The organism is Shewanella glacialipiscicola (assembly GCF_023283485.1).
Taxonomy (GTDB): Bacteria; Pseudomonadota; Gammaproteobacteria; order Enterobacterales; family Shewanellaceae; genus Shewanella; species Shewanella glacialipiscicola.
Genome location: NZ_JAKILU010000007.1, coordinates 115,343 through 173,013, shown reverse-complemented (window position 1 = coordinate 173,013; position 57,671 = coordinate 115,343). Strand labels below are relative to the sequence as shown.

The 57,671-nt window shown below is 44.7% G+C and carries 45 protein-coding genes and 1 pseudogene (2 of these 46 running past the window's edge); 25 read left to right on the top strand and 21 right to left on the bottom strand.

Annotation, left to right across the window (positions count from 1 at the left end; all coding sequences use genetic code 11):
• Both ahpC and ahpF read left to right on the top strand, forming a co-directional pair.
• A protein-coding gene (gene ahpC, locus L2717_RS08345) for an alkyl hydroperoxide reductase subunit C (RefSeq protein ID WP_220774163.1) crosses the window boundary here: on the top strand, positions 1-407 show its 3' portion. Its footprint begins 163 nt before the window's first position; only the last 407 of its 570 coding nucleotides appear in the window; the start codon falls outside the window, past its left edge; the stop codon is at positions 405-407.
• A 162-nt stretch (positions 408-569) separates the two neighbouring features.
• Positions 570-2,141, top strand: a complete 1,572-nt coding sequence (gene ahpF / locus L2717_RS08340) for an alkyl hydroperoxide reductase subunit F (protein ID WP_220774164.1) — start codon at positions 570-572, stop codon at positions 2,139-2,141.
• A gap of 186 nt (positions 2,142-2,327) precedes the next feature.
• Here the strand turns inward: ahpF and recJ are convergent, their stop codons facing one another.
• The 4 genes from recJ to brnQ all read right to left on the bottom strand — a co-directional run bounded on the left by recJ (position 2,328) and on the right by brnQ (position 7,444).
• Complete coding sequence (gene recJ / locus L2717_RS08335) at positions 2,328-4,052, bottom strand: single-stranded-DNA-specific exonuclease RecJ (protein ID WP_220774165.1); 1,725 nt, start codon at positions 4,050-4,052, stop codon at positions 2,328-2,330.
• Positions 4,053-4,146: 94 nt separating this feature from the next.
• The gene (gene dsbC, locus L2717_RS08330; RefSeq protein WP_107883600.1) at positions 4,147-4,872 is read right to left on the bottom strand and encodes a bifunctional protein-disulfide isomerase/oxidoreductase DsbC; all 726 of its coding nucleotides are present in this window, start codon (positions 4,870-4,872) and stop codon (positions 4,147-4,149) included.
• 141 nt (positions 4,873-5,013) lie between these two features.
• A complete protein-coding gene (xerD, locus tag L2717_RS08325) occupies positions 5,014-5,916 on the bottom strand; it encodes a site-specific tyrosine recombinase XerD (protein WP_220774166.1) in 903 nt (300 codons plus the stop codon).
• 115 nt (positions 5,917-6,031) lie between these two features.
• A complete protein-coding gene (gene brnQ / locus L2717_RS08320) occupies positions 6,032-7,444 on the bottom strand; it encodes a branched-chain amino acid transport system II carrier protein (RefSeq protein ID WP_220774167.1) in 1,413 nt (470 codons plus the stop codon).
• Positions 7,445-7,972: 528 nt separating this feature from the next.
• Here brnQ and L2717_RS08315 point away from each other — a divergent pair.
• The 6 genes from L2717_RS08315 (at position 7,973) to L2717_RS08290 (ending at position 18,312) form a co-directional block, all read left to right on the top strand.
• Positions 7,973-8,689 carry a tRNA1(Val) (adenine(37)-N6)-methyltransferase gene (locus tag L2717_RS08315; RefSeq protein WP_220774168.1) on the top strand — a complete coding sequence of 239 codons (717 nt, stop codon included), beginning with the start codon at positions 7,973-7,975 and terminating at the stop codon, positions 8,687-8,689.
• Between the two features lie 237 nt (positions 8,690-8,926).
• Positions 8,927-10,189, top strand: a complete 1,263-nt coding sequence (srmB, locus tag L2717_RS08310) for an ATP-dependent RNA helicase SrmB (protein WP_220774169.1) — start codon at positions 8,927-8,929, stop codon at positions 10,187-10,189.
• 390 nt (positions 10,190-10,579) lie between these two features.
• Positions 10,580-11,791, top strand: coding sequence for an efflux RND transporter periplasmic adaptor subunit (locus tag L2717_RS08305; RefSeq protein WP_220774506.1), 1,212 nt, complete (start codon positions 10,580-10,582; stop codon positions 11,789-11,791).
• Entirely contained in the window at positions 11,791-14,988 is a 3,198-nt protein-coding gene (locus L2717_RS08300) for an efflux RND transporter permease subunit (RefSeq protein WP_220774512.1), read from the top strand. The genes L2717_RS08305 and L2717_RS08300 overlap by 1 nt, the downstream gene beginning before the upstream one ends.
• A gap of 213 nt (positions 14,989-15,201) precedes the next feature.
• On the top strand, positions 15,202-15,921 hold the full coding sequence (locus tag L2717_RS08295) for a TatD family nuclease-associated radical SAM protein (RefSeq protein WP_220774507.1): 720 nt from the start codon (positions 15,202-15,204) through the stop codon (positions 15,919-15,921).
• A 156-nt stretch (positions 15,922-16,077) separates the two neighbouring features.
• Complete coding sequence (locus L2717_RS08290; RefSeq protein WP_220774508.1) at positions 16,078-18,312, top strand: PAS domain-containing protein; 2,235 nt, start codon at positions 16,078-16,080, stop codon at positions 18,310-18,312.
• Here L2717_RS08290 and L2717_RS08285 read toward each other — a convergent pair.
• The 3 genes from L2717_RS08285 to L2717_RS08275 form a co-directional block, all read right to left on the bottom strand.
• Positions 18,296-19,699: a hypothetical protein gene (locus tag L2717_RS08285; RefSeq protein ID WP_220774509.1), complete on the bottom strand. Its 1,404-nt coding sequence runs from the start codon at positions 19,697-19,699 to the stop codon at positions 18,296-18,298. The genes L2717_RS08290 and L2717_RS08285 overlap by 17 nt on opposite strands.
• Positions 19,700-19,798: 99 nt before the next feature.
• The gene (locus tag L2717_RS08280) at positions 19,799-20,329 is read right to left on the bottom strand and encodes a hypothetical protein (protein ID WP_220774510.1); all 531 of its coding nucleotides are present in this window, start codon (positions 20,327-20,329) and stop codon (positions 19,799-19,801) included.
• On the bottom strand, positions 20,322-21,071 hold the full coding sequence (locus tag L2717_RS08275; RefSeq protein ID WP_220774511.1) for a winged helix-turn-helix domain-containing protein: 750 nt from the start codon (positions 21,069-21,071) through the stop codon (positions 20,322-20,324). Before L2717_RS08275 ends, L2717_RS08280 begins: the two co-directional genes overlap by 8 nt.
• A gap of 436 nt (positions 21,072-21,507) precedes the next feature.
• On the opposite strand from L2717_RS08275, the gene L2717_RS08270 reads away from it, so the two are divergent.
• Together L2717_RS08270 and L2717_RS08265 are read left to right on the top strand one after the other, a co-directional pair.
• A complete protein-coding gene (locus L2717_RS08270; RefSeq protein ID WP_220774397.1) occupies positions 21,508-22,329 on the top strand; it encodes a cytochrome c3 family protein in 822 nt (273 codons plus the stop codon).
• Positions 22,330-22,339: 10 nt separating this feature from the next.
• Positions 22,340-22,867, top strand: coding sequence for a hypothetical protein (locus L2717_RS08265; protein WP_220774396.1), 528 nt, complete (start codon positions 22,340-22,342; stop codon positions 22,865-22,867).
• A 65-nt stretch (positions 22,868-22,932) separates the two neighbouring features.
• Here L2717_RS08265 and nhaD read toward each other — a convergent pair whose 3' ends face one another.
• The 6 genes from nhaD to tkt all read right to left on the bottom strand — a co-directional run bounded on the left by nhaD (position 22,933) and on the right by tkt (position 31,290).
• Positions 22,933-24,405 carry a sodium:proton antiporter NhaD gene (nhaD, locus tag L2717_RS08260; protein WP_220774395.1) on the bottom strand — a complete coding sequence of 491 codons (1,473 nt, stop codon included), beginning with the start codon at positions 24,403-24,405 and terminating at the stop codon, positions 22,933-22,935.
• Positions 24,406-24,646: 241 nt separating this feature from the next.
• Positions 24,647-25,384, bottom strand: coding sequence for a DUF481 domain-containing protein (locus L2717_RS08255; protein ID WP_220774394.1), 738 nt, complete (start codon positions 25,382-25,384; stop codon positions 24,647-24,649).
• 204 nt (positions 25,385-25,588) lie between these two features.
• The gene (fba, locus tag L2717_RS08250) at positions 25,589-26,656 is read right to left on the bottom strand and encodes a class II fructose-bisphosphate aldolase (protein WP_076497569.1); all 1,068 of its coding nucleotides are present in this window, start codon (positions 26,654-26,656) and stop codon (positions 25,589-25,591) included.
• A 193-nt stretch (positions 26,657-26,849) separates the two neighbouring features.
• The gene (locus tag L2717_RS08245) at positions 26,850-28,025 is read right to left on the bottom strand and encodes a phosphoglycerate kinase (RefSeq protein WP_220774393.1); all 1,176 of its coding nucleotides are present in this window, start codon (positions 28,023-28,025) and stop codon (positions 26,850-26,852) included.
• A gap of 137 nt (positions 28,026-28,162) precedes the next feature.
• Positions 28,163-29,179 (bottom strand): erythrose-4-phosphate dehydrogenase, encoded by a 1,017-nt coding sequence (gene epd / locus L2717_RS08240; RefSeq protein WP_220774392.1) that lies wholly within the window; start codon positions 29,177-29,179, stop codon positions 28,163-28,165.
• A gap of 116 nt (positions 29,180-29,295) precedes the next feature.
• The gene (tkt, locus tag L2717_RS08235; RefSeq protein WP_220774391.1) at positions 29,296-31,290 is read right to left on the bottom strand and encodes a transketolase; all 1,995 of its coding nucleotides are present in this window, start codon (positions 31,288-31,290) and stop codon (positions 29,296-29,298) included.
• Between the two features lie 487 nt (positions 31,291-31,777).
• Between tkt and metK the strand changes: the two genes are divergently transcribed.
• From metK to tsaA, 7 genes are all read left to right on the top strand, one after another.
• On the top strand, positions 31,778-32,929 hold the full coding sequence (gene metK, locus L2717_RS08230; RefSeq protein WP_220774390.1) for a methionine adenosyltransferase: 1,152 nt from the start codon (positions 31,778-31,780) through the stop codon (positions 32,927-32,929).
• A gap of 352 nt (positions 32,930-33,281) precedes the next feature.
• Entirely contained in the window at positions 33,282-34,313 is a 1,032-nt protein-coding gene (locus tag L2717_RS08225; protein WP_220775007.1) for an ABC transporter substrate-binding protein, read from the top strand.
• Complete coding sequence (locus tag L2717_RS08220) at positions 34,310-35,299, top strand: FecCD family ABC transporter permease (RefSeq protein WP_246611808.1); 990 nt, start codon at positions 34,310-34,312, stop codon at positions 35,297-35,299. Before L2717_RS08225 ends, L2717_RS08220 begins: the two co-directional genes overlap by 4 nt.
• Positions 35,296-36,051 (top strand): ABC transporter ATP-binding protein, encoded by a 756-nt coding sequence (locus L2717_RS08215; protein ID WP_220775008.1) that lies wholly within the window; start codon positions 35,296-35,298, stop codon positions 36,049-36,051. Before L2717_RS08220 ends, L2717_RS08215 begins: the two co-directional genes overlap by 4 nt.
• A 21-nt stretch (positions 36,052-36,072) precedes the next feature.
• Positions 36,073-36,885: a class I SAM-dependent methyltransferase gene (locus L2717_RS08210; RefSeq protein ID WP_220775009.1), complete on the top strand. Its 813-nt coding sequence runs from the start codon at positions 36,073-36,075 to the stop codon at positions 36,883-36,885.
• Between the two features lie 108 nt (positions 36,886-36,993).
• Positions 36,994-38,988 carry a TonB-dependent receptor plug domain-containing protein gene (locus L2717_RS08205; RefSeq protein ID WP_248938026.1) on the top strand — a complete coding sequence of 665 codons (1,995 nt, stop codon included), beginning with the start codon at positions 36,994-36,996 and terminating at the stop codon, positions 38,986-38,988.
• Positions 38,989-39,084: 96 nt separating this feature from the next.
• Positions 39,085-39,564, top strand: coding sequence for a tRNA (N6-threonylcarbamoyladenosine(37)-N6)-methyltransferase TrmO (gene tsaA / locus L2717_RS08200; RefSeq protein ID WP_220774814.1), 480 nt, complete (start codon positions 39,085-39,087; stop codon positions 39,562-39,564).
• A 247-nt stretch (positions 39,565-39,811) separates the two neighbouring features.
• Here tsaA and L2717_RS08195 read toward each other — a convergent pair whose 3' ends face one another.
• From L2717_RS08195 to L2717_RS08185, 3 genes are all read right to left on the bottom strand, one after another.
• Positions 39,812-40,165, bottom strand: a complete 354-nt coding sequence (locus L2717_RS08195) for a hypothetical protein (protein ID WP_220774813.1) — start codon at positions 40,163-40,165, stop codon at positions 39,812-39,814.
• A 91-nt stretch (positions 40,166-40,256) separates the two neighbouring features.
• Positions 40,257-40,799, bottom strand: coding sequence for a GNAT family N-acetyltransferase (locus L2717_RS08190; protein ID WP_220774812.1), 543 nt, complete (start codon positions 40,797-40,799; stop codon positions 40,257-40,259).
• Positions 40,800-40,882: 83 nt separating this feature from the next.
• Positions 40,883-41,113: a hypothetical protein gene (locus L2717_RS08185; protein ID WP_220774811.1), complete on the bottom strand. Its 231-nt coding sequence runs from the start codon at positions 41,111-41,113 to the stop codon at positions 40,883-40,885.
• Between the two features lie 70 nt (positions 41,114-41,183).
• Between L2717_RS08185 and L2717_RS08180 the strand changes: the two genes are divergently transcribed.
• The gene (locus tag L2717_RS08180) at positions 41,184-41,600 is read left to right on the top strand and encodes an META domain-containing protein (RefSeq protein WP_220774810.1); all 417 of its coding nucleotides are present in this window, start codon (positions 41,184-41,186) and stop codon (positions 41,598-41,600) included.
• 110 nt (positions 41,601-41,710) lie between these two features.
• Here the strand turns inward: L2717_RS08180 and L2717_RS08175 are convergent, their stop codons facing one another.
• Entirely contained in the window at positions 41,711-43,045 is a 1,335-nt protein-coding gene (locus L2717_RS08175) for a dicarboxylate/amino acid:cation symporter (protein WP_220774809.1), read from the bottom strand.
• A 392-nt stretch (positions 43,046-43,437) separates the two neighbouring features.
• Here L2717_RS08175 and L2717_RS08170 point away from each other — a divergent pair, with 392 nt between their 5' ends.
• Both L2717_RS08170 and L2717_RS08165 read left to right on the top strand, forming a co-directional pair.
• Entirely contained in the window at positions 43,438-43,881 is a 444-nt protein-coding gene (locus L2717_RS08170; protein ID WP_248938025.1) for a GNAT family N-acetyltransferase, read from the top strand.
• A gap of 129 nt (positions 43,882-44,010) precedes the next feature.
• Positions 44,011-45,316, top strand: a pseudogene (locus L2717_RS08165) (IS4 family transposase).
• A gap of 76 nt (positions 45,317-45,392) precedes the next feature.
• Here the strand turns inward: L2717_RS08165 and L2717_RS08160 are convergent.
• On the bottom strand, positions 45,393-46,220 hold the full coding sequence (locus tag L2717_RS08160; RefSeq protein ID WP_220772553.1) for an N-acetyl-ornithine deacetylase: 828 nt from the start codon (positions 46,218-46,220) through the stop codon (positions 45,393-45,395).
• Between the two features lie 447 nt (positions 46,221-46,667).
• Between L2717_RS08160 and zapE the strand changes: the two genes are divergently transcribed.
• Complete coding sequence (gene zapE / locus L2717_RS08155; RefSeq protein WP_220772554.1) at positions 46,668-47,897, top strand: cell division protein ZapE; 1,230 nt, start codon at positions 46,668-46,670, stop codon at positions 47,895-47,897.
• An 81-nt stretch (positions 47,898-47,978) separates the two neighbouring features.
• On the opposite strand, the gene L2717_RS08150 is transcribed toward zapE, so the two are convergent.
• On the bottom strand, positions 47,979-48,977 hold the full coding sequence (locus L2717_RS08150) for a LysR family transcriptional regulator (RefSeq protein ID WP_220772555.1): 999 nt from the start codon (positions 48,975-48,977) through the stop codon (positions 47,979-47,981).
• A gap of 138 nt (positions 48,978-49,115) precedes the next feature.
• Here L2717_RS08150 and L2717_RS08145 point away from each other — a divergent pair, with 138 nt between their 5' ends.
• Positions 49,116-50,075: a sodium-dependent bicarbonate transport family permease gene (locus L2717_RS08145; RefSeq protein WP_220772556.1), complete on the top strand. Its 960-nt coding sequence runs from the start codon at positions 49,116-49,118 to the stop codon at positions 50,073-50,075.
• A 77-nt stretch (positions 50,076-50,152) separates the two neighbouring features.
• Here L2717_RS08145 and L2717_RS08140 read toward each other — a convergent pair whose 3' ends face one another.
• Both L2717_RS08140 and glnE read right to left on the bottom strand, forming a co-directional pair.
• Positions 50,153-51,118, bottom strand: coding sequence for a GGDEF domain-containing protein (locus tag L2717_RS08140; protein ID WP_248938024.1), 966 nt, complete (start codon positions 51,116-51,118; stop codon positions 50,153-50,155).
• 116 nt (positions 51,119-51,234) lie between these two features.
• On the bottom strand, positions 51,235-54,090 hold the full coding sequence (gene glnE, locus L2717_RS08135; protein ID WP_220772558.1) for a bifunctional [glutamate--ammonia ligase]-adenylyl-L-tyrosine phosphorylase/[glutamate--ammonia-ligase] adenylyltransferase: 2,856 nt from the start codon (positions 54,088-54,090) through the stop codon (positions 51,235-51,237).
• Between the two features lie 236 nt (positions 54,091-54,326).
• On the opposite strand from glnE, the gene L2717_RS08130 reads away from it, so the two are divergent.
• The 3 genes in view from L2717_RS08130 to L2717_RS08120 are tightly spaced (at most 13 nt apart) and all read left to right on the top strand, a layout consistent with a single transcriptional unit that may run on beyond the window.
• A complete protein-coding gene (locus L2717_RS08130; protein WP_220772559.1) occupies positions 54,327-55,310 on the top strand; it encodes a hypothetical protein in 984 nt (327 codons plus the stop codon).
• A gap of 13 nt (positions 55,311-55,323) precedes the next feature.
• Positions 55,324-56,223 carry a DUF350 domain-containing protein gene (locus L2717_RS08125; protein WP_220772560.1) on the top strand — a complete coding sequence of 300 codons (900 nt, stop codon included), beginning with the start codon at positions 55,324-55,326 and terminating at the stop codon, positions 56,221-56,223.
• Between the two features lie 4 nt (positions 56,224-56,227).
• Positions 56,228-57,671 carry the 5' portion of a polyamine aminopropyltransferase gene (locus L2717_RS08120; RefSeq protein WP_220772561.1) on the top strand. It continues 281 nt past the right edge of the window, so the window shows 1,444 of its 1,725 coding nt (coding positions 1-1,444); it begins with the start codon at positions 56,228-56,230; the stop codon falls past the right edge of the window.

Below are 57,671 nucleotides of genomic sequence, written 5' to 3'. Positions count from 1 at the left end.
ACATGGCTGATTACTACGAAAAGCTACAAGGTATGGGTGTTGAAGTTTACTCAGTCTCTACTGACACGCACTTCACTCACAAAGCATGGCATGACACGTCAGACACCATCAAGAAAATTAACTTCCCAATGCTGGCTGACCCAACAGGCACTATCAGCCGTAACTTCGGCGTGATGATAGAAGAAGACGGTTTAGCACTGCGTGGTACTTTTGTTATTAACCCAGAAGGCCAAATCAAGGTTAGCGAAGTTCACGATTTAGGTATTGGCCGTAGCGCTCAAGAGCTAGTTCGTAAAATTCAAGCTGCTCAATATGTTGCGACTCACGATGGTGAAGTTTGCCCAGCTAAATGGCAACCAGGTGACGAAACATTAGCACCATCTTTAGACCTAGTTGGCAAAATCTAATTTAGTCTGCAAAGCGTCAACCCCGCCAGTCTAGCATCCTGAGCTAAGTGGCGTTGCACCCCGAAACTGCAACGCCACATAGCAAAGGACTAAGCCCGCCCCTGCATGGGCCTAGACTGGCGCTCTATATATCTCCCTTTTAAGTCATTTTGGAGTCATCACATGTTAGATGCGAATTTAAAAAATCAACTGCAAACCTATCTGCAAAACCTCAAGAGACCAGTTGAACTTGTCGTGTCTGCAGACGAGTCTAAAAAATCTCAAGAATTAAAAAGTTTAGCGCAAGACATTGTCAGCCTTTCTTCTTTGGTGAGCCTGAAAGAAATTCAGGGCGAACGCACCCCAGCAATGACAGTGATAAACCCACAGATTAATACGCAAATTAGTTTTGCTGGTCTGCCTATGGGTCACGAATTTACTTCACTTGTGCTGGCCTTACTGCACACAGGTGGACACCCAATTAAACTCAGCGATGAGATTATCCAGCAGATCCGCGATCTGCCCGGCAAATATGCCTTTGAGACTTACGTATCTCTGACCTGCCAAAACTGCCCTGATGTCATTCAGGCACTGAATATGATGGCCGCAATCAACCCAAATATCACTAACGTGATGATTGACGGCGCTTTGTTCCAAGACGAAGTGAATAGCCGCAACATCATGGCTGTACCATCTGTCTACTTAAACGGCGAAGTGTTTGCTGCAGGTCGCATCAGTATTGGCGAGATTTTGAATAAACTCGACACCAATGCCGCCAGCCGTAAGGCTGATGAAATTGCTGAAAAAGCCCCGTTTGAAGTATTAGTGGTTGGCGGTGGCCCAGCCGGTGCTGCAGCGGCTATTTATGCGGCGCGTAAAGGCTTACGTACTGGTATTGTTGCTGACAAGTTTGGCGGACAAGTGGCTGAAACGGTAGGTATTGAAAACTTTATATCAGTCAAATCGACTGAAGGTCCAAAGCTTGTAGCAAATCTTGAAGCCCATGTAAGAGACTACGAAGTTGACATCATGGACAACCAGAAAGCCGTGTCATTAGGCACTGACGGTTTGTTTGAACTTGAGTTAGCAAGCGGCGCTAAATTACGTAGCCGTACTATATTATTGGCCACAGGTGCCCGCTGGCGTGAAATGAACGTCCCCGGTGAGAAAGAATACCGCGGCAAAGGCGTGGCTTATTGCCCACATTGCGATGGCCCGTTATTTAAAGGCAAACGCGTAGCTGTGATTGGCGGCGGTAACTCAGGTATCGAAGCTGCTATCGATTTAGCGAATATTGTCGAGCACGTGACGGTACTGGAGTTTGATAAAACCCTACGCGCCGACGATGTACTGCAACGTAAAGCGGCTTCTATGGGGAACATTACTATTATTACCCAAGCGATGACCACTGAAGTGACTGGCGATGGCTCCCGAGTGAATGGCCTGAACTACACAGACAGAGCAACAGGTAATAGCCACCATGTAGCACTTGCAGGTATCTTCGTACAAATTGGTTTAGTACCCAATGCGGAATGGTTGAAAGGCACCATTGATTTAACCCCAAGGGGCGAAATTATTGTTGATGCACGCGGACAAACTTCTGTTCCAGGTATTTTTGCCGCAGGTGATGTCACTGACTCCCCTTTCAAGCAAATTATTATTGCCATGGGCAGCGGCGCAAATGCATCATTGGGCGCATTTGATTACTTAATTCGCCATAGTGATGAAGAAATCGCTGAGACCAAAGTGGCTTAATCTACGATACGCTTTGAGATAACCCAATAAAATAGCCAGCATTGCTGGCTATTTTTATATCTATTCAATCACACCAAAGAGCAATTAAATGTTAATGCCCTAATTTAACTCCGCCCGCCGCGAAAGTATGATGAATTCGGTGCTCTGACCGTGTGTTTATAGTCAAGCGATACAGCATGCGAGTAGCTACATGGCTTCAATTTGCTCAACCATGAGTTGCAACGAGAAGTTACCGCGATACTCATTCACATCAAGTTTATAAACAATACGGGCGTGGCGAATAGTTGCATCGGGCCATGTGTGTAAATCGACATTAAAAGCAATCGCATCGAGCATCACTGTGCCGCATTGGGTTTCAAGCACCAACTTAAGGTGACGCTCACCAACAAGGCGTTGTTGCACTATGGTAAAGTAACCATCAAATAGCGGTTCTTCAAAGGCTTGCCCCCAAGGTCCAGCATTGCGCAATAACTGCGCCATCTCCAGATTCAACTCTGTTGGGGTAAGTTCACCATCGGACCAAAACTCGCCGGTTAATAACTCCGCTTTAAGCTGTTCACGCACCGCATCATCATAGGCTTTGGCAAACGTAGCAAAACTGCCGGCTTTAAGTGATAACCCCGCCGCCATCGCATGGCCGCCAAACTTGATAATCAGCCCTGGGTTACGCGTGTTCACCAGTTCAAGTAAGTCACGCATATGCAGCCCTTTAATCGAGCGCGCTGAACCTTTAATTTCACCATTGCCCGCATCGGCAAAGGCGATCACCGGTCTGTGGTATTTGTCTTTAATGCGCGAGGCTAAAATACCAATCACACCTTGATGCCAATCTTCTTGAAATAAAGCGATGCCCCAAGGTAACTCGGCTTCGTTGAGCTTTAATTGCTCAAGAGTTTTCAATGCCTCTTGCTGCATACCCACTTCAAGCTCACGCCGCTCTTGGTTTAAACCGTCAAGCTCCGCGGCCATGCGGCGGGCAAGCATCATGTCTTCACAAAGTAATGTTTCAACGCCAAGCGCCATTTCATCCAACCGCCCTGCGGCATTAAGTCTTGGGCCTACGGCAAAACCAAAGTCGGATGCAACGATACGCGCAGGGTTTCGCTTCGCCACTTCAAGCAATGCCGTAATTCCCACTCGGCAGCGCCCAGCGCGCACACGCTGCAAACCCGCTTCGACCAAAATACGATTATTGGCATCAAGTGACACCACATCGGCAACGGTGCCAAGGGCAACGATATCGAGCAAAGTGCCTAAATTAGGTTCAGTAATACCGCGCGTTTGATACCAGTTTCGCGCTCGCAGTTCGGCTCTTAACGCCGTCATCAAATAAAAAGCGACCCCGACGCCAGCAATCGATTTACTGGCAAATGAACAACCGGGTTGATTCGGATTGACGATTGCATCGGCATTAGGTAATTCATGTCCGGGTAGATGATGGTCAGTAATCACTACTTGCATGCCAAAGGCTTTGGCCGCGGCTACGCCATCAATGGATGAAATACCGTTATCCACCGTAATCAACATTTCGGCTTGTTTAGTCGCCGCAACAGCAACAATTTCAGGGCTTAAGCCGTAGCCGTAGTCAAAGCGATTAGGAATTAAATAGTCCACTTTGGTAGCGCCCATCATCCGCAGCGCCAACATGCACACGCTGGTCGAGGTTGCGCCGTCGGCATCAAAATCACCGACAATTAAAATCGATTTATTCGCCTGCATTGCATCAGCGATAAGCGCCGCGGACTCAGCCAAACCTTTCATAGTGTCAGGCCTTAATAACCCCTTCAGAGCAAGTTCACACTCGTGAGTTAGCGCGCCGCGACGAGCATAAAGCTGCTTTAATAGCGGCGAAAGATGAGCGGATAAATGGCTATCATCAACGGTTGGGCGACGGACTATCTTATGGATCAAGGGACTCAAACTCTGAGGAAATCGTAGCGATAAGATAACAAAAAGGTGAGCGTTAAGCTCACCTTTCGTGGGATAAATTTTACTAATTTGAGTATTATTGACGCGCCTCTAAGGTGCGTAATAAGTCTGCAGGGGGTTGATAACCTGGGATCATATTACCGTCGTCTAACACGATTGCAGGCGTGCCATTAACACCAAATGTTGCCCCTAAAGCATACTGTTCGGCAATCTTAGCATCGCATGTAGCCGCGACGACTTTGCTACCCGCTTTGGCATCTGTCATGGCTTTTAAAGGATCTTTAGCGCACCAAATCGCCTGCATCTCGTCGGCATTGGCCGAAGGCACACCCGCACGCGGGAACGCTAAATAACGCACGGTAATACCTAGTTTATTGTATTCATCCATTTGGCTGTGCAATTTACGGCAATAGCCACAGCTAACGTCGGTAAATACAGTGACGACATACTTTTCGTTTTTGGCTTTATAAACCAACATATTATCTTCAAGTGGCTTCATCATTTCTAAACGTGGGCCAGCTAATGCGGCCTCGGTTAAGTTTTTCATGCCTTTATCTAAGTCATATACGCTGCCGTGAAACAGTTTTGAACCATCACGAGTGATATAAAGTACACCGCGGTTGGTCATAGCCTGATACAAACCGTCAATGGGTGAGTCTTGCATAGAAATGACTTCAACATCTAACGTCTCGGTCAGTTTTTGCTTAATCGCCGCAGTATCTGGTGAGGTCGCCGTTGCCGCGTTCACAAGAGGCGCAACAACAAGGGCAAAAATTAAAGATAATGCTCGGGTTAACTTCATGGGGGCATCCTATAAATTGAGTCTCTACGAAGAGATTTTGAGGTCGTTCTAATTCGATATACTTAATAGACCCTCTATGGGGGCGAAAAGTTACAGGCAAGCCGTTCGGAAAGCAAATTTATGCTGTAACTAAATCCTTTATTAGCCTCTAGGATGGTGCTGTTGATGCAATTCCTGCAACCTTGCGCGCGCCACATGGGTATAAATTTGTGTTGTCGACAAATCACTATGGCCTAACAGCAATTGCACCACCCGCAGATCGGCACCGTGATTGAGCAAATGGGTAGCAAAAGCGTGGCGTAATGTGTGTGGTGACAATGCAGTCTCAATCCCAGCACGCAGGGCATATAACTTGATTCGATGCCAAAAGGTTTGTCGAGTCATCATCTGTCCGCGTTTGGACGGGAACACCACATCAGATTGTTTATTACTGAGCAGTTCTTGGCGAGCAAATTTCATATAGCTTTCGACTTCAGTAATCGCCAACTCACCCAGTGGCACCAGGCGCTCTTTACCGCCCTTACCGACAATCCGCACTAAGCCTTGGCGCAGGCTCATCTGCTCCATCGTCAGGCCAACGAGTTCACTCACCCTTAAACCTGAAGCATATAAAAGCTCCAGCATTGCCTTATCGCGACACTCAACGGCATCTTCTACATTGGGCTCAGACAACAAGCGGTCGACCTGCGATTCACTTAATGAATCGGGTAAATGACGGGTTAATTTAGGCGACTCTATTAACGCCAATGGATCCGTCGTGATGTGTTTAGCCTGTATAAGATAGCTATAAAAACGCCGTAAACTGCTGAGTAGCCGAGCACTACTGGTACGCGCAAAATCCTGCTCAACTCTAAAGGCTAAGTACGCCCTAACATCAGTTTGAGAAACCGCGAGTAGTGTAACCCCTTGTTGAATTTGAAAACGCTCAAAATGGCACAGGTCAGTACGATAAGCCGATAGCGTATTATCACTCAGCCCTTTACTTGACCAAATATCATCAAGAAAAGCATCAATAAGCGGATCGCTCTGATAAGTCTTAGGCACAGATTCTCCATAAAAAAACGGCGTAATCAAATGATACGCCGTTGATATTAAATTAAATGTGGTTAAATCTATATAGGCTTAATTGAACTGAGCCTGTAAGTCTTCATCATAAAATTTAAGCTGCAGCCACTTGACCTCGGCCACGGCCGAATACTAAGCACAGTGCAATCGTTGCTACTGTGGGGAGTAACCAAGCCATACCTTCTTCATAAAGTGGCAGTATAGATAACACCGGAGACATACCATCAACAATGTGAATAAATCCCTGCGCCATGCCATTAACCGCTTGACCGTCAGCGCCTGTCAGACTACTCGCTGCCACTTTAAGGCCATCGAAAATACCAAACAGTAACGCCACGCTCAACACTGCACGGTGCGCAAACTGCGGATTAGCAAAATAAGCCGTCAGAAAAGTCACCACTACAAGCGCAATGGCTACCGGATAAATAGTCATTAGCACTGGAATACTAATCGCGATTAACTGAGTTAATCCTACGTTTGCAATCACAGCACAAATTACACTTAAAAAGATTACCAAAAAGCGGTAGGACAATTTTGGCATCAGTTCATTAAAGAACTCAGAGCAAGCACTCACTAAACCGACAGCTGTGGTTAAACACGCTAAGGTCACTACGGTAGAAAGTAAGACTGAACCCAAATCGCCAAATTCACGTGTGACATAGTTTGTTAAAATTTCGCCACCGTTTTTAGCACCAATCGCGATATCACCTGCCGTTGCACCCAAAAAGAACAACGACACATAAACGAAGGCTAAACCTGCAGCAGCAATAAAGGCGGCGCGGATCAGGTATCGAGTTTGGGCGCTCGGTTCTGATATGCCCTTTTTTCGTAGAATATCGATAATCAACATACCAAACATTAAGGACGCGAGCGTATCCATAGTGTTATAGCCTTCCAAAATACCTTTGGTAAGCGGATGTTTTTGATAGTCGCCCATCGCTTGGCCGACTTCAGATGCGGGTAAAAAGATCACTGAGGCTGCTAATCCAACCAATAAGATCAGTAGGATTGGTGTTAATACTTTACCGACACTATCGAGCAATTTCCCAGGAAAAAGCGCTAATAGCATAGTGACAGCAAAAAAACATAAGGTGTACAACAACTGCGACAGGTTGAGTTCTAAATTACCTAATAAAAACGTAGCTGTGGTGTTATCTATAAAAGGTTTAGCCCCTATTTCATAGGCCACTAAACCGGTACGCGGCGCGGCAAATGCTGGGCCAATAATAATATAAATCGCGATTGCCAATGTCGTTGCTGCAAATACAGGCAGCATAGCCATAACCTTACCTTGAGCCTTAGCGACTGCAATCAGTCCAACTAAAGGTAAACCTACGGCGGTAATTAAAAAACCCAACATAGCGAGGGGCATATTATCGCCCGCTAACATGCCAGCAAACGGCGGAAATATTAAATTACCCGCCCCTAAAAAAAATGCAAAGGTCATAAAACCTAAGCCCAATGTATCCCCGATACTCATGTGATTGTCTTGCACTGGAAGCCCCATCTTGTCTTATTGTTTTTTTACAAACTTAAGTGATTATGTATCGATTAGCCATAGCTAAAACAAAGCCCATCCGGAGTGCAAATCTATGTTTACACATTTCCGTGGTAAATATGTTTAATATCTGCCGAGTTAATAAACAATAATGAAACTAAATATGGCATTCCCGCCTATTTATTCACCACAAAACTCGTTTACCTATCCGTTAACCAATAAAGTGATTAAAAATGGGGGCGAAACTAATACCAAACTTGTAACGCTAATGCAAGATAACTAGGCTTGGCAGCTAAAAAAGGCAAAATAATGCTAATGTACTGCTAACTACAGGTTATCGAGGCAATAAATTAAAGCGTTAATTAAGTGAAATCTGGATTATTAGGGTAAAAATGAGCTCCCTCTGCAGCAGGGGTTATACTGCTCAAGTCTTTGCATTTGTTTAAAAGCGGTAGCTAAAAGCCCAAGGCAGGCTTTAGAATAATGCCCATTCCCTACCGAACGTTCATCACACTCCAACGGCAAAGCAAACTATCAATGGCATTTACTTTTAAACAATTCCATATCGACGACATGAATTGCGGCATGGCCGTAGGCACAGACAGTGTCGTCCTAGGCGCGTGGGCTCAACTAACCACAGCAAAAACTGTCTTAGATATCGGCGCCGGTAGTGGCTTACTGAGTTTAATGGCCGCGCAGCGCAGCCAAGCACACATTACCGCAGTTGAGTTAGACGCAAGTGCCGCCCATGCTTGCCAACATAACTTTGGTAATAGCCCATGGGTTAATCGACTGACGTTAGTGAATAGCAGCATACAAGATTTTTGCCAACAGATTGAATATAAAGGAGAGTTTGAGCATATCATTTGTAATCCGCCCTATTTTGAGCAAGGCACACAAGCGATACAATCCCAGCGCGCGATGGCCCGCCACACTGATAGCTTAAGTTTTACCGCACTACTCGATGCCATTCATGTGTGCCTAGCAGCGCAAGGAAACGCGAGCCTGATATTGCCAATGCAGAGCATGGCGCGTTTCAATGATTGCTTAGCCCACTCACAGCTCTGCTTGATTGAAATAACTGAGCTTATCAGCGTTGTAGGGAAAAGTGCCAATCGAGTGCTTTGCGTACTTGCACATAAAACTCAGCCACAAATGACTCCTAAAAGCAGTGACATCATTATCCGAGAACTTTCAGGCCAATACACCCAAACCATGGTGCAATTAATACAAGATTTTTACCTTAAATACTGATCTGGAGCCCAGCCCTGATATTTTAAGTAAAGGTCGTTAAGTTTGACAAACTTAACGAAAGGCCCAATTTTCTATAAATTAAATGCTAATACATTGACCTAAAAGCAATTAACTTATGCCTATCACCATAAAACGTTATTGACTGAGAAGATAAACACCGGAGATCTAGAGTAAGCCATTTAAGTTAACCGCTATAAGCTTTATAATGCTGCGCTATTATCCGTCGAGACGCTGCGCATGCAATTTGAAGATTTCCAGCTTGACCCTAGCTTATTAGAGTCGCTTAATGCCATGGGGCATCATTCACCCACCACTATTCAGCAAGAAACTATCCCTTATGCCTTAGAGCAAAGAGATATTCTGGCGCGCGCCCCGACAGGAACAGGTAAAACCGCGAGCTTTTTACTGCCTTCACTGCAGCATTTAATTGACTTCCCTCGTCGTTTTGCAGGGCAAGCTCGTATCCTAATCCTCACGCCAACCCGTGAGTTAGCCAGCCAAATTCATCGCTATGCATGTCACTTAGCCACAGGCCAAGATTTAGATATCGCGATTGTCACTGGCGGCGTGCCTTACGGACCACAGGAAGAGGCCTTAGCCGGCAACGTGGATATCCTAGTTGCGACCCCTGGACGTTTGATGGAATACCTCGACAAGGGTAATTTCAACGCTCAAGAAGTCGATATTCTAATTATCGACGAAGCTGACCGCATGTTGGATATGGGATTCTCTTCGGTTGTGCAAGCGATTGCGATTGAAGCCCAAGGCCGCAAACAGAATATGCTGTTCTCTGCCACCTTAGAAGGCGGCGGCGTACAACGTTTTGCCCGTGAAGTACTCAACGACCCGATTGAAATCGATGTTGAAGCCCCACGTAGCGAAAAAGCTAAAATTCACCAGTGGATCCACTTAGCTGATGATAAAGATCATAAGTTTGAACTGCTGTGTCATTTGCTGCGCCAAGAAGATGTTAAACGCACTATCGTATTTGTGAAAACGCGCGAGCTCGTTTCTAGCTTAGACGGTCTGTTACTCAAAGCTGGCATTCCCTGCGCCTTCATGCGTGGCGATATGGAGCAAAAGAAACGTTTCCAAGCCTTGAGCCGTTTTACTAAAGGTGAAGTTAACGTATTACTGGCGACCGACGTGGCTGCACGCGGTATTGATGTCGACGATATCACCCATGTAATCAACTTTGATATGCCGCGCTCTGCCGATACTTATATTCACCGTATTGGTCGTACTGGCCGTGCTGGCGCAAAAGGAACTGCCATTTCACTTGCCGAAGCCCACGACATGCGTATCGTAGGTAAAATCGAGCGTTATATCGAGCAGCCGTTGAAACGCCGTGTGATTGAAGAGCTGCGTCCAAAGAATAAAGAAGCGCGCACACCGGGTAAGAAAAAAGCCAAAGTGAAAGCGAAAGAAGCTGCAAAGAAAACCAGCAAGAAAGAAGCCGCTAAAAAAGCCAGTAAGATTGCTAGAAAAAAGAACAAGTAATTCATTTTTAGCTCTATAAAAAAGTCGCAATAGCGGCTTTTTTTATAGGCATTATTCCTAAAACAGTTAGTCACTTTTAAATTCTACAGATATTCCACATCATCAAAATAAACACGACAGTGAAACCAACCACAACCCCCTCCTAAAAATGATCTTTTATGGGCTTAATAAGATTTGCAAATAGACAATGAAAACACTTTTTGTTAACAAAAAACATACTCTAGCCTCTCACCACATTGATCTTACTGCCATCAATCAACGTACACAGCTAAGCATTAGATTTCACAATATTATTTTTAGACACATTTTATTTACAAAAATAAATTTATTGCCGTGGCCGACTCTGATACTTTAACCCCATTACGCGATTAGCATGGATGTAACGATCATATGATGAAGACCTTATTAAGGAGATTCTCTCCTTTTTTTATTCTGCTGCTGTTTGTCTTTGGCGCAGCCTTATTAATGCAAACGAAGGAGGCGCCAGAACAAAAAGCTGAAGAGATACCTGTTCCTATTGTCGATGTCCTGCAGGTGACTCAACAAACTGTATCACTCAATTTACCTTCTTACGGTGTGGTTACCCCTAAATATAAAACTCAATTGGTAACTGAAGTTCAAGGCAGATTACTGACCATTTCCCCTGACTTTGTTGCGGGTGGTATAGTCAAAAAAGGCGAACAATTAGCCCAAATCGAACCCTCTGATTACGAGGCCGACTTAATGCAGGCTGATGCCACTTTAGCTCAAGCCACTGCGGCACTGAACGAAGAAATTGCTCGCGGTGAAGTGGCTAAAATTGAATTTAAAGGCTATGACAAGGGCTTACCGCCTGAGTTAGGCCTACGTATTCCGCAGCTCAAAAAAGAACAAGCCAACGTAAAATATGCCCAAGCAGCACTGGCACGTGCCCAACGCAATCTTGAGCGCACTGTTATCCGCGCCCCCTTTGATGGCATCATCAAGGCAAGAAATGTCGATTTAGGTCAGTACGTTAGCTTAGGCACTAATCTAGGTGAGCTTTACGACACCAGTATTGCCGAAATCCGTTTGCCGATTTCAAATGATGATTTAGCTTACCTAGAGTCTGTTGATAATCCCGATACCGAAGTGACGCTTAGCGCCTCTCTAGCCGGAAAAAACAATAGCTGGCAAGGCAATATTGTCCGTAGCGAAGGTGTGATTGATGCAGAAAATCGCATGGTGTATTTAGTTGCTGAAATAAAAGATCCGTATTTACGCGCTAATAAAGTGGTCGGTAGCTTACCGCTCAAATACGGCGCTTTTGTTAATGCCATTATTAAAGGCCGCACTGTCGATGGCATAGTTAAATTACCACGCCATGTGGTCCGTAACGATCAAGTTGTGCTTGTGAATGATAAAAATATTGTTGAGATCCGCCATGTCAATGTCGTTCGTAGCGATCTTGAAAGTGTATTTATCAAGGACAGTTTAAAAACGGGTGAACGAGTGGCTACAACTCACTTTAACAATATGGCAAATGGCCAACTGGTCAAAGTATTAGGCGAAGCAGCACTACCCATTAATATGCAAACAGAAGACACGCCTGAATCGAGTCTTGCGGCCACTGAGGTTAAATGATGGACACTCAAACAGGGATTTTAGCGTGGTTCGCCCGCAACAGTGTGGCCGCTAACCTGCTAATGTGGGTGCTGTTAATCGGCGGCTTATTTAGTACGGTTTTAATCAATAAAGAGGTGTTCCCTTCTTTTGAACTCAATTTACTGAATATCTCCGTCGCTTATCCCGGCGCAGCACCACAGGAAATTGAAGAAGGCATTAACATCAAGATTGAAGAAGCCATCCAAGATATCAACGGCATCAAGAAGGTGACTTCTGTTGCTAGCGAAGGGGTAGGTTCAATCACGATAGAAGTCGAAGACGGTTACGAAGTACAAGCGGTACTCGATGAGGCCAAACTGAGATTAGATGCTATTTCTACTTTTCCAGTTAACATAGAAAAACCTAATATTTATCAGATTAAGCCCGAGAATAACGTTATTTGGGTCTCTGTCTATGGCGATATGACATTGCACGATATGAAAGAGTTGGCGAAATCGGTTCGTGACGATTTAACCCAGCTACCCGCCGTAACACGCGCCAAAGTCACTGGGGTGCGCGATTATGAAATCGCTATCGAAGTCTCTGAAGATAAGCTACGTGAATACGGTCTGACCTTCTCGCAGGTTGCATTGGCAGTACAAAACTCGTCTTTCGATTTGCCTGGAGGTTCAATTCGCGCCCAAGATGGCGATATCCTGCTGCGAACTAAGGGCCAAGCTTATACGGGCGATGACTTTGCCAATATCGTCGTGACCACTCGCCCCGACGGTAGCCGCGTAATGTTGCCACAAGTAGCAACCATCAAAGACGATTTTGAAGAACGCTTGGAATATACCCGCTTCAACGGTAAACCTGCGGCGATTATCGAAGTCACCAGCATTGACGACCAAAACGCCTTAGATATTGCAGACCAAGTTAAAAAATATGTTGAGAAACGCCGCGCTACGCTTCCCGCTAACGCACAGCTCGATACTTGGGGTGATATGACTCACTACCTAAAGGGCCGTTTAGACATGATGACGTCAAACATGTTTTACGGTGCCTTATTGGTGTTTATCATCCTAGCCCTATTTCTTGATCTGAAGTTAGCATTTTGGGTGATGATGGGGATACCCGTGTCGTTTCTTGGCACTATGCTGATTATGCCACTTGATCCTTTTTCAATGACCATTAACATGCTAACCCTGTTTGCCTTTATTTTAGTGCTCGGGATAGTGGTCGACGATGCTATTGTCATTGGTGAGAGCGCTTACACCGAAGTCGAACGCCACGGTCACTCGGTTGAAAACGTGATCCGCGGCGCGCAAAAAGTAGCAATGCCCGCTACCTTTGGCGTATTAACCACGATTGCCGCTTTTATCCCTATGTTGATCGTTTCTGGCCCGATGGGGATTATCTGGAAATCCATCGGTATGGTCGTCATTCTCTGTTTAGTGTTCTCATTGATTGAATCTAAGCTCATCCTGCCAGCGCATTTAGCGCATATGAAGTTTAAAAAGCCTGGCGCACCAAGGGGACTTTTTGGTCGCTTTAAAGCTAATTTCAACGACAGAGTGCAATACTTTATTCACCACAGTTATCGCCACTTTCTCGAGCGTTGTATCAAGCACAGATACAATGTCGTGGCTGTTTTTGTCGGGGTGTTGATTCTGTCAATAGCCCTAGTTGCCAGTGGTAAAGTACGTTGGGTATTCTTTCCTGATATTCCATCAGATTTTATTCAAGTTCAACTTGAAATGGATGAGGGCAGCTCAGAAGATAACACCTTAAAGGTGGTACAGAGCATAGAAGAAGCCCTGTATAAAATGAACGATAAAATGGAGCAAGATAACGGCTATCAAGTAGTGAAGCACAGCTTTATTAACATGAGTTCACGTACCTCTGCTTTTATTTTTGCAGAACTGACCAAAGGCGAAGACCGCGAAGTCGACGGCGTGACGATTGCTGCGGCGTGGCGTGAACAATTGCCCGAACTGTTATCGGTTAAAAAACTCAGCTTTAACGCGAGCACCAATGATGCCGGTGGCGATATTTCCTTCAGACTCACATCAAGCGATCTCGATGAACTGTCTGCGGCATCAAAAGAACTAAAGCAAAAACTCGCCAGTTATGAGGGCGTGTACGATATTGCCGATAACTTCTCCTCGGGCAGCCATGAAATTCGCCTGAAGATACGTCCAGAGGCGGAAGCCCTTGGTTTAACCCTTTCTGATTTAGCCCGCCAAGTACGTTATGGTTTTTATGGTTATGAAGCCCAACGTATTTTACGCAACAAAGAAGAAATCAAGGTAATGGTGCGCTATCCATTAGAGCAGCGTCGTACTGTGGGTTATCTGGAAAACATGCTGATCCGTACGCCAAAGGGCACGTCAGTTCCGTTCTCGACTGTGGCACAAATTGAGAAAGGTGAATCCTATGCCTCAATTACCCGTGTTGACGGTAAGCGAGCAATTACCATCACGGCAAATGCCAACAAAAACATCGTTGAACCTTCAAAAGTCGTACAGGAAATTCAACAAGATTACCTGCCACAATTACAAGCCAAGTATCCTAAAATTCAAACTGCGCTCGATGGCGGCAGTTTAGATGAACAGAATGCCATGGGCGGCTTGCTGCAAGGTTTCTTCTTTGCGCTGTTTACCATTTATGCCCTGATGGCTATCCCGCTAAAATCCTACAGCCAGCCGTTAATCATCATGTCGGTTATCCCTTTTGGGATTATTGGTGCCCTGTTTGGTCATTTGATTCAGGGGCTCGCGATGAGCGTATTAAGCCTTTGCGGCATCGTGGCGCTTGCTGGAGTTGTCGTAAACGACTCTTTGATTTTGGTCGATTTTGTGAACCGAGCGCGTGAGCAAGGCCAATCGGTCAGGCAGGCAGCGGTGGATTCAGGCTGTTATCGCTTTAGGGCGATTATTTTAACGTCACTCACGACTTTTGTCGGCCTAGTACCCATTATTCTCGAGCGCAGTTTACAGGCACAAATAGTGATCCCAATGGCAACCTCCCTCGCTTTTGGTATCTTATTCTCAACAGTGGTAACGCTGATATTAGTGCCGCTGCTGTACATCATACTCGACGATGTTAGCCGCGCTAGCAGCCGCTTTTTCAACTGGTGGTGGCGGCCTAAAAAGGCTGACTATGAGGATTTGAAGCACAAGGACTTTGAACACCCTGTTGCTGACTATCAAACAAGCGACCCCAAAGGCGACTAGTTGCTTGTTAGTTAATCGTTTATAAAAAGAGAGCTTTAGCTCTCTTTTTATCACCCACGCTGGTATCAACGTGTGCTGAGCATGAAGCCTGAGCTAACGCTAACCACTCAATGCCTTGCACTTTCAAGTTGCGATCTAGCAGACAGTTATGCCGTTACGCTTTCGCTACACTGTGGCTAAGTCGTCCGTTATCGTTAGAATGAAACCTTCGTTATGTCTGAGCAACTGCACACACCAAATATTGATAAACCAAACGTTGTTAGTACTGAGCCTCTCACAACTGCCCTCATCGACAGCCACATCAACGACGATGTTTGCACTGATGGAACCTGCGCAGCAGAAACCTTAGTTTATGATATTCGCCGTAGCCGCTACCTCAATATCACTGGTCGCTGCACGCTACGCTGCGCCTTTTGCCCCAAACATAATGGCAGTAAACAGATCCACGAATATCAATTGGCCTTAAGCCATCAACCTAAGCCTGAAGAAATTATTCCTTTATTAGGTGAGGCTAAAGACTTTGAGGAATATGTGTTTTGCGGCTATGGCGAGCCAACCTTAAATCTTCCCACCCTGCTCGCTGTGGCAAAAGAAATTAAGCAAAGAGGTGGACGAGTACGCATTAATACTGATGGTTTGGGCAATCTAGTGCATAGACGTAATATTCTGCCAGAACTTGCAGGCTGCGTAGACTGCTTATCGATTTCTCTCAATGCCGATAATGAAGCTGCCTATATTGAACATTGCCGCCCAAAAATCGCTGGCTCTTATGCTGCGGTGCATGCCTTTATTGCGTTAGCTCCACACTATATTGATACAGTACAAGTTTCAGCCATCGAGGGGTTAGCGGGGGTCGATATCGTTAGATGTCGGGAACAGGTTGAGAGCTATGGTTGCCAATTCAAGCATCGCGTATTAGGTGCTTTAGGCTAAATATAACAACTATACTTTGCGGTATCCGCGCCGTAATCGCCCCATAAAATCACCTTAATCTTGCAATTAAAACTTTACGCTGCAACAGACACTGTAGTAACAATTCTTTCGTGTTAACATAGTGTCATTAACAGATCACCTACACATAATCGGTTCATGCTGAAGAATAATCCAAGTACGTATCCCCTAGCGCCGCTGCTCTCATTAACCCAAGGGATCTACTGGTCGCATCAACGTTTATTGGCCGTGGCAAGCCAGCTTTCGATGCTGGTAATTGGCTCGATCATTTTGACCAACTTGATTATTACCTTAGGGGAGCGCCGTCTACAGGAAGAGTGGGCGACACAGAGATACAGTGAGCTGCAAACCATAGGCACGCTTGTCACCGACAAAGTCTCTTTTCAGCAATTTCGCACCTTAATTTTTGCCAATGATGAACGACTCAAACAATACTTAAGTAATCCCACCGCCAAACAGCAACGTGAACTACAACAACACTGGCAAGAACTGGTTCAAAACATTCCAGAGCTGCTCGGCGTGACGCTATACGATCCCCAAGGTAATTATAAATTCTCAACCGCCTCTAATTTCAGCAAAGATCCCCTATCGCCGACCTTACTTGGTGTGAGCCGCCAGATGGGCGGCAGAGAAGTCTATACTTCACCACTGGAGTTTGTCCCCATTGACGGCAAGCTAGAGGCCTATCAGTATCAAATGGCATGGCTAGAAAAGGCCGATCAGAGTTCTATGGGATACATAGTCACTTATAACTCTATGGAGCAAATGCTTGAGGCTATAAAACCAGCATTTTCGAGTAATCGCTCACCCATGTTGATGCTCGACACGCAAGGATTGCTCTACACAGGTGCCAGCAACTTAGCTCCTTTAAATAATATCCCCACCAGCTTAGGTGCAAGTTTAAAACAGAGCTATCCTGCCCTGTGGCGCGAAATGTCGATGAATAATTTTGGACAATTTCACGGTGAAGATGCCACGTTCGTCTACCTTAAACTTGAGCTTACCGCTCAACCAGAGACCCGCCGAGAGTACTATTTACTCTCTTATGTGCGTAACTCAGACATAGCGGCAAAGTTTTACCAATGGCAAAATATTGTCATCGCCGCCTCATTAATTCTCACTCTTTTAGCTGCTTGGGTGATATTACTCAGCCATATGTATCGCTTACAACAACGTTCCCGCCAATACAGTATCGATGTCGCTAATGGCTTATTTAATAGTGATATCGGCTTTATGATGGTCAACGAAAATGCTCGAGTGATTAGCGCCAATACCAAAGCCGCTGAAGCGACATTAGTTCCACTCGATGAACTGACTGACCGCAGCCTACAGCGAACGTTGTGCCTTGATGACAACAGATATGTCGAGTTAATGGAGTACGTAAATAAAATGGGGCAATGGTCAGGGGACATAAGCCTCGAGAGTATTAATGGCCCGACGCTACGGGTTCATGTGCGCCAAGCGCCAAGGGCGAGCCGAGGTTCACCGCATTTATTAATTACCCTTGAAGATATTAGCGAGCTCATCCAGAGTAAGCAGCAAGCCTTCATCAATGAGCTACTCTGCGATAGCAATGTCGCGATAGCGCTCACCGATGTAAATGGTAAATTGATTAAAATGAACCCCGCATTCGGTACCATGATGCAACTCAATGGGGATTTGAATCACGATTTAGCCACATTACTCGCCAACGATTTAGGCAATCAATGGCAAAGGATCAGCTCTCAAATCGCTATGCAAGGTCAGTGGCAAGGACAAATACTGTGCGCACCCAAGGAGCCGCGCTCCCATTGCTTACAAGCCACCTTAAAAGGCCATGTCGGAGCCGATGGTGAGATTGACTATATTGTGTGTACTTTAGAGCAAGCTGACGAGCGTGGCTTAAACAGGGAGAAGCGTGACCTGATACCACATCGCAGTGTAATACTGAAACGATTAGGCGATTTAGAAAACTACTTTACCTCGTTGCCGCCGCAAAGCCGCCTTAGTTCAAGTTTATTATTAATGGATATTAATCCTGAAGGTATGTTGAGTCATATGAGTGACATAGACCAACTGGCGAATCGGCAGCAAGAAGTGGAAGTACAATTACTACTTGAAACTCCAGCTCATTATCAAATCCTTCATTGGCAATTGGGCAAAATAGTCATGATGTTGCCAGACACGGATGCCACCCGTGCCCATAGTTTTGCGCTTAATATGATAGAAAAACTCTCTGGTAATGGCCTAAGTGAAGGTATCAGTATTGGTATCGCGGGTTATCAAGAAGGCCAAACATTAGAGCAATATCTTAATAATGCTGAAATTGCCCTAAGACGCGCTAAACAGAATAACGAGCAAAACATTGGTCAAGCTTTTACTCGTCATCAATAATTGATTCGGGAGCATTAACCGAGTCTGGCAATTCGCTCTGGGTAATTTCAATGATGGCCGAGCGGTTCATGGTAATTTTATAGCGAATATACTGCGGGGCTTCACGGCCCTCGCGTAACACTAAAATCAAGTTAACTTGATAGCGACGTTCAACCGATTCATGGCTAATTTTACCTTCAACTTCCTTATAAATCTTAGCTTTCCCTCGCTCTAAGTAACGGGCAAAAGGCACTAAACTAAAATTCACTTGCTCTTGGATAGTCGAATATCCCGCTTGGAACTCGCTATGATTCACCTTAGTGGCGATTTTATAATGCAGAATTTCCGCATCGACCTTATTTTGACTATGTCGGTGCTTTAGAATGTCGCTGACTTTATCAGGAAGATCTTGCTGACGCATAAACTCAAGCCAAACTAACTGCTTAGCTATGATTGCCTGACTGGTGGTATCACGCAAAATTCGGCTCCAGCGGGGTCTACCGCGCTGCACATATCGCCACATGGCATTACGTACATCGTCTTTGAAAATTTCCCTAAAGCCGTAAATCACCGCTAAGGTCAATACCAGTGCGATAGTAAAACCACTAAATGCACCTTGAGCCTGAATAATCAACGCCGATACCACTAACATCACCAATGCGGTCGCTAATCCTGTAGTGAACTTTTTAAGGCCAATACCTAAGGGTTTTAATTCCTCTTTAAGTACCACACCTTGTTGGATTAACCGTCGTAATAACAGCATCTTATTGGAGATTCTGTTCGGGTCTTGTTTGGTTTGCACTGAGTTATATTTGTGCTCATCCCGATAGGCACACTCATTACGACATAGGGTTAATACGCGTTCTTGAATATCATTGAAATCGCTGGTACGCGTGGCATGTGCGAGCACTTTCAGTAATTGCTGCTCACAAAACCAAGATAAGTAATTATCGGCGTTTTCAAAGTAGGATTTCCATTTAGGATCCTCTGGCTCGTTGCGGCGAAACTTTTTCAGTAACTGAACAACTTGTTCGCGCAGCTCATCAAGAGCGAAATAAAAATGGGTAACATCAGTGATTTGTTTAAGTTCTTTAACATCGTTTTCGACAGCGACGGCAAACTGGTAAGCAAATAAATTAAGGTATAACCTGAATTCTTCAATGGTACGACGATTCAAACTGGCAAAACGCCCCTGCACCAGAGGTAAATGTAAACCTTCCGAATAGTAGGAACGACGGCCGACAATCGAGCTGAAATAATACTCTTCTTCATCAAGCGTACGCGAGCCTATGCCCATTTCTTTGGGTAAAAAGAAATAGAGATCGAGCTGACGATTATCGCCCTTTTCCATCTGATGGCTGAACTTAATCGACAATGATTCTTCTTGCTTTATACGTATCTTAGACACAACATCCTTTTCATGAGTCTGCGTTAAAGGCGTAACTCATAACAATAAACGAGAATAAGTGAGCACTAATCTTAACTGAAATAAACTCAAATACACTGATTAAATTCGACTATTTACGATCCGGCAACCGCAAACCGTATTACTCGGTTCGAATAAAACCACCGCATAATCTTTAGTGTCATCCATATCAAGCACTTCGACACTCAGATTGTGTATTCCAGACGCATTGAAATGTAAGCTGCTGATGTATGAAAGATATTTCATATGCTCAGGCCAGTCTTTGTGCTTTTCAAGTTCAGACTCCGTTTTCGTCTGCACAGCCACCTGATAGGTCATGCTATTGGCTTCTATTTTTTCCACTTTACCTTGCATCGAAATAGTGCCCGCACTCGTGCCATCAACATTGAAGTAACGATAGTTAATCTGCGCATTATTAGCCGCAATCAGTACATCGACGAGCAAATAATATTTACCGTCAACATTGCCATGAGAATGGCGGTCGAATAATTCGGAGCTGCAATTCAAAATCAGCGTCCGATTTGTCATCGACTGCCAATAAATCACGCCACAAGCCGTAATCAATGCCGTTAAAATAACGAGATTAATCGTCCACTTTAGCCATCTAGCCACAGATATCGACCTCCCGCAGCCATGTCGCATCAATAAACTCCTTTGGCTGCGTAAAATCGCTGATCTTAATATTGCGGATCACCGACTGACCTAACTTTTCACCACGCAAAGTAATATTAAGCACTTGTTTGTCATGGGATAAAGAGCCATAAACATCTTTCCAATCACTTTGACCACAAGCCGTAAATCCCGCACTTAAACGCTCGCCTAGCTTAAAGAGTAAGAGGTTATTAGTATTAGAATTAGCATAGAGATGTAATCGAATATGTTGGCCAGAAGCTAACGGGATCTCAGAATGCATCAACGCTTGAGTCGGTTTACTATGATCAATCTGATATAGATAAAAAAATGAAACCGCTAACATAGCACCAAACAACACCAATACACTCCATAACGGGATTGTCTGTAGTCTGAGATAATTGACATATTTACGTTCTTTACCATTTAATGGTTGCAGTAAATAGCCTTGGCCTTTGACGGTTTCTATTAAGCCTTCATGCTGAGCGCCAAGAAAGGAGCGCAGCATAAACACGGCTCTGGCAACCGAGGTATCCGTTAGCGGCGGGTGCTGACCATCCCCCATCTTAAGCATATATTTAGAAACTAACTTACCTTGGTGTTCAACCAGTAAAGAGAGCACTTGTAATTCAGCCCGAGGAAGATGCCAAGATTCATCACGAGACAATTCAATCAATGTGCCTCGCTCTCGATCAAACCTGCAGTCTCCCAATTGCATAGTCATTCACTCAACTCCATAAAAACATAGAATTAAGTCTAGGTAAAATAGCGGATGATTAATGTGATCTTGTTAACCCAAGAGAGCAAATAGTTACGTTTCGTGAGTCAAGGCCCAAGCTCAAGACTAATCCGCCATAACCCGCTTTAGGTCACAATAACAAATCCCCCTTAGTACAGGGTTAATTACGCGTAAATTTACACAAATATTACAAATAATGAGATATGAGTTCGCAACCAATCTATTTAACACATAAAAGTATAAGGTTTTAGCCTGCAAAGCCTATGTATTTGAGCGTTTCTTCAAATATCTGAAAGGTCCATATCCTTTGGCCCAAATCACATCATTTATCGTCTGTGTCTCTAACATTCAAACCATAGAGATTTATCTTTACCAGCTAATAAATAAATAAAAAAGTAATTCTACATAGAGGACATAGATGATGAGTATTAATAGACGCCAAGCCTTAAGCCGCATTATCGGTATTAGCACGGTCGCCGCGGGTGCAACACTAATGGGAACCTCAGTTCTCGCAGCCACCAACGAAGAAGGACAATATTATTTAGCATTAGGAGAAAAGCTGAAATACGCGCCCATTGATCCCATGGCAACGGCAAAGCTTGCCTATGAAACAGGCGGAGGATGCATGCATCAAGTATTTCATGCTGTTATTACCATGCTGGCTCAATCGAGCAGTGTCGATGCCGCTAAATTTAAAACCATTCCGACGGCACTGGCAGCTTATGGTTTTGCAGGGGTAGCAGGTCAAGGCACTCTTTGCGGCAACCTCAATGCAATTGGCATGTTAGTGAATATCTTAGATGATATTAACGGCCAGAATAATGCTGTAATCGGTAACACCTTCCGCTACTACGAAAATACAACACTGCCATTAGCTTCAGCGGAGTTTGTCGCTGGCATAGGTTCTACAGCGGAAAAAACAGCGCTTGTTGTCAGCTCATCAAAGGCAAAAAGCGTGCTATGCCACTCATCAATTAGTAACTGGTCAAAGGCCTCTGGTCTGCCATTTGCCAAAAAAGGTGAACGTTGCTACCGCCTCTCCGCGTCGATGGCATATTACTTAGTTGATGTGTTAAACCGGGCTTACCAAGGCGAAAATATCGGCGGACTCGTTGGCAGTAAACCTTCACCGGATGCACAAGATTGCCAAACCTGCCATGGCAGTTCAAGCACCTTAGGCTCTGCAGCGAGTGTTAAAACAGATATGGAATGCACCACTTGCCATACCGGACACTTCAATTAAGGGGGCTGTAATGAAATACCCATTACTCGCAGTAACCTTAAGCATATTGTTGCTTAGCGGATGTGGCAGTGACGACAATACATCAGAGGAAGTCATCCCTCCGGTGCGCCCCTCACCGCCAGCGGTCAATAGTGTGAATATCGATGAGGCGATGCAAATCAACGTCGTTCTCAACCAGTTTGACCAACAGACGGGCACCATTCAATTTTCATTAACGGATGCCCAGCAAGCGGCCATTACAGCGGCAAAAGCCTATGATATTTATTATTTTGGCTTTCCCGATAGCGATAAAGCGTCTTCAAACCCTAAAGCATGGAAGCGCTGGCATACCACGCAAAGTTATCGTTGCCAAAACACAACGGAATGCGGCGGTAAGTTAACAGAAACAAAGACGGGACAATATCAATTTGAAATACCCGCTTTAGATTGGCAGCAACAAGATCCCAGCCATGCAGTTGCTCAAATCAAAGTCGCAATTCAGATTTATGGCGCTAAGGCGAATAACGAACTGAGCTTAATTGAAGCGCCATCAATCTAGGCGTTACTGCTCAGTTTAAGCAAAAGGCATCCATTGGATGCCTTTTTTGTTATTGATAAGAAACGTTAAAACATGGATGAATTTATCCATAGATGCACAAAAATACTCGCCACATAACCTAAGGCAATCACAGGTGTCCAACGTAAATGTGCACCAAAGGTGTATATGCCACGAGCCTGTCCCATCAAAGCCACACCTGCTGCACTGCCAATCGACAGTAAACTACCGCCGACACCAGCTGTCAGCGTGACTAATAACCACTGCCCTAACGGCATATCGGGATTCATGGTTAATACCGCAAACATCACCGGGATATTATCAACCACAGATGAGAGCAACCCTATCGCCACGTTGGCATAAGTGACATCCCAATGGGAGTACATAGCCTCGGAGACTAAACTCAGATAGCCCATAAAACCGAGGCCCCCCACACATAACACCACACCATAAAAGAACAACAGGGTGTCCCACTCGGCGCGAGAAATTCGACTGAACACATCAAATGGTACCACGCTGCCGAGTTGCTGCAGACGTAATGTATCTTGTATTAACTCAGCTTTTGCTCGCTCACGGGCAACGGAACTATTGAACGTTTTTCGCAGATAAAAACCAAAGAATTGCAGAAAACCTAATCCTGTCATCATACCCAGTACTGGCGGCATACCTAAAAAGGAATGAGCGCAAACGGCGGTAGCAATAGTCAGCAAAAATAGCGCTACGATGCGTTTTGCTCCTGGCTTAGTGTAAACCTGCTCCTTTGCTGGCTCAGGTACAAAATGAGGAACAAACAGGCTCATGATGGCGGCGGGTAGCACAAAATTCACTAAGGCTGGAATGAATAAGTGGAAAAAGTCGGTAAAATGTACCAATCCTTTTTGCCATACCATCAAGGTTGTGATGTCACCAAATGGACTAAATGCTCCCCCCGCATTGGCCGCGACCACGATGTTGATACAGGCGAGGGTTATAAACTTGCGCTGACCTGCACCCACTTTCATCACCACGGCGCACATCAATAAGGCGGTGGTCAGGTTGTCGGCGACAGGTGAGATAAAAAACGCCATAAATCCGGTTAGCCAAAATACGGTTCTCAAACTAAAACCACGACCGACAAGCCAACCACGAATGGCGTCAAATAGATTGCGCTCTTCCATCGCATTGATATACGTCATCGCCACCAGTAAAAAAAGCAATAACTCAGCGTATTCGAGTAAGTTATGTTTAAATGCCGCTTCAGACACTTCCGACATGCCATTTTGCACATACACAAAACCTATCATCCCCCAAATGATCCCCGCCGCGACCAATACCGGTTTCGATTTACGTAGGTGTAATGTTTCTTCGGCCATAACCAATACATAAGCGAGCACAAATATACATACCGCAATATAACCCACACTTGCACTGGTTAAATTAAGCCGTTCAACGTTTTCAGCCATTGCCCATGTCGCAGGTGAAAACAAGCTTGTCAGTATCGCCATACCGAATAAGCTCAGGAATGCTGTCCCACTATTTTTACATGCTCGTTGTAATTTCATCAAAGTTGATCTCTACCAAGATAATTAGTTAGAAAATTACCACAGCTATGCCAGCGTAAATGTTGATAAAACGCATACTTCTTATATTACTAGGTCGCTAGAAGGAGTTTAATAGATTAATTTTTGTATATATATCGTAGACGCTAATGCACGATTAACTAAATTACATTCGATTTAATCTAAAAAGAACCCACAAAAAAGCACCATCAAGGTGCTTTTTTGTTAAAACGGCAGCGCGGTATTAGAAAGAATATAACAAAGTCATATTTGTTTCTGTATCGGTACCTTTCTTATTGTCTAATGGCTCACTGTTATAACGCACGATAACGGCAAACTTCATCGCCAATGCGCCAATGATATTCGCGGTTAATGAGGTCTCCGAGCGGGCATCAAGCTTATCACCATAATCCGCAACAAAACGTTGTTGGAACTTAGAGGTATCGGTAATTTCGGTTTCGAAATTGATCACGCCGTGCGCGACCACACTATCATCAGTTTCATAACCTTCGATAAATGCTTGCTCGCTATCCAGACGCTGATAGATATAACCAGGACCAGCTTCAACATCTAAAAAAGTTTTACTGCTATCGTAAAGTCGATGACCATAACCAGTAGCACCAGATACTGTGTACTCATAACCCGTAAATGGGTCGACTTCGTAGTTAGCATTGGCAAACAGGTAGCTACGATCTGTCATCTTATAGTTGCCTTGAGCACCGACAAAATAACGCTTAGCCGTGACGGTCTCCGAATCCTCTTTGTATAAGCCTTCGAGTAAGTATTGGTTTTCCCAATCACCTAGCTCATGCTTCAGATTTAAACGCCCTTTGAATGATGAGGTTTCGGTGTTACCAGTCGTTAACGTAGCACCTAGTTCGGCTTCACCAGCAAATGTTCTATCGCCTTTAACAAAATCAGCACCGGCAGTTGCCATAAAAGGTGTTGTCAGTAATATCGCGGCGGTTAGTACTTTCTTCATCTTTATTCGTTCCCGTTATGTAAATCCAATCCCTATAAATATCTGTTTGGCCCAACATAGTTAGATAAGCACATATTAATAAGGGTTAGTATTTTCCTCTGAAAATCGCAGCGATATTAACATTTACGATTAAAAAATAAAAATTTCATCTATTTTAGCCATAAAAAAACCCGCCGCGGCGGGTTTCTATTGCAGCGATAACGCTTACATATTGATCTTTGGATCTAATGCACCAGATTGATACGCTTTATACATTGCTTGTAAAGACAATGGTTTAATCTTAGATGCTTGGCCGGCACAACCAAAAGCTTCATAGCGGATAGTACAAATATCAGCCATGGCTTCCATTGATGCTTTAAGGAATTTACGTGGATCAAATTCACTTGGGTTTTCAGCTAAAAACTTACGAACTGCACCCGTTGAGGCTAAGCGTAAGTCGGTATCGATATTTACCTTACGCACACCGTGCTTAATGCCTTCAACGATTTCTTCTAATGGCACACCGTAGGTTTCTGGGATCTGACCGCCATATTGATTGATGATTTTCAACCACTCTTGCGGCACTGAAGATGAACCGTGCATGACCAAATGTGTATTAGGAATACGAGCATGGATTTCTTTAATGCGATCGATGCGCAGCACCTCACCCGTAGGTTTACGGCTGAACTTATAAGCACCATGGCTAGTACCAATGGCAATCGCTAATGCATCAACATGGGTATCCGCCACAAAACGCGCGGCTTCGTCAGGGGTCGTTAGCATTTGGTCCATGCTTAGTGTACCCACTGCACCAATACCATCTTCTTCGCCCGCTTGACCTGTTTCTAGGCTACCTAAACAACCGATTTCACCTTCTACCGACACACCACAGGCATGGGCGAAAGCGACAGTGCGACGGGTAACATCGACGTTGTACTCATAAGAGGCGGGCGTTTTACCGTCAGCCATTAAAGAGCCGTCCATCATCACTGATGACATACCCAATTGAATAGAACGCTGACAGATATCAGGATCGGTACCGTGGTCTTGGTGAATACACACAGGAATATCTGGATACTGCTCAAGGGCAGCTGCCATCAAATATTTAAGGAACTGTGGGCGGGCATATTTACGCGCACCCGCTGAGGCTTGCACAATCACAGGGCTGTTTGTTGCTTCAGCAGATTGCATGATGGCACGCATCTGTTCTAAGTTATTAACGTTGAACGCAGGCACACCGTATCCATGTTCTGCTGCGTGATCAAGTAGTTGTCGTAGGGAAATTAACGCCATTTTGTAACTCCAATAATAGGGTGATATCTATCACCGAGGTCGCTATCGTTTGGATGGATTTTTATGCCCATATCCAGCTAATCACTTAGCTAAATACGAGCGGTTTTTTATAATTATGTTACTTTTTATGAAAGCTTTGATGTTATCAAAGCTTATCGCGGCGTCTTATGCGCCGCGTTTTTAAACCTATATCTTATGCGCCGCGCTTTTCTAACATCGCCACTGCGGGTAATTCTTTACCTTCGAGAAACTCAAGAAAAGCGCCGCCACCAGTAGAAATGTAAGATATTTTATCGGCAATGCCGTACTTATCAACTGCCGCTAACGTGTCACCACCGCCTGCAATAGAGAAAGCTTTTGAATCGGCAATAGCTTGTGCAATACGGCGAGTACCCTCACCAAATTGGTCAAATTCGAACACGCCAACGGGGCCATTCCATACTATAGTGCCCGCTGATTCAATGATTTTAGCCAGAGCTTCAGCGCTATCTGGACCAATATCAAAAATCATTTCACTGTCGCCAACATCACCCACTGCTTTCAACGTCGCTGTTGCTGTAGGGCTAAACTCGTTTGCCACCACCACATCAGTCGGTACTGGAATATCGGCGCCACGGCTTTTAGCATTGGCGACTAAACGTTTCGCTTCATCAAGTAAATCCGCTTCATAAAGTGATTTACCTACGTTATAACCTGCCGCCGCAATAAAAGTATTTGCAATACCGCCGCCAACCACTAACTGATCAACGATGCCAGATAAGCTTTCTAATACGGTTAACTTAGTCGACACTTTTGAGCCGCCAACGATTGCCACCATAGGGCGCGCTGGATTATCTAACGCTTTGCCTAAGGCATCCAATTCTTGTGCCAGTAATGGACCGGCACAGGCGATTGGGGCAAACATGCCCACGCCATGAGTCGATGCTTGCGCGCGATGAGCTGTACCAAAGGCGTCCATCACATAGACATCACACAGAGCGGCCATTTTTTGCGATAGCGCTTCGTTGTTCTTGCCTTCACCCACGTTAAAACGCACGTTTTCGAACACAACCACTTCACCGACAGCAACGTCGACGCCGTCTAAATAATCCGTCGCTAAACGCACTTTACAAGGCAGAGCTTTTGCCAAGTAATCAACCACAGGTTGCAGAGAGTATTCGGCATTGTATTCACCCTCAGTCGGGCGACCTAAATGCGACATCACCATCACAGCGGCGCCTTTAGCAAGGGCTAACTCGATAGTAGGTAAAGAGGCGCGCAGACGTGCATCACTGGTGACGACGCCGTTGCTAACGGGCACATTGAGATCTTCGCGAATAAGCACACGCTTACCTTGTAGATCTAAATCTGACATATTGATAATTGCCATGGTAACGCTTCCTTTTATAATCAAAAAACAAACTGGTTTCACACATGGCCGGTATCAGTTTACTGCCGCTAGGCGCTCGACATCCCGTCGAATTGGCATATAACTGAGTGACCCACCAGTGAATAATCTACTTTTTATCAGCTTCGCTTGGCCGCTATCATCACTAAACTGGTATCTAACATACGATTGGCAAAACCCCACTCGTTATCACACCAAAGCAGTAACTTCACCAGCTGACCGGCACTAACACGGGTTTGAGTGCCATCAACGATACTGGAGCGCGGATCATGGTTAAAATCACATGAAACTAAGGGCTCATCAGTATAGCCTAAAATGCCGTTAAATCGCCCATTGGCCGCTGACTCCAACACCTGATTAACCGTGGCTATATCGACAATTTTATCAAGGGTTACAGACAAATCGATCGCGGTCACGTTGATGGTGGGCACACGCACCGAAATAGCCTCAAACTTATCTTTCATGTGCGGCAAAATACGTTCAATACCGCGGGCAAGTTTAGTGTCTACAGGAATAATTGAGTGGCTCGCGGCGCGGGTTCGACGTAAATCATCATGGTAAGCATCAATCACTTGCTGGTCATTCATCGCGGAGTGGATCGTGGTAATTGCGCCACTTTTAACGCCAAAGTGATAATCGAGTACATCGATTACCGGCACAATACAGTTCGTTGTGCAAGAAGCGTTAGAGATAACGGTATGTTCCGCAGAAAGTAAATCGTGGTTGACGCCATACACAATCGTAGCATCGACATCGGCAGAGGATGGATGACTGATTAGCACTTGTTTAGCACCAGCATGAATATGGGCTTCGCAGCTTTGACGGTCGAGTAATACACCGGTGGCCTCATAGACTATGTCTATGTCCATTTCATGCCAAGGGAGTTTTGTGGGATCGGGCTCGTGCAGAATTTTAATCGCATCATCGCCAATCAACATGTGATCGTCAGCGAGCTTCACTTTGTGCGCAAACCGACCGTGAGTAGTGTCGTACTGGGTCAAGTGAATAATAGCTTCAGGTTTAGCGAGTTCGTTGATCGCGACAATCTGCATTTGCTGCCGCTTTCCTGACTCGTATAAAGCACGAAGAATAGAGCGACCGATACGGCCATAACCATTGATAGCAACTCGGATCATTGAGGTCTCTATTTCCTCTAAATACAAAAACGGCCTGCAAAAGATTGCAAGCCGTATTATACAGATTAACGCTTAAAAAGTTTAACCTTTTGTATTGAATCTAATCTCTTAAGCCATTAGCCCAGTGATTTTGCAGCATTCAGCACATTTTCAACAGTGAAACCAAAGTGATTAAGTAACACGTTACCTGGCGCTGACTCACCAAAAGTGGTCATACCTACAACTTTGCCTTCAAAACCAATGTACTTGTACCAGAAATCACTATGCGCCGCTTCAATCGCCACACGTTTAGTGACTGCTCGTGGTAATACTGATTCTTTATAAGCGGCATCTTGCTTATCAAACTCAGTAGTTGATGGCATAGAAACCACACGAACGTGCTTACCTTGTTCGGTTAATGCTGCAGCGGCATCCATTGCTAACTGTACTTCGCTACCCGTTGCAATCAAGATCAATTCTGGCGTACCAGCACAATCTTGCAGTACGTAACCACCTTTAGCCACATTAGCTAATTGTTCGCTAGTACGCGCTTGAGCTTTGAGGTTTTGACGGCTAAAGATAAGCGATGTTGGAGCATTGCGACGTTGAATAGCAGCTTTCCAAGAAACCGCTGTTTCTGCCGCGTCACATGGGCGCCATACGGCCATATTTGGCGTCATACGTAGGTTAGCTAATTGCTCAACGGGCTGATGCGTTGGGCCATCTTCACCTTGACCGATAGAGTCATGGGTATAAACGAAAATGTTTTGAATCCCCATCAGCGCTGACATACGGACTGCGTTACGGGCGTATTCCATGAACATCATGAAAGTTGCGCCGTAGTTGATGAAACCACCATGCAGCGATGCACCGTTCATAATGCCGCTCATGCCAAATTCACGCACACCGTAGTAGATGTAGTTACCGGCAGGATCGTCTTGAATACCTTTAGAACCTGACCATAGTGTCAAGTTAGAACCCGCTAAGTCAGCAGAGCCGCCTAACAGTTCAGGCAACATAGCACCGAAAGCACCAATGGCATTTTGTGAGGCTTTACGGCTCGCAATACCTTCAGCTTTGTCCTGTGATGCTTGAACAAAGGCTTGCGCTTTTTCTTCAAAATCAGCAGGTAACTCACCTTTTAGTACACGGCGATCGTATTCAGCAGCCAGTTCTGGATAGGCAATAGCGTAAGCCGCAAACTTCTCATTCCAAGCCGCTTCACGGGCAGCACCCGCAGCTTTAGCATCCCAACCCGCATAAACCTCGCTTGGGATTTCAAATGGGGCATGTGGCCAACCAAGGAACTCACGGGCGGCGGCAATTTCTGCATCGCCTAATGGTGCGCCGTGGCAATCGTGGCTGCCAGATTTGTTAGGTGAACCAAAACCAATAATGGTTTTGCAGCAAATCATAGTCGGTTTATCGGTAACCGCTTTAGCCGCTTCGATAGCAGCGCGGATAGCATCACTATCGTGACCGTCAACACCAGCAATGACATGCCAGCCGTAAGCTTCGAAACGCTTTGGCGTATCATCGGTGAACCAGCCTTCAACATGGCCATCGATAGAAATACCGTTGTCATCCCAAAATGCGACCAGTTTGCCTAAGCCTAAGGTACCGGCTAATGAACAGGCTTCGTGTGAAATACCTTCCATTAAACAGCCGTCGCCAAGGAAACAGTAAGTGTAGTGATCAACAATATCGTGACCATCACGGTTAAACTGTGCCGCTAAGGTTTTTTCTGCAATCGCCATACCGACAGCGTTACTGATGCCCGCACCGAGTGGACCCGTTGTGGTTTCAACACCTGGGGTGTAACCGTATTCTGGGTGACCCGGTGTTTTTGAATGCAATTGACGGAACTGTTTCAGTTCTTCAATCGGTAATTCATAACCACTCAGGTGTAGTAAAGAGTAGATCAGCATTGAACCGTGACCATTAGAAAGAACGAAACGGTCTCTATCTACCCATTTAGGATTGGTCGGGTTGTGCTTAAGGAAATCATTCCACAGCACTTCAGCAATATCTGCCATACCCATTGGGGCGCCGGGATGGCCTGAATTAGCTTTTTGAACTGCATCCATACTTAACGCACGGATTGCGTTTGCGAGTACTTTACGGGAAGACATGCTCTCTCCTGCTTGTTTGTGGGGTCTAGCGGGCAATTTGGATGCATATTTTCCCCTACATCCGAAGAGGACGCAAACGAAAATGCACGAAAGAATCTAAGTTTAACCGATCCAAAGGGCTCAGGTTGACGTATACGAATGGTGAAATACGCTAATTACCCAGCATTAACAGTACACATCTGTAAATTAGAATGGATTATTTGTCACTTACACCTAACAACTACATAGATAAAATGACCTAAGCTAGAGAGAGTTGCCAGCGCAACGCTAGATTAGCTCAAAAAGAAGTAATCAACATAAAATATATCAATTCAAATGCTTAAACTATAAATTAAACGATACGATTATGTTCACAATTGAGGTACACCTCACTTTACACGCAAATATTTTGCTTAGGGGGTGTCATCAAAGTGAAATTCCACTAAAATAGCCGTCTAGATGTAGATGCTTCTACACGTTTGAATGCTAACGACGAGATTTTCCTACTATGGCAAAGCACTTGTTTACTTCTGAGTCGGTCTCAGAAGGTCATCCCGATAAAATTGCAGATCAGATTTCTGATGCTGTGCTAGATGCAATTCTGGCTCAAGATCCTAAAGCACGCGTGGCGTGTGAAACCTATGTCAAAACTGGCATGGTATTAGTGGGCGGCGAAGTCACCACTTCTGCTTGGGTTGATATCGAAGAAATCACCCGTAAAACCGTGCGTGAAATTGGTTATACCAATTCAGATATGGGTTTTGATGCAGACTCATGCGCGGTATTAAACGCCATTGGTAAGCAATCGCCCGACATTAATCAAGGTGTGGACCGCGCTGATCCTGCTGAGCAAGGTGCTGGCGATCAAGGGTTAATGTTTGGTTATGCCAACAACGAAACCGACGTATTAATGCCTGCGCCTATCACTTATGCCCATGCATTAGTAAAGCGTCAGTCTGAAGTACGTAAAAGCGGCACACTGCCTTGGTTACGCCCAGATGCAAAAAGCCAAGTCACTTTTGCCTATGATGATGGCAAAATTGTCGGTATCGATGCTGTCGTTTTATCGACTCAGCACAGAGACGACGTTTCACAAGCCGACTTAATTGAAGGCGTGATGGAAACCATCATCAAGCCTGTTCTGCCAGCCCAATGGTTAAATAAAGATACTAAGTTCTTTATCAACCCAACTGGCCGTTTTGTTATCGGTGGCCCAGTAGGTGATTGCGGCTTAACCGGTCGTAAGATCATCGTTGATACCTACGGCGGCATGGCTCGTCACGGTGGCGGCGCATTCTCGGGTAAAGATCCATCAAAAGTGGATCGCAGTGCAGCCTATGCCGCCCGTTATGTGGCTAAAAACATCGTTGCCGCGGGTCTTGCTGATCGCTGTGAAATCCAAGTGTCTTACGCGATTGGTGTGGCAGAGCCTACTTCTATCAGCATCGAAACCTTCGGTACGGGTAAAGTGTCTGAAGAACTGCTGATCAAACTAGTGCGTCAACACTTTGAACTACGTCCATACGGCTTAACGGCTATGTTAGATTTAGCTCGCCCGATTTACCAAGCAACTGCCGCTTATGGCCACTTTGGTCGTAACGAGTTCCCTTGGGAAGCGACCGATAAAGCAGAAGCACTGCGCGCTGACGCGGGTTTATAATTTAAATCGTTTACGATTTAAGCTGCTAAGATTACAAAACATAAAAACCGCTACCCAGCGGTTTTTTTACATCCTAAATTTAACTTAACCGATTAAATAAACCTGCTAACTCATTCTGCTAACAAGCAGACTTAACTGAACTACATGCAAATGCACGGAAAAATGGCGCGCTAATAAAAATACAGTACATAAAAATTACTAAGCAACAAATCTTAAGACTCACAAAAATCATACAACTTAGAGCTAAATCACATTTCTATCAGCGTAAATTGCAACACCTTGACATCATTTTAATGTTTCCATACCCTTCGCTATATACATAACTATATATCGAATATTGTGGCATTATTTCATGGATACAAAGAAGCGTTTATTATTAAAAGCGTTAGCTTCTTGCGGCCTTTTAACTGCAGTACCCTCAACACTATGGGCGATGAATCAATCATTAGTCTTCCCATTTGGTAAGCTCCCTGCGGCTAACAAAATCCAACGCGTACTCAGTGCTGGCGCTCCTGCTGATATATTACTGTTAGCCCTAGTACCCGAAAAGTTACTTGGGTTTTCAGCCTTTGAAATCCCACGAAATAACCCATGGTTCTCACAAAGCATACAGACACTACCTAAGCTAGGCCGATTATCGGGCCGTGCTAGCACCTTGTCGATTGAACAGTTACTCGCACTCAAACCAGATATTATTATCGACAGCGGCAGTGTTACTGACACTTTTCGCTCTCAGGCGGAGCGTATTACCGCACTCACGGGGATCCCCTATCTTTTAGTTAGCGGTAAATTGTCTGACTCAGCCGAACAAATCAGGCAAGTAGCTGATGTTCTTGGCGTGGTAGCAAGGGCTGAACCCTTAGCGAATATGGCTGAAAAAATACTAACTGATGCCCGCACCTTTTCATTAACTCAAAGAAAACCTCTGCAGTTCTATGCCGCCAGAGGCGCAAAAGGATTAGAAACAGGTTTAGCGGGGTCATTACATACCGAGGCAGCCGAACTACTTGGATTAGAAAATGTAGCAAAACAAGCTGGACGCCATGGCCTTGGACAAGTATCGATGGAGCAATTACTGCTATGGCAACCGGATGTGGTTTTAACACAGGATGAATCCACATATCAGCACATTTTAACCAACAGCCAATGGCAAGGTATTAACGCTGTACAGCAACGGCAGGTTTTACACTACCCTCGTTTTCCGTTTGGTTGGCTAGATGCACCACCGGGTATTAATCGTTTATTAGGTTTGCGAAGATTACATGCCCATTTCGATCCTAAAATGCAGGCAGGGTTACAGGCAGATACACAAGCCTTCTTCGAGCTATTTTTCCATAGCACGCTTAGTGATGAGTCATACCAACAATTAGTGAAACAGCCATGATGATGTCAAAAACCATCGGGGTTGTGAGCTTATTACTCTTAATGAGTATGTTTTTAGCGCTCACAGCAGGCAAATATCCCCTCTCACTAGGGCAAATTAACGAATTGATTTTTTCTTCCCATTTATCCAGCGATCCTCGCCTTTCAATTGTATTTTGGCAAATTCGTCTGCCTAGGATATTGGCTGCCATATTGGTGGGTGCCAGCCTTTCTGCCGCAGGTACGGCCTATCAAGGTATGTTCCGTAATCCGTTAGTTTCACCGGATATTTTAGGCGTTTCTGCCGGAGCGGGTTTAGGAGCAAGCGCGGCAATTTTGCTTGGATTACCGATGTTATTCATTCAGGCTTTTGCCTTTACAGGAGGCATCACAGTAGTCGTGTTGGTGTGTGTCATTGCCAAATTTACGCGCCGACAAGATCCGGTGTTATCACTCGTATTGATTGGTATTGCCATCGGCACTTTATGTGGTGCAGGGATTTCACTGATAAAAGTGTTTGCAGACCCTTATATTGAGCTTCCTTCAATTACGTTTTGGTTACTTGGTGGATTAAACTCAATTACCTTAGATGATATTGCCATCGCTATGCCATTAATCTTCATAGGATTATTGCCATTATTTCTACTACGTTGGCGCATGAACCTTTTAAGCCTTCCCGATGACGAAGCCAAAGCAATTGGCGTTAATGTCACCCGCTTACGGATTATCTTTATCATTAGTGCGACCTTAATCACCGCCTGCACTGTGTCCATTGCCGGTATTATTGGTTGGGTTGGATTAGTGGTTCCTCATATCTGCCGCACATTAACCGGTGCGAATAACCAACAATTATTGCCATTGTCGATGGCAGTGGGTGCCATTTTATTATTATTTACCGACACCATTGCCCGCAGCGTCGGTACTGTGGAATTGCCCTTAGGTATTATTACTGCACTGATTGGCGCGCCATTTTTCCTTATTTTACTGATGAGGAGAGAGCGGCTGTGACTATCGTCAATTTCAATCATGCCGATATCGGTTATAACCGACATCCCGTCCTCCGCGATGTTTCTTTTACCGTAAAAACGGGAGAAGTGTGCTGTCTTTTGGGGACGAATGGTTGCGGCAAAACCACCATTATACGTAGCCTATTAGGAATTTTGCCGCTCAAGGGTGGCAGTATTCAACTACACGATAAAGCCCTCCATTTATGGAACACCACCGAGCTGGCACAAGCCGTGGCCTATGTACCGCAAGCGCATGATGGCCCTTTTGCATTTAGTGTGCTTGATATGGTGATGATGGGACGCTGCGCGCATCTAAAATTATTTTCCCAGCCTGGCGTTAAAGACCGCGCTTTGGCAATGGAGTTGTTGCTAATGCTTGATATCGCCCATCTCGCTAAACGGCAATATCCTTCACTCAGTGGCGGTGAGCGCCAGTTGGTTTTAATCGCCAGAGCACTGATCCAACAACCCACACTACTTATCATGGACGAGCCAGCAGCTAGCCTCGATTTTGGCCATCAAATTACCTTACTCGAAAGGATCCGCACGCTTAAAAAAGAGGGCATAACGGTATTAATGTCAACGCACCATCCTATGCATGCTAAGGCCGTAGCAGACAAGGTAGTACTAGTGGCAAAAGATCAACCAATACAACAAGGTTCGATTAGCGACATGCTTAGTGCAAAACGTCTCACCACACTTTATGGTGTCCAAGAAAGCGATATTAGAAACCACTTGGGCCTCGATATTTAAAGATAAACATGAGGAAAAACAATGTTATTAGATGAGCTGGATTTCGCTGGATTATACCAACAGCAAATGCAATTAGCGGGGCGAACCACTAAAAAACCAGAGCATTGGGACAAGCGTGCAGAAGCCATGGCAAACGATTGTGCTCCTGCTAATGACGGTTACTTGACCCAACTATTAGCAAAAATTGATTTGCGCGGCGCCTCAACTTTATTCGATATGGGTTGTGGTCCCGGTTCAGTCTGTTTGAACATAGCCGAAAACCTAACTCATGTTTATGGCGTGGATTACAGCCAAGGCATGTTAGATGTCGCACATCGTCGGGCAAACGCAATGGGACTGAACAATGTCACCCTACTGAATAAATCATGGGAAGATGATTGGCAGGATATTCCACAATGTGATATTGCCGTTGCATCACGCTCCACCTTAGTGTCCGACTTACGTGCGGCGCTCATTAAGCTTAACGATAAAGCTAAACTCAGGGTTTATACCACACATACGGTATCTACCTCTTTTGTGGATATTGAAATACAAGCTGCAATCGGGCGAAACGTAATTGAACTGCCCAATTATATTTTTGCCGTCAACATTTTATATCAAATGGGTATTAACCCACAGGTTGATTATATTAAATCAAATAATTGTTTAGATAAAAATAACAATTTTGAGCAGTTTTCTAAAACAATTGATTGGTCATTAGGCGGGCTCACAGATGAAGAGAATAATCGTTTATTTGATTACTATCAACATAAAAGCCGTATCGGAGAAGCGCTGATATCCCCGTCTCGAGATTGGGCATTAGTGTATTGGGACAAAGTGGCATTAAGTAAATAAGTAGCAAGCTACTGCAACTTTAATAAAGACCACAATTAAATATCAATAAAATAGCAGCCATCAGGCGCTGCTATTTCACTTAACTACATCTATAAGAAAGAGATTACTATGCGATATAAACAAATCTATCTTCCATTATTAATTGCAATGGGAATTTCACACCCTCTAATAGCTAATGAAATAGCACAAAATCAATTAGCAGATAATAATCCAGAAAGAATAACTATATGGGGTAGCGCCGTTGCTGATACCAGTGCGCGTATTGACCAAAAGACGATAGAGAAATTAGGTAAAAATAATGTCGCTAATGCCTTAAGCACAATTCCCGGTGTTTCACTCCAAAAATCGGGTAATCGCAACGAACTACAAGTACGAGTGCGTGGTTTTGATAATCGCCAAGTCCCGGTATTTTACGATGGCATTCCGATTTATATCCCCTACGATGGCAATCTAGATTTAGGCCGATTTTTAACCTCTAACCTCGATTCAATTGAAGTATCAAAAGGATATACCTCACTCTTACAGGGGCCTAACCAAATGGGCGGCTCAATTAATTTAACCACCCATAAACCCACAGAAACATTTGAAGCTAGCGCAGGCTACCGCCAAGGGTTTACCCGTAATAAAACGAACGCCTACGATGCTAATGCCTCATTAAGTATGAGTAATGATTTAGGTTATTTGCAGTTTTCCGGTAGCCAATTAAAACAAGATTACTTAGGCTTACCTTACGGCACTGATAATGATATTGCAGGCTCAGATGGGGAGTTAATCAACTCTGCAGCAGATGATAAACGTGGCATAGTAAAACTGGGGTTTACCCCTAATGCTGACGATGAGTATGTTTTTACTTATATTAATCAAAACAGTGAAAAAAATAATCCACCCTATGCAGGTACTAGCCCACAAAAGTCACGGTATTGGCAGTGGCCTGAATATGATAAAGAAAGTTATTACTATCAAGGGACGACTAAATTAGGCGATATCTTTACGCTTAAAAGCCGCGTTTACCATGATAATTTTGTTAATACCCTAATGATGTATAACTCATTAAAAGATTTGAATAATAAGAAAGGCTCTTATAGTCATTATGATGATTATAGTAATGGTGCAGGATTACAATTAGCCGCAGAAGTCCGCCAGCAAGACCAACTCGCTTTCGCAATTCATTGGAAAGAAGATATCCATAGGGAAAAAGACGATCCTATTGGCGATTATGATCGCTTTAAAGATCGCACTATTTCTGCATCCACAGAATACCAATGGGCTGTCGATGAAAAGCTTAATATTGTGGCGGGCATCAGTTACGATAAACGCACTAGCTTACAAGCAATGCAATTTGAAAATAACGGTAGCATTACTGAATACGACGATAATGACCAAAATGCTTTTAACTGGCAAGCAATGGCGAAATATCAAATTCGTCAGCAGGATTATCTATCGGTATCATTTTCTGAGCGCAGCCGTTTCCCTACATTAAAAGAGCGCTATACGACCTCTAAGCCTTCTACGGGTCAAGTGGCCATCGTTAATCCACACTTAGATGCAGAGCGCGCTCGTAGTATTGATATTACCTATAATGGTTTATTCAGCGATGATTGGAGCTATGAAGCCAGTATTTATTATAATCGTGTGGATGATGCAATTCAGGCGGTAAATATTGACGCCAATACATTACAAAATCGAAATATAGGCCAAGTTGATTATTCGGGAGTCGATATAGGCCTCAAGGGGCGTATCAACAGTATTGCTGAAATGGGACTGAGCTATAGCTATACAAATAGTGATGTAAAAAGTGGTCAAATAGGCGAGATTACTGGCTTGCCAACCCAAATGGCGAATGCGTGGATTACGGTTACACCATGGGAGCCTATCGGCATTACACTTGCAGAAGAAGCGCGTTCTTCCAATTATAGTAATAGCGATGCATCTCAAGTGGCTGCCGGGTTTGCAATAACCAATATCCGAGTTGACTATACTGCATCAGAAAATGTAAAACTCAATGCGTCAATCAATAACCTTTTTGACCACAGCTATGAGTATTCAGAAGGATTTATCGAACAAGGTCTCAATTACTGGTTAGGTGTTGAGGTTAAAATATAACGAGACAATCTGTTTTCAAGCACAAAGCCGCCCTCCAGTATGGCGGCTTTATCGCTTTAAATTAACCTTAATGGGTTAATTATAGGATATTTAATCATGATCAATTTCTCTGCAATAGGCTTTGTTGAAAGCGAATATAACGACATAGCGAATATGCCAATCCAAGGATGTAAAGTGGCAAATAATCAGGGAGTATTAGTGATCGATGCTGAATTTACTGAAGGGTTAGCCGATTTACACGAATTTTCACATTTGTATGTGCTCTTTCACTTACACCGCTGTAATGATTACACCTTAAAGGTAAAGCCTTTTTTAGATAATCAATTACGCGGTATTTTTGCAACCCGCTCCCCGAAACGCCCCAATCCTATTGGGCTATCAATTGTTGAAATTGAACGCATCGAAGACAATCGTATTTATGTAAAAGGAATCGATATATTAAACCAGACTCCAATTATCGATATCAAACCCTATATTCAAGCTTTCGATAATATCACCCCGACCCGCGATGGTTGGTATGAGCATGGACAAGATCCCTTAACCACGCTATCTGATAACCGTTTCATTGGAAAATAACGCTGTTTTAGAGCTAAAGTTTGCCGGCCAATTTGATGGCGTGTATTGGATAATTAATACACATTTTATGGCTGAAATGACTAATGCTAGCAGTAGATTTTAGATACCTATAAAAGCTCTAATACAATAATACGGCTATACATTAGCCGTTATGCTTAGCATCATTTAAGCGGTAATCAACAGCATGACTTGCGGTGTCATCACAAAACAGCTCGTAATTAGCACTTTTTTTAGCCTAGCAAAACGCTTAAATACAATGGTCGAAATGGGCGTTTTGCATGCAAAGTAGACCAATCTGCTCTTGAGATAACATCGCGCACTCTAAGGTTTTTTGAGTGTTTGCGCGGATAACATCTTCATCCGTTAATATTGTCATTGCCGCCGAATACGCATTAGTTCGGCCGCAATCGAGCCATATATGGCCTATTTGTACCCAATAGTGCGGCTGTTGCCCTGAGCCTGAGGCAAACTCGACTTCCAATCCCCTCGCCTCATGCCCATGCTGAGCACACTCAGATAAGATAATTCTCAAATTATCCCAAGCCGCTAAATTAACCTTCGCATAAGCCGTTAATAATGCTTCAACAAATTGTGTACTCATGTACGACTCCCATCATTAGCCCTCGCATTGACTGCCATTAATACTAAATCTTGCATAAATAAAACTGAGCCAGTGCAAGTAATTAGCGTGATTACAGCTGCGTTTTTGCCGCCATTAAATAATAATCTCGTGCTGCTACGGTAAAAAAGTCCACCACCTGCATTTGGCCTTTTCCTGAATGGGCGGCAAAAGAGCGCTCATTATCTTCAGCAATAAAGGTCACCATATAACTAAAATGCGGGGCAACTTGGCGGCGAATTTCATTAACTAACGCCGCGAAAACGCCTTGCCCTCTGTAAGCTTGTTGCACCCAAATCGGCCCATATTGGCAAGAGTTAGTTTTGGTTAATTTAGGCCCATCCCAATCAAGTTGGGGTAAACGATTCAATAAACTGCGGTACATGAGCCAATGCTCAAAAAATCCCCAGCGACCCGCAATAACATAACCCACAATTTGTTGTTCAACTTGAGCCACTACAACCCAATGATTGTTTACTAGCTCAGTTAACTCACTATGGGAAAACGCTTGGCCTTGCAGCCCCATAGCGGCAGATGCTAACTCATCATTGAGGTGTTTTTTCTCTAGCATCGCTAATAAATCAATGTCTTGGGGTAAGGCTAATCTAATCTTCACAGCATTCTCGCAGTATCATTTTGGGGGCACTTATCGCGGTAAGTATACAAGTTTAAAAATAGAGCCACAGCTAAGCCAAGGTTTTATTTACCGATATCGTCTTGGCGTTTAGCCCATTGGATAAATAGCACTACCGGATAAGGAGACATGAGCACAAGCCCTAAACCAATCAAGCTGGCAATGACTAACATCCCACTGATATCTAAGCTCCATTGAGTCAACATATACAGTCCAAGCCCACAAACTAACATCAATACACCTAACCAATGTAAAAACTTCAACAAATTCATAGTATTTTTAATGCTATCCGTCATATAAACCTCTTTAGATTTTGAGCTAAACTTGTCACACTATGGTAAGAATAATGAAAAAGGAACCGCGACAATGTTAAAAAAAGCATTCATATTAAGTGCGTTACTATTCGGGCTCACAGCTTGTGAGAGTACTGATAGCGCTAAAAACGATACTATTCCATTGCTGGGCAGTTGGCATATTGAGATGGTACAAGGTCAACCCACTATCGATTATAGCCCGGCACAAATCACCTTCGAAGCTGAAGGTCAGTTGCACGGCAACAACAGTTGTAATAACTTTTTTGGCCAATATACTCAACAAGGCCAAGAACTTAAGTTATCTCCTGCTGGCAGTACGATGAAAGCCTGCGTTGATGCTTTAATGCAGCAAGAGCATAAAGTGATGCAAGCAATGCCGTTAGTGACCCAAGCCAAATTAGTCCAAGGTCGACTGACCTTACTCGGTAGTGACGACAAACCTTTGCTGGTGCTAAGCCAACTGAAATAAGCATTATGTCTCAACCGATTCAGGTAAAGCAGACGCGGAATCGATATAAGATAAATAATGAGAAAAACCGCTATCTGGCGGTTTTTTATACTCAAAATACACTTTTATCGCTATGACTTAACGGTTTTAGCTGCCGTATTTTCGAGAATGATATTCTGCTCTGCTAGCACAGCACTTTGCACCATATCGGCATTGTAGTGTTCCATATCGAGCTCATGCTCAGATTTGGCAATCACGGTTGTGGCCACTAAGTCACCCGAAACGTTTACGACAGTACGCGCCATATCTAAAATACGATCAATCCCCGCAATTAACGCCACGCCTTCTAACGGTAAACCCACAGTCGATAATACTAAGGTCAACATCACTAAACCGGCACCAGGCACGCCAGCGGTGCCAATAGAGGCCAAGGTTGCAGTCAAAATAATAGTGAGATAATCCACCCAAGTGAGATCAATACCAAAAGCTTGCGCCACAAAAAGTGCCGTAACACCTTGATATAACGCTGTACCATCCATGTTAATTGTGGTGCCAAGGGGAAGTACAAAACTCGAAATCTTCTTATTGACCCCTAAATACTCACTTGCACACTTCATGCTAGCAGGTAACGTGCCGGCAGAACTTGAGGTCGTAAAAGCCACTGCAATGGCATTGCTGATCCCTTTGAAAAAATGCAAAGGATTCAACTTGGAAAACACGCTTAAGACAATACTGTAGAAACCTAATACGTGAATAATACAGCCAATATATACAGCAACAATGACCTTAAGCAGCGGCAATAACATCTCAATACCGTATTCACCCGCCACCCAAGCCATTAAACCAAACACCCCATAGGGCGCTAACTTCATCACCATATCGGTGAGTTTATACATTGCTTCAGCTAAGCTTTCGAATACTTTAATTGCAGGTTTTCCGTGGTCACCTATCAGTACCAAGGCAATACCTAAGGCAACGGCAAACACTATCACTTGTAGAATTTGGCCGTTTGCTAGTGCCGCAATTGGATTAGTCGGTACGATATCGAGCAGTGTCTGCATGACTGAAGGCACTTCTTTAACCACATCAGACATGCCAGAAGGTAGGGGTAAATTAAGACCCGCGCCTGGCTGAATAACATACCCGACAACCAGACCAATACTGATCGCGATTGCCGTAGTGCAAAGATAAAAAGCAAAAGATTTAAAACCAATTCGCCCCATCTTAGCGGTATCTTCCATTGAAGTGACCCCGACGATCAGCGAACAAAATACCAAAGGCACAATCAACATTTTAATAATGTTAACAAATAAGGTACCAATCGGTTTTAACACGGTCGCTTGCTCACCGAATACCACGCCGACCGTAATACCTAATATCATACCTACGAGAATTTGTAGCCACAAAGGTACTGACATCCAGTAGGACCATACACGGCCTAACGCTGACGACGTTTGTTTTGACATGTTAATAACCTTGAATTTGAAATGAAGATATGGCGAAATTCCATCCTTGGCAGGTGCTAATCGATTCCCCTAATTAGCAGAGCGCAGAGTCTAACATAAAGGATAAAAATCTAAGGATGATCTGTATAACGTAAGAATCAACCGCCGCAAAATCAGCCAAACACGTCAGTAATGTCGGCTAAAATGTCTTTTATACAGAACTATAAATCGGTAACAAACTAAGTTTGCGCCAAGTTAGCGGCACTAACAGCCGCTATTAATAGTCATCATATCGACATGTATTTAGCTATGGCATTAGTCGTTTTTTGCTTTGTACTTTATGTTAAAGTGGCGCTAAAAATCCCTCTATTAATAAGAAGGGTCTATCAAGATACCCGCCTAGGAGTTGTTGTATGTTAATTCGTAAAGCGAAAGCCCAAGACCTCACGGCCTTAGTGCAATTTAACCAAGCCATGGCCGAAGAAACCGAAGGTTTAGCCTTAGATGAAGCCACACTCACGCAAGGCGTGGGCACGTTACTTGAAAGCCCACAAAAAGGGTTTTATCTCGTCGCCGAAATCGCGGGTGAAATCGTAGGCTCACTGATGGTGACATTTGAATGGAGCGATTGGCGTGCTAAGGATTATTACTGGATCCAAAGTGTGTATATTCGTCCGCAAAATCGTCGCCAAGGTATCTATGGCAAACTCTATAACGAAGTTAAACAACTGGCCGAAACTAATGGCGGCGCGGCAAGCTTTCGTTTATATGTCGAACAAGAAAACCTTGCAGCCCAGCAGACCTACCAAGCCTTAGGGATGAAGCAGAGTTACTACTTAATGTTTGAAGAAAAATAAGTGCTTTAAAATATTCATAAACATAAAAAGGTCGAGCCAGTGGCGTAATGCCGATCAGTTAAGACAGATTGCTTGACGATCTCGCTGAAAAAATCAAAATCCGATGACCTCATGTCATCGGATTTTTTTATGCAACTCTCAGAAGCACTCGCTCGCAATCATATTACTTGCCTAACTGAATTCACCTGCTTAGCTGATGTGTTAGAACCTGAGTTAATTCAATCCTGTTTGGACTCTCGGGCGTTGCCACACTCAGACGGCGTAAATTACCCATGGATGCGATGATTTGGGCGGTGATCGGAATGGCCTTGTTCCGAGGAGAGTCTGTTCGGTCACTCATCAATAAACTCGACATTGTCTTACCGCAAGATATTGATTATGTTGCACGCAGTGCCGTACGATTGGGCAGTGAGATGGTTCGAGAGGTGTTTAGCCCGCAGCGCCAATACCTGGCACGCCAGAGCTGAACACCCTCATTGGTGCGGTCTTAACTTGTATGGCGTCGACGGTGTGGTGTGGCGGACACCCGATAGTGTCCAAAATCAAGCCGCGTTTGCGCGCACCGCAAACGCTTCAGGCGAAGCGGCTTATCCGCAAATTAGCATGGTTTGCTTAATGGAGTTAAGCAGCCATTTGTTGGTCAACAGTGTCTTTGATTCGGTTGCCGAAAATGAAATGAACTTAGCATCTGGGCTCATTCCTAGCATTCCCAATCACAGTCTAACCCTCTTTGACCGAGGGTTTTATTCGCTCGGCCTTCTGCACGCTTGGCAGCAAGCGCAACCTGATAGCCACTGGTTGTTGCCGCTGAAGAAAGGCACTCAATATGAGGTGATTCGAACGTTGGGTCAGCATGACCCGCTGGTGAGGCTCACCACCACGCCTCAAGCCAGAAAGAAATGGCCGCAGCTCCCAGATACGCTTGAAGTCCGCTTACTCACTAAGACAGTGAAAGGTAAGTTAATCTCCATTTTAACCTCGTTGACTGACCCGATGCGTTACCCCAGCGAAGACATTGTCGACTTGTATGCTCATCGATGGGAAATCGAACTGGGCTACAGAGAGATAAAACAGCACCTGTTGGAGAGTCGTTTTACGCTGCGCAGTCAAGTGCCGGAACTCGTGACTCAAGAGCTGTGGGGCGTGTTGCTGGCCTAGAATCTTATCCGATACAAGATGTTACTGATGGCCAAAAGCTTGCCATCGGTCCATCCCAATCAACTGAGTTTTCGGGATACTGCGAGTCATATCATCTTCAAGCTGACACAACTGCCATCACCAACGCAGGGTAATGTCCCCAGATGTATTGGATATAGAACGTAATGCACGGCAATTTAAGTTGGATGGTAAACGGGAAAGGGCTTATCCAAGAGTGCTTAAAATGAGCAAAAACAAGTATCCAATTAGACCAAATGAAAATGCCGTTCACTCTTAAGTGAACGGCATTATGCTACCTGCGGGTATTTTTTTATCATTCATGAGGCGATTAAACACCTCGTAGAATAATTACATCAATCACATAACGGTGCGCACAAGGCCAAAAAGTGGGTCATGGCCGCACTATTAGCTAATACACGTTGATCGAAGTTTTGTAGTGCAGGCGTTTCGGTACAAGCCCCGACCCGGGCGCCGCTTCGCACTAAACAAGCTTCGAATGAGGTGTCAAAGTGATTGAAAATTAAGCCATCCTTCACTGGACACTCATCAATCTCACCATCCGCTGCAATAGGGAAATATCCACTTAAAGTATCGCGTAAATCAAGACTAAAACGGCCCGGCACCTGACTTGGTTCAAAGGAATAGACATAGGCTTCACGGCTTAACACATCTTCATGGCACGTTAAAATACCATCACGACTCGCAGCAAGGAGCAATTGTGCTTGTTCTAGTAACAGCTTGCCCTCTACCGATGTATGTTCATTCGCCTTAGGTTTCCCATTCTCGAATACAAAACCACGATTAGGGTTCTCACCGTATTTATTAAATCGATGACCACGACTAAATCCGGTTGGATTGACGAGGGGGAGAAGGCTCAAGTTTACCCGTTCAAACAGGTCTGCTGAAGCTTCACTCAAAAAATGTAGCAAACCCCAAGGGCCTGCAGATTCTTCACCATGAAAACCTGCACTGATCAATAAAGAAGGTAAGCCTGACTTAGCCGCAGGTGATTGATATAAGCTGAGATTGTATTTACCCACTTCACCTAATATCTTCTCAACCATGCCCAAACGGGTCATTTCCTGCTCAAGCAAAAGATAAAAATTATCAATATCAGTGCTTTCACAGTTAAAAATATCGCTTTTCCACTGAAAAGATTCAAACGGGGATCTGCTTACCATGTCTTGTACTTATGCCAGAAAAAGAACTTTGCCATCATAGCAGCTCTTTTTAAAAACTGAATGCTATTCAACTGATTTTGATGAAATCTCAGCACTCTATAACAGAGTAACAATCGGTATCACTGCGACACGGTACTAATAACCGTAGTGAAGCAATCGTGTAGCCATAAGTGAAATCATAGCTAAACCGTAATGAAGCCAGAGTTTAGTAGCATCTAGCTTCAGTCATTTTTTCAACGAAATATCCCAAATAACTCTATAAGGCATTTACTACCGTCGCTATACGCGCCTTAAACTCCTAATAATAGAAAGCGTTAATGATAAGATGCCTTATATTTTATTCGGGCAAGTGCTATTAAACAAAATAATGGCATCATGCTAGCTCACACCCAACAACACTCGATTTACCGTAACTAATGCCTTAGAAATCACTAACGAGACCCCGACATGGCTCATTCAAATTCTGACAATCTGCAATTAACAGCGCACACGCTGACGCCACTAGAAGCTTATCGAGCCAAAGTGAGCGAGAATCTGGTTGACGATCCTGCGCAACAGCAGAGCATACTCGCTCTAGATGATTTGTTTAAACAGTTGATGCAACAGCAAAATGCAGCACATAGCACGCGTTTTGCCCAAAAAACGATTAAAGGTCTGTATCTTTGGGGTGATGTAGGTCGGGGTAAAACTTTTTTGATGGATTTATTTTTTGAGTGCTTACCAGATGGAATCAAAATAAGGCTGCATTTTCACCGTTTTATGGCGCGAATACACCAAGCATTACGCGAACATGCGGGCCAGAGAGATCCTTTGGCATTAATAGCTAAAAATCTTGCACAAGAATATAAGGTACTGTGTTTCGATGAGTTCTTTGTCTCAGATATTGGCGATGCCATGATACTTGCCGGATTATTTGAGTGCCTATTCGATCGCGGTGTCGTGTTAGTCGCGACGTCAAACATCCCCATTGAACGCTTATATGAAAACGGCTTAGCCAGACACCGATTTTTACCTTGTATAGCGTTACTGCAAGCACACACTCAAATGCTGCATCTCGATGGCAAGCAAGATCACAGAATACGCAGCTTAAATACTGAGCTTATTCTAGACGCTATTACATCGACCTCGGATAATATTGCTCTTACCGGAACACTCAATTTCAATAATATATTCAACCAATTAACGCCTAAAATACCGAGTATGAGTAATACGAGTATCCGTATCTGTAATCGTGAAATCCCCGTTATCCGCACAACCATGATGCCAGCGAATACCCCTGACACATGCTCAATCGCATGGTTTGACTTTTATGCCCTGTGTGATGGCCCACGATCCCAGCTCGATTACATTGAAATCGCCACTCAATTTAACATCATAATGGTAAGCGGTGTCCCTAAGCTTGGTGGCGAAGTCAAAAGCTGGATCCGCGCTCGCGGCACCGAAGATGGCACTGGTGCAAACCAAGCCGCAACCACGGGTGAGCGTAAACTATCCTACGCCGCCAACGACGACCCCGCGCGACGTTTTATCAGTTTGATTGATGAATTATACGACCAAAATATACGCTTATATTTGAGCTGCGATGTACCGCTCACTGAGCTTTATCAGGGCGGCGCACTCAGTTTTGAATTTCGGCGCACTTATAGTCGATTAATTGAAATGAGTCGAAACGAATAATTAAAACAAGAGTGCAATCTTAAGTGACTGCATTTTAAAAAGAATCCACACAGCCCTTGATGAATTTGTCTCACACTTTAGTTAACGCTCAGAATAATGCGCATCACTAAATCGTTTTGTCAGCCCATTGATATCGGCAGCGACCCATTCAGGCTCGATGCACTCGGCTAAATGCGCTGCCATAAAATCCACCAGCTGCATCGCAGCATAGGGTAAACGGCGATCTTTACGACCAACAAGGTACCAGTTACTTTCAAGCGGAAAACCCATCACCGACAAAATTGCTGGTTTCTCACGGCCTTCTTGTAAGGTGTGCGCCGAAATAACCGACAAACCTAAGCCCGATGCCACACTCAAGCGTATCGCCTCATTGCTCTCGATTTGCATAGTGTCACCCAGTGTAATCCCTTGACCGCTACACCAAGATTCAAACATTAAGCGAGTAGCAGAACCCGGTTCACGCACGATAAAGCGCTCATTTTTAAGGTCATTAAAATTTACTTGCTCACGCCCAACCGCCCAATGATCTTTAGGTGCAATCAATTGCAGTGGGTTTTTAATAATACGCGCTGATAACACACTATCACCGCTAGGCGGATGACTAAAGAGATATAAATCATCTTCTTGGCGTTCAAATCGCCCTAGCACATGGGCTCGATTTCCGATATTTAAGGTCACTTTAACCTGCGGGAATTGCCGATAAAAAGCACCTAAAATCCGTGGTAACACGTATTTGGCGGTAGTGACTATACCGATATTGATGTGACCGACGCTGCCACCTTTAGCCTGCTGTATAAAGGCATCAAAATCCTCAAAACGGCTTAGGGTATCGCAAGCCGCACGATACAGTTCGCTGCCAATTAAGGTTGGTAACATGCGACCATCACGACTCTCGAGTAACGGCTCCCCTAATACATCGGCTAACTTTTTAAGCTGTAAGGACACTGTAGGTTGAGTTAAATGCAATGCTCTCGCCGCTGCGGAAATATTGCCTAACCGTACCACTTGCACATACACCTGCAGTAACCGAAAACTCAAGTGTCGTAATTTAAGTGGAGTCGATGATGAACGCTTATCCATAGATAGTTATCTATACCCAATTGGTAAACAATTTATTTTTCAATATAACCAATTAGGTCCAAAATCACCAGCCATCAGCATCACCCGATAATTAAGCCTGTTTTACACAGCTTGAAAATCAAACTTAATGAGATAATTATGCCCGATATTGTCATTGCCTTTTTCGCCTTAGGCTTGTTAGCTGGCCTAGTGAAGTCAGATCTTAAAGTTCCGCCCGCGATCTATGAAACCCTCTCCATTCTGTTAATGCTTACGTTAGGCCTAAAGGGCGGAATGGCACTACATGGTCACACCCAAAACTTAGTGATCACTGAGCTATTAGCGGTTATTGCCTTAGGTTTCATTATTCCCTTGGCTTTATACCCAGTGTTAACACGGCTCGTGCGCATCAATCACACCGATGCCATTAGCATTGCCGCCCATTATGGCTCCGTTAGCGCGGGAACCTTTGCGGTGGTGATGGCGATGGTTGAAAAATCAGGGCTCATATTAAGGCCAGAAACCACCCTATATCTTGTGCTACTAGAACTGCCAGCGATCGTCGTGATGCTCTGGCTACATAGATATTTAAGCGCCAAACACCCCGTGAAAACGACAGCGCCAAACGCAACTCAATCAAGTGTATTGCATGAAGCATTAACCAGTCGCGGCGTAGTATTACTGCTTGGGGGTGTAGTAATTGGTTGGCTTTACGGCCCAACTGGGCTTGCGCCACTCACACCTGTGTTAATTGGAGGATTTAAAACCTTGCTGGCGTTATTTTTACTCGAAATGGGTTTAGTCACCGCTAAGGTGTGTTTACCTTTGCCACTTAAACAATGGCGATTATTGGTGTTTGCCGCCGTCATTCCTTTTGCATTAGCTTGGTGTGGTATTGGTGTTGGTGTATGGCTAGATTTACCCTCGGGGAGTATTTTAGTGTTAGCGGGCTTAAGCGCTAGTGCATCTTATATTGCAGCGCCTGCGGCTATTCGAGCGGCGATACCCGAAGCCAATATTGGACTGGCTATGTTGGCCTCACTCGGGATCACGTTTCCAATTAACGTGTTAATTGGCTTACCTTTATATCAACACTGGATCATGCTCATTACGGCTTAACAGCGCAACGCAATGCTTAAGCCAATAAACAGGGAGACATTATTGTCTCCCTGTTTATTGGCTTAAGCACACATCATTTAAGATGCATCACTGTGGTTCACGGCTTTATCCTGATACATAGCTTTATCGGCACAGTCTAAAAGATTATCTAAACAGATATCTGAATCGGGTGTCCAATGTGCGATACCGATACTGGTTGCTAATCTATGCTGATGTTGTTGATTATATTGTTCAAGCAGCAACTTAAAGCGTTCAATAGCTTGATTAACCATATCTTTATGCACAAAACTTAACAGCACGACAAACTCATCGCCCCCCATTCTAGCAATGACATCCGACTCTCTAAAGGCCGTCATTAAGATATTGGCAAAATCACATAACAGCTCATCGCCCTTGCGGTGGCCAAAGCTATCATTAATTTCTTTAAAGAAATCGAGGTCAAAAAAGACCACTGCCGCAGCCATTTTTGTACGACGACAACTCGCTAATGCTTGATGTGCTAATAACTCAAAACCACGACGATTAGAAATAGCGGTCAGAGGGTCTAGGGTATTCTGGACAATTAATAATAATTCAGCCTCTACCATTTTTCCTAAATCGGTTAGAATTTCAATCTCTTCGCCAGTCAGTTGCCGAGGTTTGGTATCTATAATACAGAGGGTTCCAACACGACACCCATCACTCATCGTTAATGGATATCCAGCATAAAAGCGAATAAAAGGATCTCGTACGACTAATGGATTATCATGAAATCGCGGATCTTTAAGCGCATCGTTAACGATAAAAACACCGTCATGATTAATCGCATGGCCACAAAAAGAAATATCTCGCGATGTTTCAGTCGCACTTAATCCTTGACGAGATTTAAACCATTGACGCTCAGCGTCGACTAACGTCACAAGGCAAATGGGCGCTGAAAAAATTCTTCTAGTGAGTCGAGTGACACGGTCGAAACGTTCTTCGGCTTCGGTATCAAGCACATTGAGTGTGCGTAACTTGGCCAAACGTTGCAGTTCATTGTCAGGAATTATAGGTAATTGCATGGCGCTCTCTGCTAACGGCTTTCATTAAACTCTAGCCTAAATTAAGTGTTATTGCGGCGTTAAGACAATGCTGGTGAAAAATGTTACCCATAGGATAAAACGTTTATCACAGTGCATTACTCAAGTATCGTTCGATAGATGTTCAACACCCGCTCAGTGTGAGCAGACACCGCAGATACTGGTAATTGGCTGAGCTTTTGCTGCAGCGTCAATCGATGATTTTCATCTCTCAGTAAACAATAGGTCTGAGTCAAATGCTGGGCACTCATCATAGGTAACAATTCAAGCTCGGCTAATATACCAAAAATTCGCACATTGTCAGACCAAATCGTCAGCTCTGGATACTCATGGGCATTGGCAAGCACTAAGTATTGGGCAATAAACTCAATATCGGCAATACCGCCGGGACTCTGCTTTAGATCAAATATGCCTTCATTTGCCTTAAGTAAATGCTCGCGCATTTTCTGGCGCATCTCACGCACCGCTTTTTTAAGTTCAATCTTATCCCTTGGCTGCTCTAATACCGAGGCGCGAATTTGGCTAAATTTAACCGCTAAGCTATTATCACCAAAAACAAAACGCGAGCGTACTAAGGCTTGATGCTCCCACGTCCACGCCTCGTTAGCTTGGTACTCGCCAAAACGCGCAATTTCACTGACCATCAAACCCGAGGCACCAGAGGGACGTAGACGCATATCTACTTCATATAACTCACCCGAAGTAGTACGAGTCGAAAATAAATGCAGAATACGCTGAGCGAGCTTGAGGTAAAAATGGCCGGCTTCAATTGGGCGCTCACCGTTGGTGAGATTATTTTCTGTTTTGTTTTCACACAAAAAGACTAAATCGAGATCCGAGCCGTAGCCCAATTCAATACCACCCAATTTGCCGTAACCAATAACAGCAAATCCGGTGTCATTACCCTCAAGATAAGCGGGCACGCCGTGGCGCACAGAAACCTGTTGCCACGCCTGCATTACCACTTGTTCGATAATCGCTTCAGCTAAAAAAGTTAAGTGATCGCTCACCTGCATCACAGGTAAAACGCCAGTGACGTCAGCTGCAGCGATTTTAAGTTGTTGTGATAGTTTAAATTGTCGCAGCGCTTCCATCTGCTGCTCCATATCATCCTCGGGCACACGCAGCATGTACTGGCGTAGCTCACTAGGATAATCATCAATTGATGTGGTGTCATAGAGTTGCGACGGATCAATCAGCTCATCGAGCAACATGGGAAACTTCGCCAATTGCACGGCGATCCAAGGGCTAGCGCAGCACAAACTGACCAACTGCTGCCGTGCGCCGGGGTTTTCGCACAATAGTTCAAGATAAGTCGTGCGGGTTAAAATTTGTTCCAGCACCTTAGACACAGGCTCAAAAGCCGCCGAGGGACTCTGTTGATGAAGCAACTCTTCCAATAATCGTGGCATTAATTTATCTAAGGTTTCCCGTCCGCGTGGACCAATGGAACGCTTAGTGACGGTTTCGCGCCAGCTACTGAGCATAGGGCACAACTTATCATCGTCGATTTGTTGTTCGGTTAATAGCGCCTCTGCATCATCAATATCTTGCGCACTCCACAGCTGCGCAGTCCAGTGTTCAGCTTTATCTTCGCCTTCTTCGCCGCCCACTGTGGCTTTAAAATGACGATGAATTTGGCTCATCGCCGCTTCGATATGAGTTCGTAAATCGACCTCACTCGCCATATCAAGTACATGGCAGAGTCGTGCCCAATCCAGTGGATTATTCGGTAAGGTTTGGGTTTGTTTATCATCTATGGCTTGCAGTAAATTCTCGACTCGGCGCAGTAGTAAATAACTGTGCTTCAGCTCATCCACCGCCAAATATTCGAACTGCCCTAAGCTATAAAGAGTATCGATAGCGCCGAATAAACTCTGCTGGCGCAGCGCGGGCTCGCGGCCGCCACGAATGAGCTGAAAACTCTGCACCACGAACTCGACCTCACGAATACCGCCCGCGCCGAGTTTAATATTGTCGGTCAAATGGCGGCGGCGTACTTCTTGAGCAATGAGTTGTTTCATTTTTCGCAGAGATTCAATAGCGGAAAAGTCAATATAACGGCGATACACGAAGGGTCTAAGCAGGCTGTGTAATTCATCGGAGAAATGGCTCCAAGGCCCGAGCGCACGCGCCTTGACCATGGCATAGCGTTCCCAATCACGCCCTTGTTCTTGGTAATAATCCTCAAGACCACTAAAACTCACCACCAGCGGGCCACTTTCACCGTAGGGGCGTAAACGCATGTCCACGCGGAACACAAAACCATCAACAGTGACTTGATCAAGCAAGTTGACTAGCCTTTGTCCCATGCGGATAAAAAACTGTTGGTTATCTATACTGCGGCGGCCACCAACGGTTTCGCCGTGTTCTGGGAAAGTGAAAATCAAATCAATATCGGAGGAAAAATTGAGCTCACGGCCGCCTAACTTGCCCATGCCTAAAATCAGCAGTGGCTGTGCATTGCCTTCTTTGTCCATCGGCGTGCCGTATTGGGTGCACATCTCTTTATAGAGCCAGTCACGGGCGCAAATCACTAAGGCTTCGGCGAGCGCGGATAAATCGAGGAGTGATTCTTCTAAACTGGCATAGTCTAAAAAATCACGCCATGCTAAACGTACCATTTGATAATTACGAAATCGTCGCAAGCTGGCTTTCGCCATCTCTTCGGTTGTGACGCTACTCAATACTTCGTGCAATTCAAGATCAAAGTTTTTACGCTCAACCAGGCTTAACTCACCAGCAAACAGGGTGTTAACCCATGTGGGATAACGACATAACTGAGTCGCTACATAATCGCTGAGCCCTAAAACCGTTTTGAGTTCTTGTTTTTGTGCCGGCGTTAATTGAGTCAGCCCTTCGGACCATACGTCCTCTAGCCGTTGAAAATTATGCTCAGCGGTTTGATTAACGAGAACAGACAATGACTTACTACTGTCTTTTTGCATGGTCATAATGGTTCCTAACAAATTTAGCTATCGACATATTATGTCGTGATGATATAAATTAGCGCCACATCATGTTATGTTTGCCATGACTTACTCGCTGCACGATATAGCACGCAAGTAAAGGTACAGGCTTTATCTGTGACATTTAAAGATACTATAACCTTGCAGCAGGCATATTGAGCAAGCAGATTATGATTGTCTGCAAGTATTTATGTTTTAATTCATTACCTTTTGGAGAAAACATGGCAGGAATGCTAACTCGTGTTCTCACATCGATACTCTTTATAGCCGTTTCGCTAGCGCTAACGGGTTGTGGCGATGACAGACCGGATAAAATTGCTAAGTATCAACAACTAGCGCAGCAACGCCTTGCTACACTCACCACTATGATCGACGATGGGCAGTTGCGTAACGCTAACCTGTTAAAACAATACACCACATTATTAAAGCAACAGAAGCCCGAATTAGCGCCATTACTCGATGAATTAGCCAAGGATGCAGGTACTCAAGGTCCCATGTATACCTCGCTAAAACGTCGTTTAGAGGAGTCGAAAGTCGCGAGCAACTTTGCCGATCTCGATCAACAACTGGCCGAAGCCGAAAATCTTTATCAAGCCGCGGATCCCAGTTTGTATAACGATATGTTGTCAGATCCAGTCAACGTAGTCGCTGATATGTCCGATGGCAAACTGGCGCGGGTAAATGCCATCAGCCGCGAAGCCGCAACCCTTGCTAATGGCGCAGAAAACTTTGGCCCAGGTAGCCAACTAGTGGGAAATCCTGCTTATGGTAACTGGCAAACTGACTCAAGCGGCACTTCATTTTGGGCTTGGTATGGCATGTATTCGATGTTTTCGAATATCTTCAATCGACCCATCTCCTACGACCGTTGGTCAGGTAATCGAGGTTATAGCTATTATAATGACGTTGGTCGTTATCGCTATACCTCACCAAAACAAGCAGATGCGCAGGCTAAAACATTCGAGCAGACTAAAAAGCGCTTTGACTCTCAAGGTAAACGCTTTGACAGCCCTTATGCCAAACCCCGTACAGGTGGCACGGCGTTATCCCGTGAAAGCACCAGCACACCGAAAGCTAACACCACCAGCGCAAGCAAGAGTTCAGCGAACAACTCCAAAAGTAAGTTTCGCTCTAACTATGCTAAAGACAGCAGTTTTCGCAATTCCAGTAATCGCACGACCCGCAGTGTGCGCCGCGGTAAGTAACTAAGGATTCTCAATGACATTATTTCAAGATTTCGGTATCACGCCAGAGCTAGCCACCATTCTGGCTATCGATCTCACCATTGCGGTGATTTTGCTCACGCTAATGCGTTATTTGCAAGGTTGGAGCGTCAAGGTTAACAGCAGCAAAGAACTGGCAGAACGAGACAATTTTGCCTTTGGTATCAGTACCGCTGGCGCGGTTGCAGCGCTTGGGATTGTACTAACGGGTGCCATCACAGGGGCTGCTGCACACTCTTATCTTACTGAAGCCATTGGCATGAGCGCTTATGGTTTATTCGGTTTAGTACTGATTAAATTCGGCCGTTTTCTGCACGATAAATTAGCACTAAATGAGTTCGATAAAAACGAGCAAATCATCAAAGGTAATGTGTCTGTCGCTATCGTTGATGCCAGTGTCGCCATCGCCACTGCGATTATCATCCGCTCAGTGTTGTTATGGGCTGAAGACTTAACCTTAGATACCTTTATTGCTATTTTCAGTGCCTTTGCAATTTCGCAGTTAATGCTAGTGCTGCTGACGCGCTGGCGCGAAAACCGTTTTGCGAGCCGCAATCAAGACTCGTCGATGCAGCAAGCCTTAGTGCAAGGTCATACCGCATTAGCGCTACGCCATGCGGGTTATATGATTGCCATGGCACTGAGTTTTAATGCTGCCAGTCACTTTATTATTTTTAACCCGACAGCTTATATCGCCAACGTGATCGGCTGGTTAGTATTTTCTATCATTATGCTGCTCGCACTGTCCTTACTGCTATTTGTGGTGAAGAAACTCGTATTAGCCCGTATTGATTTAGCTGATGAAGTGGAAAAACAACACAATATCGGCATTGCCGCCGTAGAAATGGCGATCTGTATCGCTATCGCACTTATCCTCACGGCACTGATGGCCTAATTAAATGCAACAAAGTAACTTAACTCCCTCGACGGCCAAACCTAGCCGTCTAGGTTGGTTCGACGATGTCCTATTGTTGGGCATTATGGCCGTATTAGCAGGCTGCGGCCTGATTTACGAATATCTTTTATCACACTATGCGGGACGCATTTTAGGCGCATTAGAAGCCGCCATCTATACCATGATTGGCTTAATGATCGTCTCCATGGGCTTAGGTGCTTTCGCCGCCCGCAAGATCCGTGATGCCTTTACTGGTTTTGTGATCTTAGAACTCACGGTTGCACTGTGTGGCTCGCTCGCTATTTTAATCACTGCGGCGGTCATTGGTTTTGGCCAACAACTACCGTTGATGATTGCTAACACCTTAGGCTTGCCGCCAGATCACTTGCCTGAAGGCGGCATGATAGGCACGCTGCAAAAACTCAGCGAATACTTGCCCTATGTGTGGGGCGTGTTACTGGGTTTGATGATCGGCATGGAAATCCCATTAATTGCACGGGTGCGTCAATCGCTTTCAGATGAACATTTACTGCATAATGCGGGGACGATTTATGGCGCCGATTATATTGGTGCTGGCATAGGTGCCGCCATTTGGGTTGGTTTTATGCTCGCCATTGATATCCAACTCGCTGCCGCCTTAACCGCTAGTTTTAACCTGCTGGCGGGTTTTGTATTTATCTGGCGTTTCTGGTCTAAAATCCATCGTGCAAAACTACTGTTGACTGGACATGTTATCGTCACGGGTGTCTTGTTAGTTCTAGCACTTCAAGGCCCGCACTGGGAACAGCACTTCAATAATCTGATCTATAAAGATAAAGTGGTATACTCAAAGGCTACACGCTTCCAGCAACTGACCTTTACCGAGCGGCTACGCGGCAATGGTCTCGCCCCCGTTTATAACTTATATATCAATGGTCGCTTGCAGTTTTCTAGCATAGACGAGCACATCTACCATGCGTTTCTCGTACATCCCACCCTTGCCGCCAGTGCGCGTCACAATAAGGTATTAATCATTGGCGGCGGTGACGGGCTCGGTCTCAAACAAGTGCTCCGTTGGCAGCCTGAGCAAGTTACACTTCTCGATCTTGATGTGGGTCTAGTGCAATTATTTAAATCGCCTGATACCGATATGCCTGAAAATCTCAGCCGCGCTATGCTCGCGCTCAACGGTAATGCACTCAACGATCCCCGCGTCACAGTGATCAACGATGACGCCTTTAATGGAGTCGACAAGCTGATTGCCACAGGCGTGAAATATGACGCCATTATTGTGGACTTACCGGATCCGAGCCATCCTGATCTTAACAAGCTGTATTCAGATTATTTCTACCGTAAATTAAAGGAACTTATCAGTAGTGATGGTGCTCTGACTGTACAGTCAACGTCGCCGTACCACGCTCCGAAGGCATTTATTTCGATTGCAAAAACCTTGGCCTTAGCGGGATTTA

Coding starts and splice junctions, on each gene's coding strand:
- ahpF (WP_220774164.1), top strand. CDS start 570: ATGTTAGATGCGAATTTAAAAAATCAACTGCAAACCTATCTGCAAAAC.
- dsbC (WP_107883600.1), bottom strand. CDS start 4,872: ATGAAGTTAACCCGAGCATTATCTTTAATTTTTGCCCTTGTTGTTGCG.
- brnQ (WP_220774167.1), bottom strand. CDS start 7,444: ATGGGGCTTCCAGTGCAAGACAATCACATGAGTATCGGGGATACATTG.
- L2717_RS08315 (WP_220774168.1), top strand. CDS start 7,973: ATGGCATTTACTTTTAAACAATTCCATATCGACGACATGAATTGCGGC.
- srmB (WP_220774169.1), top strand. CDS start 8,927: ATGCAATTTGAAGATTTCCAGCTTGACCCTAGCTTATTAGAGTCGCTT.
- L2717_RS08305 (WP_220774506.1), top strand. CDS start 10,580: ATGATGAAGACCTTATTAAGGAGATTCTCTCCTTTTTTTATTCTGCTG.
- L2717_RS08300 (WP_220774512.1), top strand. CDS start 11,791: ATGGACACTCAAACAGGGATTTTAGCGTGGTTCGCCCGCAACAGTGTG.
- L2717_RS08295 (WP_220774507.1), top strand. CDS start 15,202: ATGTCTGAGCAACTGCACACACCAAATATTGATAAACCAAACGTTGTT.
- L2717_RS08290 (WP_220774508.1), top strand. CDS start 16,078: ATGCTGAAGAATAATCCAAGTACGTATCCCCTAGCGCCGCTGCTCTCA.
- L2717_RS08275 (WP_220774511.1), bottom strand. CDS start 21,071: ATGACTATGCAATTGGGAGACTGCAGGTTTGATCGAGAGCGAGGCACA.
- L2717_RS08270 (WP_220774397.1), top strand. CDS start 21,508: ATGAGTATTAATAGACGCCAAGCCTTAAGCCGCATTATCGGTATTAGC.
- L2717_RS08265 (WP_220774396.1), top strand. CDS start 22,340: ATGAAATACCCATTACTCGCAGTAACCTTAAGCATATTGTTGCTTAGC.
- nhaD (WP_220774395.1), bottom strand. CDS start 24,405: ATGAAATTACAACGAGCATGTAAAAATAGTGGGACAGCATTCCTGAGC.
- L2717_RS08255 (WP_220774394.1), bottom strand. CDS start 25,384: ATGAAGAAAGTACTAACCGCCGCGATATTACTGACAACACCTTTTATG.
- fba (WP_076497569.1), bottom strand. CDS start 26,656: ATGGCGTTAATTTCCCTACGACAACTACTTGATCACGCAGCAGAACAT.
- L2717_RS08245 (WP_220774393.1), bottom strand. CDS start 28,025: ATGGCAATTATCAATATGTCAGATTTAGATCTACAAGGTAAGCGTGTG.
- epd (WP_220774392.1), bottom strand. CDS start 29,179: ATGATCCGAGTTGCTATCAATGGTTATGGCCGTATCGGTCGCTCTATT.
- tkt (WP_220774391.1), bottom strand. CDS start 31,290: ATGTCTTCCCGTAAAGTACTCGCAAACGCAATCCGTGCGTTAAGTATG.
- metK (WP_220774390.1), top strand. CDS start 31,778: ATGGCAAAGCACTTGTTTACTTCTGAGTCGGTCTCAGAAGGTCATCCC.
- L2717_RS08225 (WP_220775007.1), top strand. CDS start 33,282: ATGGATACAAAGAAGCGTTTATTATTAAAAGCGTTAGCTTCTTGCGGC.
- L2717_RS08220 (WP_246611808.1), top strand. CDS start 34,310: ATGATGATGTCAAAAACCATCGGGGTTGTGAGCTTATTACTCTTAATG.
- L2717_RS08210 (WP_220775009.1), top strand. CDS start 36,073: ATGTTATTAGATGAGCTGGATTTCGCTGGATTATACCAACAGCAAATG.
- L2717_RS08205 (WP_248938026.1), top strand. CDS start 36,994: ATGCGATATAAACAAATCTATCTTCCATTATTAATTGCAATGGGAATT.
- tsaA (WP_220774814.1), top strand. CDS start 39,085: ATGATCAATTTCTCTGCAATAGGCTTTGTTGAAAGCGAATATAACGAC.
- L2717_RS08195 (WP_220774813.1), bottom strand. CDS start 40,165: ATGAGTACACAATTTGTTGAAGCATTATTAACGGCTTATGCGAAGGTT.
- L2717_RS08185 (WP_220774811.1), bottom strand. CDS start 41,113: ATGACGGATAGCATTAAAAATACTATGAATTTGTTGAAGTTTTTACAT.
- L2717_RS08180 (WP_220774810.1), top strand. CDS start 41,184: ATGTTAAAAAAAGCATTCATATTAAGTGCGTTACTATTCGGGCTCACA.
- L2717_RS08175 (WP_220774809.1), bottom strand. CDS start 43,045: ATGTCAAAACAAACGTCGTCAGCGTTAGGCCGTGTATGGTCCTACTGG.
- L2717_RS08170 (WP_248938025.1), top strand. CDS start 43,438: ATGTTAATTCGTAAAGCGAAAGCCCAAGACCTCACGGCCTTAGTGCAA.
- L2717_RS08160 (WP_220772553.1), bottom strand. CDS start 46,220: ATGGTAAGCAGATCCCCGTTTGAATCTTTTCAGTGGAAAAGCGATATT.
- zapE (WP_220772554.1), top strand. CDS start 46,668: ATGGCTCATTCAAATTCTGACAATCTGCAATTAACAGCGCACACGCTG.
- L2717_RS08150 (WP_220772555.1), bottom strand. CDS start 48,977: ATGGATAAGCGTTCATCATCGACTCCACTTAAATTACGACACTTGAGT.
- L2717_RS08145 (WP_220772556.1), top strand. CDS start 49,116: ATGCCCGATATTGTCATTGCCTTTTTCGCCTTAGGCTTGTTAGCTGGC.
- L2717_RS08140 (WP_248938024.1), bottom strand. CDS start 51,118: ATGCAATTACCTATAATTCCTGACAATGAACTGCAACGTTTGGCCAAG.
- glnE (WP_220772558.1), bottom strand. CDS start 54,090: ATGACCATGCAAAAAGACAGTAGTAAGTCATTGTCTGTTCTCGTTAAT.
- L2717_RS08130 (WP_220772559.1), top strand. CDS start 54,327: ATGGCAGGAATGCTAACTCGTGTTCTCACATCGATACTCTTTATAGCC.
- L2717_RS08125 (WP_220772560.1), top strand. CDS start 55,324: ATGACATTATTTCAAGATTTCGGTATCACGCCAGAGCTAGCCACCATT.